This is a genomic window from Pantoea nemavictus, assembly GCF_037479095.1.
Classification (GTDB): Bacteria; Pseudomonadota; Gammaproteobacteria; order Enterobacterales; family Enterobacteriaceae; genus Pantoea; species Pantoea nemavictus.
The window spans coordinates 807,399-865,069 of the sequence record NZ_JBBGZW010000002.1; the positions used below are offsets into that span (position 1 = coordinate 807,399).

Here is a 57,671-nt window from a genome sequence, read left to right on the forward strand (position 1 = left end):
CGGTTTCCGAGACGTGCTGGTGCTGGGGCGTGAGTATCGTTATGACATCTACGACCTGAACGGTGCACCGGCACAGCCGTTACTGCCGCGTTCGCAGTCATATGAAATTAGCGAACGCGTGACGGCGCGCGGCGCGGTAATTACGCCGCTCGACGAAGCCGAAGTAGTGCAGCTGGCCGCAGAGCTGCGCGACAAAGGCTATGAAGCGGTTGCCGTGCTGTGTATGCATGCCTATGCCTGGCCGGATCATGAGAATCAAATCGAGGCTATTTTCAGCCGCGAACTGCCCGGTGTGTCGATCTCGGTTTCGCACAAAGTGTCGCGTGAAATCCGCGAATACGACCGCGGCGTATTAACCGCCATGAATGCGTTTGTTCAGCCCAAAGCGCGACGCTACATGGCGCGTCTGGAGAACAAACTGCGTGAGGGCGGCTTCGTCTGCGACTGGCTGGTGATGGGATCGAACGGGGGGTTAATGGCACCGCAGGTTGCCGCTGATTATCCCACGCGCATCATCGAATCTGGTCCGGCGGGCGGTATTGTCGCCACTGCCGCCTTTGCCCGGAAAAACGCCCAGCCGCAGGTGCTGGCGTTTGATATGGGCGGCACCACGGCCAAAGCCTGTGTGGTGCGAGATGGCCAACCCTCCATCACCATTGATTATGAAGTCGGGCGTGCGGATCGCTTGCTGAAAGGCAGCGGGTTGCCGGTCAAGCTGCCGGTGGTGGACATGATTGAGATTGGTGCCGGCGGCGGCAGTATCGCCCGCGTCGATTCACTCGGGTTGCTGGAAATCGGTCCGGAAAGTGCCAGCGCCTGGCCGGGGCCGGCCTGCTACGCGCGCGGCGGCGAACGGCCAACCGTCACTGACGCCAACCTGGTGCTGGGCTTGCTCGATCCCGATGCGTTCCTCGGCGGGCGCATGCCGCTGGATGTCGCGGCGGCGCGTCAGGCAATACGCCGCGTGGCCGAGCCGCTCGGATTGAGCATTGAAGATGCCGCCTGGGGCATTCACGAAGTCGCCAATAGCAAAATGTCCGAGGCACTGCGCACCCATTGCGTTGAGAAAAACGTGAGTCCAGCACAGATGACCATGCTGGCGTTCGGCGGCGCAGGCCCGAGCCACGCCTGGTCGCTGGCAAAACAGCTGAGCGTCAAGCGCGTCTATTTCCCCAATGGTGCGGGCGTTTACTCCGCCTTCGGTTTACTAACCGCACCGCCAAGCGCCGACTTCGTACGCAGCGATCGCTGCCGCCTGCAGCCGGGCATTGATGTCAAACGCATCGCGGCGTTGTTTGCCGAAGGTTTTGACGAAGCGATCACTACGCTGGCGGCGGCTAACGCCGATCCCAACAGCGCGCTTCAGCAGAAACTCGCGGGGGTGCGCTATGTCGGTCAAGGCTCGGAACTGACCGTGACGCTGCCGGAAACCTTCCTCACCCAAGGCGATGTAACCGCCTTAATTGATACCTTTGAAGCGGCGCACCTGGCGCGCTTTGGTCGCACCTTGCCGGGACAAGGGGTGGAAGTGGTGAACTGGCGTGGCCGCGTGCAGACCACGCCGCCGACGCTGAATACCAGCGATCGATTGCGCCACGCTGAACCCGAAGCGCGTGAGAAAAGCTTGCAGGTGTATCTGGGGCGCGAGCAGGGCTTTAGCGCCTGCCGCGTGATCCCGCGCAGCTTGCTGGTAACCGGTGAAGCGATTCACGGCCCGGCGCTGCTGCAGGAAAAAGAGTGCGCGATTTATGTCGGTCCTGGCGCGTCAGCGCAGCTGGACCCACAAGGCAATATTTTGATGGAGCTGAACTGATGAGTGCGACAAACCCCGATCATCTGCGTTTTCTCGACGATCCCATTAGTCTGCGCATTACATGGGATCGGCTGGTCAGTATCTCGGAAGAAGCGGCGGCCACGCTGGTCAATATGGCGTTTTCCAGCATTATCCGCGAAGTTGGCGATTACTCCTGCCTGCTGATGGACGCCAGCGGCAGTTCGCTGGCCCAACCGAAAACCAGCGTCCCGGTGTTTATTGGCACGCTACCCGCCACGGTGCGCCATCTGTTGGCAAAGTTCCCGGCGGAGACGCTAAAACCCGGTGATGCGCTGATCACCAACGATCCCTGGCTCGGCACCGGCCATCTCAATGACGTGACGGTGGTTACGCCGGTGTTCCGCGCGGGCAAGCTGGTGGCGTTTACCGGCGCAGCGGCGCACATGTCGGACATTGGCGGCTCGCTGAATATGGGATCGTCGCGCGACATGTTCGAAGAGGGCTTCCTCATCCCACCAAGCAAATTGATGATTGCGGGTGAGGTTAATCAGCAACTGCTGGATCTGTTCCTTGCCAACGTGCGCTCGCCGGATCAGGTTGAGGGCGATCTGCACGCCATGCTGGCGGCTAATCAGATAGGTGCCAACGGTCTGCTGGGTTTGATGGATGACCTGCAGCTGGAATCCGTTACGCCGCTGGCGGAAAAAATCCACTCGCTGACTGAAATCGCCATGCGTAAAGCGATTGAGGCGGTGCCGGATGGGCGCTATGAAGCGGCGGTCGATATTGGTGACTATGAAGGGGATATCCATCTCAACGTGGCGGTAATTGTTGAGGGGAGCAACATCACTATCGACTACGCCGGCTCCTCCGCGGAATCGCTGTTTGGCAGCAACTGTCCTATGTCGTTCACCTATGCCTACAGCGTTTATCCGCTGAAGTGCCTGCTGGAGCCGCATCTGCCGAATAACGAAGGCTGCTTCAAATCCATCACCGTCACCGCGCCGGAAGGCTCGATTGCCAATGCGCGTCCACCTTGTGCGGTCGAGATGCGCAACCGTGTTGGGCATATGGCGCACGCGGCGATTTTTACTGCGCTAGCGGAGATCATGCCGGATCGCGTGATGGGCCACTCCGGCAGTGCGCCGGTGACCTGCGATGTGTTCGCCGGGCAGTTTGATGACGGGCGGCGGTTTGTTGAAAGCCTGTGCGTGAACGGCGGTACCGGCGCACGCCCTGCCGCAGACGGCATTGTCACCGGCTTTCCCGGCAACATGTCCTCCACACCGGTGGAACTGATTGAATCTGCCACACCGCTGCTGTTCCTGCAGAAATCCATCGTTCCCGATTCCGGCGGTGCCGGTCGCTATCGTGGCGGCGTGGCGCAACGCATGGTGATTCGTAATACCAGTAAATATCCGCTTTCGCACAGCATGTTCTATTCGCGACAAAAACACGCGGCAGAAGGCGTTTTGGGCGCGGCGGCGGGTGCGCCTAACTTTGTGGCAATTAACGGCGAATCGCTGGCGAAACCGGTCGGCCGCCATGATGTGTTACCTGGCGATGAAGTCACCATTCAAATGCCAGGTGGCGGCGGCAAGATGCCGGTGGCCGAACGCGATCTTAAGGCCATTTTGTGGGACGTACAGGAAGGTTACATCACTGAAGCAGGCGCGTTGCGTGATTATGGCGTGAACCTGAATGAAGCTAAAAGGAGTTAAAGCATGGATTCGTTAACGGGAAAAGTAGTGCTGATTACCGGTGCTGGCAGCGGCATTGGCAAAGCAGCCGCGGCGGGATTTGCCGCACGTGGCGCCCAGGTGGTGTTAGTGGGTCGTCGCCAGTCGGTGCTGGACGAGGTCGCAGCAAGCTTGCAGGCGCAGGGCGGCACGGTATGCGCTTATGCCGCAGACATCGCGCAAAAAACCGAGGTTGAAGCGCTGGTGGCGTGGGCGATTGCCGAATTGGGACGCGTCGATATTCTGGTCAACAATGCCGGTAGCGCCAGCAAAACCCTGAACGCGCGCTGGATTGCCGAAGAGGAGTGGGATCAGGTACAGGACGTCAATATGAAAGCGGTGTTCCTGCTGACGCAGGCGCTGCTGCCGGAGATGTTAGCGCGCAAGGACGGCACCATCATCACCGTCTCCTCGCTCGCTGCGCTGCGGCCTAATCTGCTGGGCGGCGCGGCATACGGCGCGGCGAAGGCGGCGGTGCGTAACTTCATGACCTATCTGCACAACACCTTTCGCAATGACGGCATTCGCTCAACCTGCATTCTGCCTGGAGAGGTGAACACGCCGATTATGGATAACCGCGCCAATCCACCGGATCAGGCAGTTCGCGATGGCATGGTGCAGCCGGAAGATGTGGCTGAAGCCATTCTGCTGTGTGCCAGTTTGCCGGCACGTACGGTGGTGGAAGAGTTGATTGTCGCGCCGACTTTCCTGCGCGATCTCTCCGGCGATCTCGAGATCAGCCGCTGGAAAAATGCCCCGGCAATGTGCCAGGCCGAACGTGAAAAACCTGAATAGGACACCTTATGTCGAGCCAAATGTTTAAAGCCGCCGAGGCGGTGTTACGCGTAGAGCGCACTTCGCTGCGGGTGCAGCAACCCGCGTCCAGCGGCGATATGGTTTCACTGGCGATGGGCGAACCGGATTTCGACACGCCGCCGCGGATTGTGCAGGCGGCGGTGGAAGCACTGCAGGCGGGATATACCCATTACGCGCCGTTGCTCGGTGACAAAGCACTGTGTAGCGCGCTGGCGGATGAGGTGTCAGCACAGAGCGGCAAAGCGGTGAAAGCCGGTGAGATCCTTGTCACCCACGGCGGCACCGCCGGTCTGGCGGCGGCGATTCTCTCCATCGTCAATCCTGGCGACCGCGTGGTGATCCCCGATCCCACCTATTCGCTGTACGCGGATTTAGTAAATATGGCCGGCGGCATCTGCGTGCCAATGCCGTGCCGGGCTGATTTGCACTGGGATTTGGATCGGTTGGACCACGCGCTCGACGGCGCGAAACTGTTCGTGTTCTGCAATCCCGGCAATCCCACCGGCATTGTGCACAGCCGCGCGGAAATTGACGCGCTCGGCCAACTGGTGAATAAGCACGATACGCTGGTAATTGCCGATGAAGCCTATAGCGATCTGGTGTTTACCGATCGTCCGTTTACTTCGGTGCTGCACATTGCCGCTTTTGCCGGACGCACGCTGTTCTGTCAGACTTTCTCTAAAAGCTACGCGATGACCGGCTGGCGCGTGGGATATCTGGCGGGGCCAGCGGAGATGATCGCCGCTGCGGCGCGCGTGCACAATACGGTGAACGGATCGGTGAACAGCGCGGTGCAGCGTGCGGCGCTGGTGGCGCTGACGCAGTGTAAAGATGACGTAAAACGTATGTATGATGTCTACCGCCAGCGTCGCGTGCTGATGATGGAAGGATTATCGGCCATTCCAGAGCTAAAACTGAATGAACCAGAAGGCGCGTTTTACTGCTTCCCGGCTTATTCGTTGTCGATTCCGGCGATTGATATGGTATCGCTGCTACGCGAACAAGGCATCGCGGTGCGGCCTGGCAGTGAGTTTGGCGCGGCGGGCGAAGGGCATTTACGCCTCTCTTACGCTGCCAGCAGTGAAGCCATCATTGAAGGTGTGCGCCGTTTGAAGCGCGGCCTGGCCAGTTTCAAGTAACATCAGCAAGTTTGAGGAAGCACACCCACCATGACGGGAAAACCGATGCGCAGTGATACCGAAAGAAACCGCAAGAACCTGATTCAGGCAGCTGCCCGCTTGTTCGAGCGCTCCGAAACCCCGATAAGCATGACGGAAATCGCCTCAGAAGCTGGCGTCTCCGTGGCTACCGCCTATCGTCAGTTTACGTCGGTAGAAGAGGTGCTGAATGCTTATCGTCAGGACGTGGGACAACTGCTGTTGGATTACAGTCTGGAACAATCCTGCAGCGGTTTACTGAAGCTGGAAAAAGTCAGCCGTTACTGGATCAAGCTGGTACGTGAGCGCGGTGCGGCGATGGTGCCGATGCGTAATCGGCGCGGCTATCTGGAACGCTTATGGGAAGGCGCGGAATACCTGCTAGTACAGGCTGACGCGCTGCGACCCGCGCTACGCGAAGCGATGGAAGAGATGGAACTGCCAGATATCGGCGATAAGGCGGTGTTCCTGTGGAATATCCTTTTCGATCCACGTGAAATTTTTGATTTGCTGGACACGGTAGGACTGACGGAAAAACAGGTGGGAACCCAGCTGATGTCGGTTCTGGTTGGCGGTTTACGCGGCTTCGCTACCGCGAATGAGTTTACCGTCGAAGCCAGCCGCAGCAAATAATCCAGGCCGCCTCGCGCGGCCATTTCTCAGCAACATCTAACTATCACATCGCCCTGTGAGGCCATCGTGCGCCCTGCATCCGGCAATAAGGTGAAATGATGAGTGTACTTTCGTATGTTTCAGCAGATAACAATTCCGCGTGGGCGACCTACCTGGCGCAGGTTGAGCGCGTGCTGCCACATCTTGGAGAGCTGGCGCGCTGGGCCGACACGCTGCGTCACCCGAAGCGGGCATTAATCGTTGATATTCCATTAGAAATGGATGATGGCAGCGTGCGTCATTTCGAAGGTTATCGGGTACAACACAATCTCTCACGCGGCCCCGGCAAAGGCGGCGTGCGCTATCATCCAGATGTCACGCTGGAAGAGGTGATGGCGCTGTCAGCATGGATGACGGTGAAGTGCGCCGCACTCAATCTACCGTTTGGCGGCGCAAAAGGCGGCATTCGTGTCGACCCGCGCGAGCTGTCACATAAAGAACTGGAAAGGCTGACGCGCCGCTATACCAGTGAAATCGGCACTATTATTGGACCGCAGCAGGATATTCCGGCGCCAGACGTCGGTACCAATCCGCAAGTGATGGCGTGGATGATGGATACCTGGTCGATGAATGTCGGCACCACCTGCACCGGCGTGGTCACCGGCAAACCTATCCATCTCGGCGGTTCACTGGGGCGTGTGAAAGCGACCGGGCGCGGCGTATTTATCACCGGCAGAGCCATGGCGCAACGCATCGGGCTGTCACTGGAAAACTGCCGCGTGGCGGTGCAAGGATTGGGGAACGTCGGCAGCGTCGCCGCCGAGTTGTTCAGTGAGGCCGGAGCGAGAGTGGTCAGCGTGCAGGATCACAGCGCCACGCTCTACAACGCGAATGGTATCAATATTTCTGCGCTGGTCGCCTGGCAACAGCAGAAGGGCTGCATTGCCGGTTTTAGCGGCGCCACCGCCATCAGCCACGAAGCCTTCTGGGAGCAAGGCTATGACATTCTGATCCCGGCGGCGCTAGAAGGACAAATTACCGCCGATCGTGCCAGAAAGCTGGTCTGCCGCCTGGTCCTTGAAGGAGCAAATGGTCCAACCTTACCCACCGCGGATGACATTTTGCGCGAGCGAAACATCATCGTGGTTCCCGATGTGATTTGTAACGCCGGTGGCGTAACCGTGAGTTATTTCGAATGGGTACAGGACTTCTCCAGCTTTTTCTGGAGCGAGGATGAGATCAACGCCCGGCTGGACCGCATCATGGAACAAGCGCTGCTGGCGGTGTGGGAAAAATCACAGGAAATTGGCGCAACCTTAAGAACGGCTGCCTATGCGGTGGCGTGTGAACGGATTCTGACAGCACGCAAAGAGCGTGGGTTGTATCCGTAAGGATGTGAAGGGGCATCAGTTTGATGCCCCTTCAATGCGTTTTGCGCATTACACAATTAAATCGACGTGTTCGCCGCCTGACATTATGACTCCCAGCGTCAGATCGCCGCTACAGAGCCAGCAATATCTAATTAATGTGCTGACGGCTGCCAGGTGCCAACCTCCTGGGCATTGATCGGTTTCGGCAGCAGCTTGGCGTTATAAAAGGCAGCAGCAAGAGTGAGTGACACGATTATTCGCGAGGTCAGGGCGCGCATGGAAAATCCTTGAAAGTTTATGATTTCAAAATCATAAAGCGCGGCTCTGGCTAAACCAAAACGCATGTTTGCATAAGCTATGCGCAATTGCGCATTACAACTTTGCATCGACGCTCACAGAGTTGGCGCAAGGTACGAGAATAGTCTCAATGACTTAAGCGTTTCCTTCTATATTGACTGAGTGACCCGCGTAAAATTTTGCCCATCAATCAACTGATTCGGAGTGGAAATGCCTGCCAATGATGCCTTTATCGTCAGCCGCATGAATAAAATGGTTTTCACCATGGCGTTAGCTTTACTGGCAACACTCCCGCTTTGGAGCAGTAAAATTTATTACCGCGATGATCTCTATCGGGTGCTGAATGGCAGTACGGAAACCTGGTTAACCAACGGCAGACCGGCGACCTGGATTATGCAATCCATACTCTCATTCGGGCAGAGCGTCAGTGATATCTCGCCGCTAAACCTTATTATAGGATTGCTGGCGTTAAGTATTGCCAGCGTTGTGTTTACCGAGAGGCTGCAAATTCGGCTCGATGGCTATTGGGCATTAATTCCTCCGCTGTTCATTGTTCTGAATCCTTTTTTAACGCAGGTGATGCTCTACTCTTATGACAGCCTAACGATGCTGGTCTCTATTTCCTGCGCGATGATGGCAAGTCAAATAGAGGGAACCCGCCGCTATAAAGCGATTACCTGCTGTGTGCTGTTATTATTGCTGGTTCAAACGCTCTATCAATCCGGCCTGAATATTTACATCGCCTGCATCGCGTTAATTATCTTTTTTCGCGTCTATCACCATCAACCGGTATGGCAATGGCTGATGAGTAAAGTTGCGGCTTTGCTGATTGCGGTCCTGGCCTATAAATTATTTATCAGCTATTTATTACCGGTCAAAATGGATTGGTATACCTCCAAACATTTCTCGTTATTGCCACTTAATCTCGAATCATTGGCGGTGATTCAGACCAGCATAAAACGTTACAGTGAATTCTTTCTTAACGCCTATCCTGCGGCTGCGCTGGTGTTGGTAGTGCTACCGATTGTGATAGCGTTGATCAGTACACTGATTATCAGCTCTAAAATCCGTTCTGAGCAACGTCATGCAAGGTCGGGTAAATGGCTATTGTTGCCTGCGTTTTTTATCGCTGTGTTGGCGGTGCCAGGTTTATCACTGGCGCTAGCGATGCCTCTGTTTGCGCCGCGCATGTTAATGGCGTGGAGTATTACATTATTATTCTGTTTTTATGTGGGCACGCTGGCATTTCCTCGCGGCATAAAACTGTTAGCAGGTTCGAGCCTTATTCTGCTGTGCTACCATTTGGTGTTAATGCTGGTGTGTTTCAATACGGTGGTCAACGATCAGCGGTATCAAATGAGTGTGATGAACCAAATTAAAATGGATTTCTCCTCTTTTCCTGCGCAGGCCATTGACTCAGTCGCCTTTATTGGACAGTTAAATGATGCACCCGACGTAAGAATTAATATTCGTAATTTCCCGATCATCAACCATATTCGGATGAAAATGCTGGGTGAGTCAGAACCCTGGATTTGGCAGGCAATGATGTGGCAAGTCAACTTATCACTAAAAACCGTGGAGGCCAGCGATGAGATGAGAATGATTAAGCCGCGGGAATACCATTCTCAGGGGCCTGATTATGACGCGTTTAAAGATAATAACGTGCTGGTTATCGATTTCAGAAAATCAGGTGGGGTGGTGACAAAGTATATTCAATAGGCGATCTCATCGGTGATGTACGGATGATGAGAGGACGAGTCAACTCATAGCTTCGCCGTTAAGGCACGGAGAGGCTGGCGCAACACCTCATGCAGCGCGCGAATCGCTGGAGAAAACTGTTTACGGTGTGGGCAGATCAGATGCAGCGGGGTACTTTCACCCGGCATCTCCGGCATGACAATCTCCAACCTTCCTGCCAGCACATCCTCACACACATCAATCCAGGATTTATAGGCGATACCCATGCCCGCCATTGCCCAGCGGCGAGCCACTTCGGCGTCATCACACTGCATGCGGCTTTTCACCGTGAGCTGGCGGCGCATGCCCTCCTGCGGAAAGGTCCATTTGTCATAAACATGGCCGCCCATGATGAACAGCAAACAGTGATGGTATTGCGCGATATCTTCCAATTTTTCTGGGCGTCCATGGCGATCGAGATAATCCGGCGATGCCACCATCACGCGGCGATTGTCCTCGGCCAGCGGCAGCGCGACGTAACTGCTGTCCTCCAGCTTGCCGTAGCGAATAGCAATATCCACCGGATCGCGAAACACATCGCTGATTTGGTCGGAGAAAGAGAGACGCACCGCGAGCGCAGGGTGTTGACGACAAAAGTCGGTGATCAGCGGCAGCAAGATGTTGCGACCAATATCGGATGGCAGGGCGATTTTCAGTTCGCCGCTCAGGGCGTCCTCATCGTTTTGCAGGCTGTCGGCGCCCGCATGCATCAGCGCCAGCATCTCCTGCGCATAGGGCAGGTATTTTTCTCCTTCAGCGGTCAGGCGCAGGCTGCGCGTGGAACGGGCAAACAAGCGACGATCTAACTCCCGCTCCAGGCGCTGAATCGCCGCGCTGACCTGCCCAGGTAACAAATTCACCTCACGCGCCGCGCGCGAGAAGCTGCCTAACGCGGCAGAACGCACAAATAGGGTGACATCTTCCAGTCGGATCATCTTCTTTCTAGCCAGGGTAGTCAGCAGGGATTTTCACTCTAAGAGTGAAAGTGTTCACCTGCAACTGGCATTTTTCAATACGCTGCAGCCCGCTATGCTGAGTTCAATTAACGAAACCTGCTGATGAATAAGGATCTGTCCAATGAAAGCCATCGTTTATAGCCAAAACGGTTTACCGATTTCTGATGAAAATGCGCTGTATGAACTCGATGTAGAGAAGCCGGTACCCGGCGCACGCGATCTGCTGGTAAAAATTCACGCGATTGCGGTGAATCCAGTGGATACCAAAGTGCGCGCCGGTGCGCCCACCGATAAGCCGCGCATTCTGGGCTGGGATGCGGTGGGTGTGGTGGAGGCGATTGGCAGCGACGTTACGCTGTTCCAGCCGGGCGATGCCGTGTTTTACGCTGGTGATATCACGCGCGCGGGCAGCTATGCCGAATATGGGCTGGTGGATGAACGCATCGCCGGGCACAAACCACGTTCGCTGAACGAAGCGGATGCGGCCGCGCTGCCGCTGACCTCGCTTACGGCCTGGGAGTTGCTGTTTGATCGTCTGGAAGTGCAGGCCGAAGACAACGCGGCACTGCTGATTATCGGCGCAGGCGGCGGCGTTGGTTCGATGCTGACTCAGCTCGCCAGCAAACTCACTAAACTGACGGTGATTGGTACCGCCTCGCGCCCGGAAACCGCCGATTGGGTACGTTCACTGGGCGCGCATCATGTGATTGATCATCACCGTCCGCTGGGCGAGCAGCTGGCAGCGATTGGCCACCCGGAGATGCGCTATGTCGCCTCGCTCACCCATACCGACAGCTATTTCCCGCAGCTGATTGATGCTATCGCCCCGCAGGGCAAACTGGCGTTAATTGACGATCCAGAAACGCTGGATGCGGTACCGCTGAAGCGTAAAGCCATTTCGCTGCACTGGGAGTTGATGTTTACCCGCTCGCTGTTCCACACCGCCGATATGCAGCGTCAGCATGAAATTCTGCAGCGCATCAGCCAGTTGATTGATGACAAAACCCTGCAAACCACGGCGGGAGAACATCACGGCACGATTAATGCCGCTAATTTACGTAAAGCCCACGCGCTGATCGAGAGCGGACGCGCGCGCGGCAAGATTGTGCTGAGCGGGTTTTAAGCTTTAACCATGCGCAATAAATTGCGCCGCTACAGATAACTGCACGCTGCTGTAGCGGCGCGATTTATCGCGCAATGTCGACACCAGAATTTTATTGATCCGAAAACAAGGAATCTGACATGACACTCAATGATGCCGTTGCCCGTCGTCACACCGTAAAAGCCTTTGCGGGCGGCAAAAATTTACCGCAGGACGAAATTGATACCTTGCTGAACGTTCTGCGCAACAGCCCGTCTTCGGTAAATTCGCAGCCGTGGCACTTTGTCGTGGCATCAACGGCTGCTGGTCGCGAGCAGATGGCAAAATCCACTGACGGCGCGTTCGTCTATAACAGCCCGAAAGTGCTGAACGCGTCGCACGTTATCGCGCTGTGCATGCGTACCGATCTGGATGAAACGCATCTGCAAAATGTGCTGGCGCAGGAAGAGGCTGACGGTCGATTCGCTAAGCCGGAAGGCAAAGCGGGGCAGGATAAGAGCCGCCGCAGCTACGTGGATATGCATCGTTACGAGCAGCGCGATGTGCCGCAGTGGATGGAAAAACAGGTTTACCTGGCGCTGGGTGGTTTGCTGCTGGGCGCGGCGATGTTGGGCATTGATGCCACGCCAATGGAAGGATTTGATCCGCGCGCGTTAGATCAGGCGCTCGGCCTGCGCGAGAAGGGCTTTACCAGCGTGGTGCTGGTGTCGCTGGGTTACCGCAGCGAAGATGATTTCAACGCCGCGTTACCAAAATCACGCTTGCCGCGTGAAGAGATTTTTACCTTCATTTGACGCCGGATTGCCTGTCGTAGGGTGCGCATTGCTGCGCCCCCTTTCGATGGCCGCTCTTACGCTAAGGAAATCGCAGCGTAAAGCGGGTCACGCCATGCTCGCTGTGCACCTCGCAGCTTCCCTGATGCAGGCGCATAATGCTGCGCACAATCGATAATCCCAATCCGCTGCTGCCCTGATGACGCGATGTATCGGCACGCCAGAAACGATCAAAGATGCGCGCCTGCTGTTCGGCACTGAGCGCTGGACCGTGATTTTCCACCATCAGGCTGCTGCCGTGATTAAAAATCCGGATGGTGCTATCGCCATCGCCATAGCGCAGCGCATTGGCCATCAGGTTCGCCAGCGCGCGCTGCAACAGCTGGGGATCGGCGCGCAGTTCGCCGCACAGCGTCATCTCCAGCCGCATTGCCTGCTCTTCCGCCATGCCGTCAAAGTACGCCTGCAACTTCTCACCCAGCAGCGCCAAATCGATGTTTTGCACATCCATCGCCTGGCTGGCATCTTCCGCCTTCGCCAGAAACAGCATGTTGTCGATCATCTTCGCCAGACGTTCCAGCTCCTCATAATTGGAGCCGAGCAGCGCCTGATAGTCGCTGACGCTGCGCGTCTGGCTGAGCGCCACTTCGGTTTGGCCGATCAAGGTGCCGATGGGCGTGCGCAGGTCGTGCGCCATATCCGCTGAGACCTGGCTTAACTGCTGATAGCCGCTTTCGAGGCGGCTGAGCATTTGGTTAAACGCAGCGACCAGCGGCTGCAGTTCTGCAGGCGCCCGCTCGGGCATGCGCTGCGACAAGTGGCGTGCATCAATCGCATCCGCCTGCGCCGCCAAACGCCGCAGCGGAATTAGGCCGCGCCGCACCAGCCAAATGCTGATCGCTGCCACCAGCAATGCCGCCAGCGCGGTGGTGAGGATGATTTGATCGCGATAGCTGTTCAGCGTTTGCGTACGATCGCTCATCAGGCGGCCGGTGATGATTTCAATCTCTCCGCTGCCATCGCGCGTGGGCGTTAGCGCCGCAGCCGAGATAAACGGCGTACCGTCAGCGGCGGCGAGATGATGCACCGACGCAAGCGATAAGGGTTGATCGGCCGCTACCGGCGTAATCGTGGGGATCGGGCGTTGGCCGGGATTGACCACGATCAGCGGCGGCTGGCCGGGAAAGCGCAGCACCAATAGCGACTCGGTATTGCCGAGCATGTTGGCAAACAAGCGCGGCTTCTGCTGAATCAGCGTCACGGCATCTTCATCGCGCAGCAGGGTGCGAATCTGATCGATACGATTGAGCAGCGCCGCATCGTCGCGCACGCCAATTTGCGTCGCCAGCGAGTGATAGAGCGCGAGGCCGCTGAGGGAAAAAATCACTATCACCGTCGCACTCAGCAGCAGCGACAGGCGTGCGGCGAGTGAACGTTGCTTCATGATTCGGCTTCGCAGCGATAACCCACGCCGTGCACGGTATGAATCAGCGGCTGAGCAAACGGGCCATCAATTTTCTGCCGCAGGCGTTTCACCGCCACATCCACCACGTTGGTGTCGCTATCAAAATTCATGTCCCACACGCGCGAAGCAATTAAAGTACGCGTCAGCACTTCGCCCGGATGCAGCATGAACAGGTGCAGCAGGTTGAACTCTTTATTGGTGAGATCGATGCGCTGGCCACCACGCTCGACGCGCCGCTTTAAGAAATCGAGCTGCAAATCGGCAAGCCGCAGAATATCCGGCAGCTTCTGCTGACCGCCGCGCCGCAGCTGCGTGCGCACGCGCGCCAGCAGCTCGGCAAACGAGAAGGGTTTAACCAGATAATCATCCGCGCCCAGCTCCAGCCCTTTGATCCGATCTTCCAGCGTGCTTTTGGCGGTGAGGAAAATCACCGGCGTATGCGTCTGTTTATCCAGCGCCGCCATCACCTGCCAGCCATCCATACCGGGCATCATTACGTCGAGTAAAATCAAATCGTAATGATGCTCCTGCGCATAGAACAAGCCATCCTGACCGTTATCCGCCACATCGACGATAAATCCCGCTTCCGTCAATCCTTTGCGCATGTAATCGCGCGCTTTGGCTTCATCTTCAATCACCAAAATTTTCATGCGCTGCTCCGCGGGACAAAGTTTCAGGGCTGCGCGTGCAGCGCGGCTTGTTCTATCAATTTCGCGACATCATCAGGATGCGATTGATAGACCGAGTGGCTGGCACCGGCAATTTCCACCGTGTGGCTGTGCGCACGTTTGGCATACATGCGCTCCAGATCGGGACTGATGATTTTGTCAGCTTTCGCCACCATGTACCAGCTAGGCTTGGTCTTCCACGCCGGATGAGGAATGTTGGCGGTGAACACCGCCGCGTTAGTTGGCATCTGTGCGTGGGCTTCAAAATCGGCCTGGGCAGCCGGTAAATCGGCAGCGAAATCGCCGTGGTAATTTTCGGGGGCGATAGTCAGATAATCATCACTCGATTTCGCGAACGGATGCGCACTGTTAGGGAATTTTTTGCCATTACTGGCTTCCGTCTCGCCGTTGTCCAGCGCGTGGGCAGCGATATAAACCAGGCCCGCAACTTTATTGTCGTTACCGGCTTCGCTGATGATGGCGCCGCCGTAGCTGTGGCCGACCAAAATCACTGGCCCGTTTTGCTGATCGATAATGCGTCGCGTCGCCGTCACATCTTGCGGAAAGCCCGTCAGCGGCTCCTGCACCAGCGTCACTTTGTAGCCATCATGCGTTAAACGATCGTACACCGGACGCCAGCCGGCACCGCCGACAAACGCGCCGTGCACCAGCACAATGTTGTTCACCGGCTGCGCCTGAGCCTGAGCCGCGCCGCCTGCGATAGCCAGCAGCATGCTCGCTGCGAGAGTCAGTTTGTTCATTTTCATTTGGTTAATCCTGATTGCGAAGGTTGGCCTACAGGATAGGGAACAGGCGCTGACAGCAGGGTGAGCGAGTTATGACAAAAGAATGACATCGACCAAAACGCATATGTCGATCCCGCGCAATCGATCAAAAATTTCGTGAACATCCTCGCATTTTGAATAGTTCCAAAGCGTCACTGCTTGCCAAAAGACAAACTGAGTGTAATTTATCCCATAACTTCACAAATAATCGTGAAGACGGAAAGTACATTACAACCGTCATCAAGGATCCTTCCTCATGTCCGAATTAAAGTTTGCTACACGTTTGAACTCTTTCGCCTCTGGGGCGCACCTTTACTGGCCAGATCTTCAGGGAAAACCTTCTGTTTTACAGATGATTGCGCGTGCAGGAAAAGTGCAGGGGCTCACGCATTTGGACCTCAACTATCCGCAGCACATCACCACGGATATCCACACCATGCGCCAGGCGATTGACGATGCCGGTTTAGCCGTCAACGGCATGCAGATGCGTTGGGATGCGCCGCAGTTCAAAATCGGTGCCTTTACCAACCCGGATGCGAAGATTCGTCGCGAAGCTATCGAACTGACTAAGCGCGGTATCGACGCCGGTCGCGAATTCGGTTCACGTTTAATGACATTGTGGATGGGGCAGGACGGCTTCGATTACTGCTTCCAGGCTGACTACAAAAAGATGTGGGAAGACGCGGTGAGCGCGGTACGCGAAGTTGCGGAATATGCGCCAGATATCGACGTCAGCATCGAATACAAACCCAACGAGCCACGCGCCTACAGCATCTTCCCGAACGCCACTACGTGTCTGCTGGCGGTGGAAGAGGCCGGTTGCGCCAACCTCGGCATTACGCTGGATTTCGCCCACGTGTTGTTTGCTAACGAAATCCCCGCCTTTGCCGCCGCGATGGTTGCGCGCCGTTCGCGCCTGCTGGGTCTGGATCTTAACGACGGCTGGGGCAAACGCGATGACGGTTTGATGGCCGGTTCGGTGAATCCGCGCGCCACGCTGGAATTCCTCTGGCAGATGCAGCGCGACGGTTATCAGGGCGCGTACTACTTCGATACCTTCCCGGATGCCAGCGGTCTGGATCCGATTCGTGAAGCGGAAATCAATATCGCGACGGTGACTCGCCTGCTGAAACTGTGCGAGAAACTCAATAATAATCCGGCGCTGGATGAAGCCATCAGCCGTCAGGATGCGGTGGCATCGCAACAAATTGTCAATGACATCATGCTTGCCCGTTAAGCAAACCAACAACACCAACGTTCCGCGAAAACTATAAAAAGGCTAACACCATGAAAAAACTCTTACTCTCTGCCCTGACCTCAGCGTTGTTGTGCTCCAGCGTTTACGCCGCCACATTAGCGCCGTTGAAATCCGATTCCGAGCCGGATCGCACCGACTGGACGCAACTGGAAAGCAAGTACGGCCCGATGCCTAAAGTCGATGCCAAACTGAAAATTGGTGGCGTGTCGAAAACGTTGACCAATGAATACTGGCGTTCTCTCGGCGAAGGCTATCAAAACGTCGCGAAGAAATATGGTTTCACCGTGGCGTACCAGGCGGCGGCCAATGAGGACGATCAGCTTGGTCAGCTGTCGATTGCCGAAACGCTGATTGCGCAGGGCTTTAATGGCCTGCTGGTCTCGCCGCAAACGGATATCAACCTCGAACCGGCGCTGGAGAGTGCCAGCAGCAAAGGTATTCCGGTGGTGAACGTCAACGATGCGGTGGTGCCAAGCGCGCGGTATTACGTGGGCAACGTGCAGAAAGATAACGGGGCACGCGTGGCGAAATGGTTTATCCAGCACCATCCGCAAGGCGGCAAAGTGGCGGTAATTGAAGGCCAGCCGGGCGTCTATGCGGCAGGCCAGCGCACCGCCGGTTTCAAAGAAACGCTGCAGGCTAATGGCAAGTTCAACATCGTGGCCAGCGTGCCGGCCAACTGGAGCCGTGAGCAGGCATTCAACGCCGCGTCGACCATTTTGCAGCAGCATCCTGATTTGATCGGTTTCTACGCCAATAACGACACCATGGCGTTGGGCGTAGTTGAAGCGGTGAGCGCGCAGAATAAAGCCAAACAAACTGCGGTATTTGGCACCGACGGCATTTCAGATGCCTATGCCTCAATCAAGCGCGGTGAATTGACCGGCACGGTGGATAGCTTCCCGGTGCTGACTGGGGAAGTGGCGACAGAAGTGATCCTGCGTCTGATCGGTGGTCAGAAACTGTCGCGCGTGGTCACCACGCCGCAGGCGCTGATCACCAAAGATAACGCCGAGGCGTTTTCAACCAAAGACAACAACAAACTGCGTCAGTTGCTGGCACAGCAGTAAAACAGGCGGAGAGCGTATGGAACAGTATCGCTTAATGATGCGCAGCATCACAAAAACCTACGGCAGCGCTGCGGCGCTGCAAGAGGTGGACTTTATGGTGCGGCCAGGTGAAGTACACGCGCTCATCGGTGAGAACGGCGCGGGTAAATCGACGCTGCTGAACATTCTTTCCGGTGTACGTCCGGCTGACAGCGGTGAGATTTATGTCAACGGTCAGCAGGTGCAGATGAAGAATCCGTTGAGCGCACGCCATGCCGGCATCGCGATGATTCACCAGGAATTACAGCATGTTCCCGAGCTCTCCGTAGCGCAGAATATGTTTCTCGGTCGCCCGCTGACCACCATGAACGGTTTGTTTGTCGATAAGCGCGCACAGCTGGCCCGTGCGGTGCACATTCTTAAGCAGCTTGACCCGAGCATTAATCCGGCCGAGCCGATTAAGAATCTCAAGGTGTCGCAGCAGCAGATCGTCGAAATTGCCCGCGCGCTGCTGGATGAGGCCAAAATCATTGCCATGGATGAGCCCACCTCGAGCCTGACGCCACGCGAGTTTGACCGTCTGGCTGAACTGATTGCGGATTTGAAATCCACCGGTGTGTCGTTGATTTACGTGTCGCACAAGATGAACGAGATTTTCCAGGTGTGCGACCGCGCCACCATCATGCGTGATGGTCGCCAGGTTGGCGTGGTGAACATCTGCGATGAAACCGAAGAGAGCATCGTCGCCAAAATGGTCGGGCGTAAAATCGAAAAGCTGGAACACCACTCCTGGGCCAGCGATCGTCAGGTGCTGCAGGTGGAAAATGTTACACGCGGCAACGAGATTAAACCGGCCAGCTTCACTGTTTGCGCGGGAGAAGTGCTGGGCATTGCCGGGTTGGTGGGCGCCGGTCGAACCGAGTTACTGAAGCTGATTGCGGGCATCGACAAACGCAGCGCGGGTGAAGTGCGCGTTAACGGCAAAGCGGTGCGCAATCACAATGTCAGCGCCGCCATTCGTGCCGGTATTGGTTTAGTGCCGGAAGATCGTAAGAAAGAGGGCATCATCAAGGCGCGCGCCGTGAAAATGAACATGGCGCTGCCGTCGATGCGCAACTTCACGCTGGGCGGATTGATCCGTAAAGCCAAACTGAACCAGGTGGCGCAGGAGGTGATGTCAGATCTGAAACTGCGCCCGCTGAATATCGAAAAACCGATCGGCACGCTCAGCGGCGGTAATCAGCAGAAAGTGATTATTGGTCGCTGGGTAGCGGCAGATGCAGACGTATTTTTATTTGATGAACCGACCCGGGGAATTGATATCGGTGCCAAGTCAGAAATTTATAATCTGATTGAGAAACTGGCACAACAAGGCAAAGCTATTGTGGTGGTCTCTTCGGAAATGACGGAAATACTGCGGGTGTCCGATCGCGTATTAGTGATGCGCGAAGGAAAAATTACCCGCGAGCTGCAGGGTGCGGAAATTACCGAAGAGAATATCGCGAGCTTTGCGATTAAAGAAATTAAAGAAGCCGTTTAACGCTTATTCTATCAAGGCTAAATTATGATGACGCAAAGTACCACTCAGTCTACGACTGCGCCGTCGGCGCTGCTCAAATTTAATCTGCGCGACGCGGGCACGTTAATCGGTCTGATCATTATCGTCGTAACCTTTTCATTCTTATCGCCAGTATTTTTTACCGTACCAAACCTGCTGAATATTCTGCAGCAGTCATCAATTAACGCCTTAATTGCGTTAGGTATGACGCTGGTGATTATTTCAGGCGGCATTGACCTTTCCGTGGGGCCTACGGCAGCGCTGTCTGCGGTATTAGGTGCCACCATGATGGTAGCGGGCGTACCGGTACCGGTAGCGATTATGGCCACCCTGGGTATTGGCGCACTGTGCGGCGTATTTAGCGGCACATTAATTGCCTACGCGGGATTGCAGCCGTTTATTGTTACGCTCGGCGGTTTATCATTATTCCGTGCCATTGCGCTAATCTATACTGGCGGTAATCCGGTGTTTGGTATTCCGATGGAATTCCGCAGCATTATTAATAGTGCGGTATTCGGTGTGCCGACGCCGATTGTGATTGTGGCGGTGATTGCGCTGCTGTTATGGGTAGTAATGAATAAAACCCCGCTGGGCGAATACATTCTTGCGGTGGGCGGTAATGAAGAAGCGGCGCGCGTGGCTGGCGTACCGGTTAAGCGCACTAAAGTCACGGTGTATATTATTTCCGGCACGCTGGCATCTCTGGCATCGTTAATTCTGATTGGTCGCTTAGGGGCAGCTGAACCCACCATCGGTAATTTGTGGGAACTCGATGCCATTGCGGCGGCGGCCATTGGTGGCGCCTCGCTGATGGGCGGCAAAGGCAGCATTATCGGCACGTTAATTGGTGCCATTATTCTCGGTGCCTTGCGTAATGGCTTGACTCTGCTAAATATTCAGGCCTTTTATCAATTGCTTGCTACAGGCCTAATCATTATCATAGCGATGTTGATTGACCGGGCGACAAGAGGCAGGTAATGAAGCAAGATCCGCGAGCCATTGGCGCTCAAATTCGCATGCGCTTACCGCAACTGACGCCGCTAGAAAGACGCGTAGCAGAAGCGATTATTGCCAGAGCCGACATTAATGAACAAACATCGCTGCAGGAGATTGCTGAGGAAAATGGTGTCTCGCAGGCGATGATTGTGAAAATTACCAAGAAGCTTAACTTTACCGGCTTTCGTAATTTTCGTACCGGGCTGATCTATTATAATCAGTCGGAAGTGGCCGGTTTGCATGCGGAAATTGAGCCGGATGATTCGTCGGAACAATTGCTGGCGAAAGTATTCAGAACCTCGATTCAGGCGATTGAAGAGACCTTATCAATTCTGGATATTGCGCAGTTTAACCGCGCGGCAGATATATTATTTAAAGCACGTCATATTGATCTCTATGCTGTGGGTGGCTCTGCCACAGTAGCGCGCGATTTATCGCATAAGCTACTTAAAATTGGTATTAAATCGACGGCTTATGATGATGCCCATATTATGCTGATGTCGGCAGCGGTATTGTCTGATGATGATGTGGTTATCGCCATCAGCCACTCCGGTGCCACGCGCGCGGTAAATGATCCTATTAAGCTGGCGGCACGTAACGGCGCAAAAATTATTGCGATTACGAATTATGCCGAGTCGCCTATTGCGCAAATTGCGCATGTGGTTCTTACATCAACTTCTCAGGGATCGCATCTGCTTGGCGAAAATGCCGCTTCACGTATCGCGCAGTTAAATATTCTCGATGCGTTATTCGTCGCGATTGCCAAAAAAGATCTTAAGCTGGCAGAAACTAATCTGATGAAAACCCAGCGTGCGGTTCAGGACCTGCGGGACTTTTAAACCATGAACAAAATCATTGTTGCCGGAAGCTTGCATTACGACATTATGCTGGCGGCTCACCATCGCCCGGAAAAAGGCGAAACGGTTATCGGGAGCGGCTGCAGTTATAAATTTGGTGGTAAAGGCGGTAATCAAGCGGTTGCGGCGGCGCGTGCCGGTGTGCCGGTGAGTTTTGTCGGCGCCGTAGGCGATGATACGCAGGGCGAATTTCTCATCAGCGCGCTGCAGGCAGCGGGCGTGGATACCCAGGCGGTGGCGATTTTGACCGGCACGCCTTCCGGTATGAGCGTGGCAATTAGCGATGCCGAAGGGGATTACGGCGCGGTGGTGGTGTCGAATGCCAATCTGCATATTGATGTCGCGGCGTTGAACGCGGAGTTGTGGCGCGATGCCGGTATGCTGGTGCTGCAAAATGAGGTGCCGGCCAGCGTGAATGTGCAACTGGCGCAGCAGGCGCAGCAGCGGGGTATTCCAGTGTGCATCAACGCGGCTCCGGCACGTGACATCGCGCCGGAACTGGCGGAGTGCGTACAGCTGCTGATCGTCAACGCGGTGGAAGCGCGTGATATGTGTCAGATCGCGGTAACCGACCTGGCGTCGGCCTGTGAAGCGGCGCAAACGCTGGCGCAGCGTTTCCCGCAGGTGATCGTTACGGCGGGGGAACACGGGCTGGCGCTGTGTGAAGCGGGCGGTACGGCGTTTAGCATCGCGGCCATTCCGGTCAAGCTGGTGAGTACGCATGGCGCGGGCGATTGCTTCGTCGGGGTGCTGAGTCAGGCGCTGCTGGCGGGCCTCAGTTTGGCGGATGCAGCAGACAAAGCCAATCAGGCGGCAGCTGAACACGTTTCTCGTCCCGTCGCCGCCTGATGCGCGCTATCTCCGGCATTAAGTTTCTCTTACTGCCGGAGATAAAATCACTTAACTCCTTCTGTTTAATAAGAAATTCATCTGCACACTAACCCTCTTTTTAGTGGTGACATTGTTTCCATCATGTTATTAACTCTGCATGCTGTTGTGAATTTACCTGCCTGCCGGAGATAACAATGAACAAAAAGCTGTCCTTCGCGTTACTGCTTTCCCTGAGCGCTTTCAGCCATGTGGCGTTTGCCGAGCAAACCTTGCGCTTCGGTGTTGATCCCACTTTCCCACCGTTTGAATCCAAAGCCAGTGACGGTTCGCTGCAGGGCTTTGATATCGATCTCGGCAACGCGATTTGCGCCCAGGCCAAGGTTAAATGCCAGTGGGTGCAGATTGGCTTTGATGGCAGCATTCCGGCGCTGCAAGCGAGGAAATTTGATGCCATTCTCTCGGCGATGTCGATGACCGAGAAGCGCCGCGAGCAGGTGGCTTTTAGTGACATGCTCTACATTACGCCGAGTGCGCTGCTGACACCGGCAAAAAGTCCGCTGACTGGTGACATCAAAGCGTTACGCGGTAAAAAGATTGGCGTGGCACAGGGCACCATTCAGGAAACCTATGCTAAAGGGAAGTGGGCGACGCAAGGGGTGAACGTGGTCTCATACCCGAACCAGATGGAGATCTATCCGGACCTGGTCGCCGGTCGTCTTGATGCCAGCCTGGCGAATGCGGTCTCGGCTGAGCAGGGTTTCCTCAGCACGCCGGAAGGCAAAGATTACGTCATCAGCGCCACGCTGGTGGATAAAGAGATCCTCGGCAACGGCGTGGGCATTGGACTACGCAAAGGCGATGAGGCCAACCTTAAACTGATCAATAGCGCATTGGCCGAACTGCACAGCAACGGCACCTACGATCAACTGGCTCAGAAGTATTTTAAATTCAAGGTCTACCCGTAATCAGAAGGCGCGGCCATTGGAACGGTGCGCATTAATGCGCACCCTACAATTCCCGTTGGCTCGCTATTTATGGCGACCTCGCCGCAAACCGCACCATGCTGGTCAGATCAATCCCGGCCGCGATTAATTAGAGCAAGATCAATCATGCCTGACTTACCTCACTACACTACCCAGCGCGCGCGTTTTCTTGCCGCCGTCAGACGCCATAACGGCGCATTAACCTCTTACCCCCATCCGTTACCCGGACCGCAAGGTGAAGAGTTGTTTACCGATGTTGCCGTCATCGGTGCTGCTAACGCTGCAAAGCTGATGCTGGTGATCTCCGGCACCCACGGCGTGGAAGGGTATTACGGCTCCGATTGTCAGATTGCCTGGCTGGATCTGTTCAATCTCACCTCGCTGCCCGCTGATACCGCGATTGTCATGCTGCATCTGCTGAATCCCTGGGGTGCCGCGCACCTGCGGCGCGTCAATGAAGACAACATCGACCTTAACCGTAACTTCATCGATTTCTCACAACCTGCGCCGGCGAATCCTGATTACGCTGCGTGGCACGGCATCTATCACGGCGAGCGCAGTCACGCCGATCAACTGCTCGCGCAAACGCTTAACCATGCCGGTTGGCAGGCCGTCAAACGCGTGGTGGAAGCGGGACAATATGTCGCGGCGGACGGCTTCTTTTACGGCGGTCAGCAAGCCAGTTGGTCATACCGCACCCTGCAAAGCATTATCGCTAACCATTTGTCGCAGGCGAAAACCGTTATTAGTTTCGATTTGCACACCGGCGCGGGCGCGTGGGGACATCCGATGCTGCTGTCGATTGCCGAGCAGCGTTTCGCTGCGCACGACTGGGGCAAAGAAATATACGGCGAATGGCTAACGCTGCTGTTTACCGGCGCAGGTCGCGATAGTGAAACCGGCGTGACCGCCACTGCCACCGGTTATCTGTCGCAATTTTTACTCACCGCGTTACCTGAGGTGCAGATTTTGCCGCTGGTGGTGGAGTGCGGAACCTATCCCGGCGAAGAGATGCATCGCCGCGTGCGCGACGATCACTGGCTGCATCTGCAAGGCGATCCCGCCAGCGAGCCAGGGCGGGTGATCAAGCAGGCGTTAGTGGAGGGATTCTGGCCCGCCGATGCCGACTGGCGGGCGCTGGTGGCGTTTCGCACTCAGCAGATCTTTGTGCGCGGCTGGCGTGCGTTGCTGGCGACGTTATAACCGGCCATAAAACGTCATACGTGCGGTTTCCGATAGCGCAATACCCGGCGCGGTGTTATAGGCCAGCACCGCCAACATGCGGGTGATATCGCCTTCGGTAGGCGTGACGCGATGCAGTGAATTTCGTCCGCGGAACAGCACCAGATCCCCGGCGTCAATCGCCAGCGCCTCAACCGGATGGCGCTGATCCAGCACCGCCGCCACACCGTCAAAGTTCATCTCACCGGCATCGGCGTTGCGCAAATCCTTCACATACTGGAACACCGCCCCCGCGCGCGGTTTTTGCAGCAGCAGGGTGATGGCGAACGAGGAGTTATCGAAGTGCCAGCCCAGTTCCTGGCCGTCGGGCGCGTAGTGCAGATTGATCGACGAGAGCGGATCGGCATACGGATAAAGCGCCTCTTCACCGAGCACGTCGCACAGGAAGCTTTTGAACAAGGCGTCATTGTAGAGCTGACGCAGCGGCGAATCGCTGCCAATCACATCATCGGTGATGCAGCCTTTGGTGCTGATGACATCACGGTTGCGCGGATGCTCGTCACTGAAGCTTTCATCCTTTTTCAGCAAATAGACGTTGTGTTTGCTGGCGGTGTGATAAGCCAGATGGCGCTGCGCATCGCCTTCGGCAATGATAGTTTGCAGCGCTGCGGGCTGTAAGAACTGGCGCAACACGAGCGCGCCGTGCTGGTTAAGTTGCTCGCGGCAGGTGCGGCGCCAGTCGGCGTCGGCCAGCGGATGCAGATCGAAACGAATCAAGGCAGACATAGCAGCAGTTCTCATTGTTTACGGGTGGGTAATCACTGTAACTCGCTGATATGTTAGTGCGTAACGATAAATATTTAACACCCTGCTAAGGAAACCTTAATGCCTGCGCAATCACCGCGTTTGCCAAAAATCAGCGTCATTCATTCGTTTAAAGTGGCGGCGGAGTTAGGCAGCCTGGCGAAAGCGGCGGCGCAGCTGGCGTTAACGCCTGCCGCCGTCAGCCAGCAGATTCGTCAGTTGGAAGAGCAGTTGGGCAGCGTGCTGTTTGTGCGCACCCAAAGCGGCGTGATGCTGACCGATATCGGCAAAGAGTATTTGCGCTACGTCACCGAGGCGTTCGACATTCTGCATCTCGGCCAGCAAAACCTGCGCCATGCGGCAGCGGCGCCAAAGCTGACGCTCTATTCATTGCCGGCTTTAGCATCGAAATGGTTGCTGCCCAACATTGCCCAGTGGCGCCAGCAGTGCCCCGGGATCGATTTATCCCTGCACGGCACGCATACGCAGGTAGATTTCAACGCCACGCCGGCTGATTTTGTCATCTGTTTTGGGGAAGATCGTTATCCACAACTCGATAAGCAGCTGCTGTTCCGCGACGAGGTCGTGCCGGTCGCCAGTCCGGCGCTGCTGCAACGCTTTGCCGGGCAGGACGTTCTGCAGCAGGCGCCGCTGATTCATCTTGATTGGGGCAACGAAGGGCGTTTCTTGCCTGACTGGCGCAGCTGGTTTCAGGCTAAAGGGATTGACGATCCGCCGCCGCAGCCGTCGTTCAGCTTTAATCTGACTTCGCTGGCGATTGATGCCGCCGTGGCAGGCGCGGGCTTGCTGCTCGGTCAGCGCCGATTAATTTCTGCCGAACTGGCGCGCGGTGATTTAGTGATGGTCGATCCACTCAGCCTGCCGCTCAGCAAACCCTATTTCCTTGCCTGGCCACAGCGCTCGCTCAGCCAGCCCGGCAGCGATGCGCTGATCAACTGGCTCACGGCGCTTTCAAGTTAAAAAACTGTTAACAAATTCATCTTTCTCTGCATAGGTTTGCAGTAAGCTGTTGCGCTTTGCAGTAATGGCTCGAGGAAAGGGAGTTCAGTCGTGACCTCAGATCTCAATTTTTGGCTCACCGCGCTGGTGGTTGCTATCACCATTGTGCTGTGGGCCAGCGCGCGTTTACCGGAATACGTTACCGCGCTGCTGTTTTTTGCCGCGGCGATGCTGTTAAAACTGGCGCCTGCCAGCAGCGTGTTCAGCGGTTTTGCATCGTCGGCATTTTGGCTGGTACTGAGCGGTTTTGTGCTGGGTGCGGCGATCCGTAAAGTCGGCCTCGCGCAGCGTTGGGCCAACTATTTAGTGGTGCCGTTGAGCCAAAGCTGGCCGCGCATGGTGGCGGGAACGGTACTGCTCACGTATTTACTGGCGTTTGTCATGCCCTCGAATATGGGCCGTATCGCGCTGCTGATGCCGGTGGTACTGGCGATGGGCGAACGCGCGGGGATCAAAGCGGGCAGCCGCGGCAGCATCGGTCTGGCGCTGGCCGTCGGATTTGGCACCTTTCAGCTCTCCGCCAGTATTCTGCCCGCCAACGTGCCGAATCTGGTGCTGAGCGGGGCGGCAGAAAGCGCGTATCAGCTACATCTGCAGTGGTTGCCGTGGTGGCTGCTGCACATGCCGGTGGTTGGCATCGGCAAAGGGTTGCTGTTGATTGGCTGCCTGCTGTTGCTATTTCGTGCCAAACCTCTGGCGGTGCTGCAGCGCGATCGATTAACCGCGTTAAGCCGCAGCGAATGGCGATTAATCGGCCTGCTCACGATCACCTTGTTGCTATGGATGACCGACAGCGTGCACGGCCTGCCAGCCGCCTGGGTCGGATTGGCGGCGGCCTGTATTTGTCTGCTGCCGCGCGTCGGTTTTATCTCCGGCGAGGATTTCGCCAGCGGCGTGAACTTCCGCACCTGTATTTACATCGCCGGGATACTTGGCGTTGCCACGCTGGTAGTGGATTCCGGTTTGGGGCGCATGATTGCCAACGTGTTGCTCAGCGTGCTGCCGTTGCAGGATCACCCTTCGTTCGGCAATTTTGCCGTGCTGAATGCGCTGGTGTCGCTGATGAATTTTGTACTTACCGCCAATGGCGTACCGGCGATGGTGACGCCGATGGCGCAAGAGCTGGCGCATGCATCCGACTTTCCGCTGCTCACCATCATCATGCTGCAGGTGTTTGCTTACGCCACGCCTTTGCTGCCTTACCAGGCATCGCCGGTGGTGGTGGCGATGGGCTTAGGTAACGTGCCGGCCAAAGCCGGTTTGCAGCTGTGCGCGCTGATCTTCCTGTTCAGCGTGCTGCTGCTGTTACCGCTGGATTACCTGTGGTTTCGGCTGCTAGGCTATGTCTGAATTTTCTCGCTGAGATGCTGTATGCCAGCCAATAACGATTGGGTTGATTTTCGTCGTGACGACGAGACCGGAATTGAGAGCGTGAACGCGCATTTTCGCGGGCACGCTTACGATCCGCACGATCACGATGAACTGCTGGTGGGCGTTACGCAGCAGGGGTTACAACGTTTCAACTGCCACCGCGCGCTGCACACCAGCACGCCTGGCCGGGCGATATTGATTGAGCCGGGCGCGGTGCATGATGGGCACGCGCCGGACGCTGAAGGTTTCACCTATGTAATGCTCTATCTGCCGCAGCGTTGGGTGGCGGAGATGATGCAGCGTCGCGGCTTGGGCGATGTGTCGCAGATTGAAGGCGCTTTCCGCCACACGCTCACCGACGACGCGCTGCTGGCGAGTACGATTCAGCAAGCGTGGTTTGCGGTGCATCAGGGCGAAGGGCGGCTGGCGCGCGATCAAAGCCTCGATCATCTACTTACCCTGCTGTCGCGCCATCTGGACACCAAGCCCAGCGTGCAGCACAGCGAAGCCATGCGCCAGATGCAGCTGCTGCGCGACTATCTGCACGATTTTATGGCGCAGGATATTGGCCTGGATGATCTCTCGCGCCTCTCCGGCATCGATCGTTTTCGTCTCACACGTCAATTCAAACAGGCATTTGGCCAATCCCCGCACGCCTATCTGGTACGCCTGCGGTTGCGCAGCGCGCGCGCGTTACTGGCGCAGGGTATTGAACCGGTGCAGGTGGCGGCGCAGGTGGGATTTGCCGATCAAAGCCATCTTGGCCGCTGGTTTCAGCGTGCCTATCGCATGACGCCCGCCGCCTATCAACGCCAGTGCACAAACGTTCTATACGCTTCCCTGCCAGCTCTTAGATGATAAGGTTTTTGTTGTCATCGGAGAGTTGTTACAGATGTTTGATACTAAAATCGCCCTGATCGTACGTGATGATTTAGCCACCTGGCAGCGCCTGAACGTGGTGGCATTTCTCGCCACCGGCGTGGCCTCCGCCGCACCTGAAATGATGGGCGCACCCTATGTTGATGCCAAAGAGCGTCAGTACGGCAATATGGCCGGTCAGCCGATGCTTGTGTTTGCCGGTGATTTAGCGGGATTACAGCGCGCGCATCGCCAGGGGCTGGAGCGTGAATTAACCCTCATTCCGTATGTGGAAGCGATGTTTTCCACCGGGCACGACGCGGCCAACCGCGCAGTGTTTAAGGCGGAGGACGCCGATAATCTGAATCTGGTGGGTATCGCACTACGCGGCCCGAAGAAGGCGGTGGATAAGGCGATTAAGGGACTGGCGTTGCACGGTTAGTGCGGGGTTTCCCTCACACTAACCCTCTCCCGCAGGCGGGAGAGGGAACCGAAAGTGCGTTTTAAACGTTTATCACTCGCTCCACCTAATTATTCCCTCTCCCACTTGTGGGAGAGGGCTAAGGTGAGGGCGCTTTCTACCCTCTCCGCCGCGCTGAGCAACAAATCTTCCCGCCCCCGTAACGCTAGCAACTCCAGCCCAATCGGCAAACCCTCTTGACTAAATCCGGCTGGAATGCTGATGGCTGGCGCGCCGGTCACCGCTGAAACTAACGCATTGCTGCCTTCCTGCATCTCACCGTGCTTAACCGGCGGATGGCGCACCACCGGATAGGCCAATAGATTGATCTGATGCGCAGCGAAGAACTGCGCGAGTTGCTGATAGAGATCGTGCTGGCGCTGTTGCACCACCCGATAATCCTCGCTGTCGGTTCCCGCATGCTGCGCACGCGAAGTAAATACCGTTTCCAGCTGCGGATGGTAGCGCCTGGAGGCCACCACATCCGTAAGCGTTCGGCACCTGGCCTGTGGTTTATCTGCCAGCCAGGCCGCCAGCGCTGCAGCAAATTCATAGCCGATGATATTGGCCTCAGCGGCCAGCGTTGCCAGTTGCGGATAACTCACCTCTCGCGGTGCAAAATCGGCCAGCGCGGCACGCACTGCCTGATTAATCTCATCTTCATCCTGTGCAAAACCTTGCTGCCAGATGCCGATGCGCAGCGGTTCATCGCTTACTGCTAACGGTTGTTCGCTTAAAATCTCCAACGCTAAACGCAAATCCGCCGCCGAACGCACCAGCGGGCCAGGAATATCCTGGGTTGGCGACAGCGGCACAATGCCTTGGGTGCTGATGCCGCCGCGCGTCATGCGCAATCCGAACAGATGATTAAACGCCGCCGGAATGCGCACCGATCCAGCGGTATCGCTGCCCATCGCCAGCGGTACATAGCCAGCCGCCACCGCCACGGCGGAACCGCTGCTCGATCCGCCCGGTGAACGCCCTGCAACCCACGCGTTGTGGGTAAAGCCGCTCAGTGACGACGCGCCGGTGATACCCGCCGCCAGCTCATGCATGGCGGTTTTGCCGATCAGAATCGCGCCTGCATCGCGCAGCCGGGTGACAAGTGGCGCATCTTCGCCGGCAATCACTTCTCGCAGCAGCACCGAACCGGCGCTGGTTGGCCAGCCTTTGACGTCGATATTGTCTTTAATCAGCACCGGAATACCTTCCAGCCGTCGCACCCGCTCACCGCGCTGGCGACGCGTGTCGCTAGCGTCCGCCGCTGCTAACGCTTCATCGGCAAACAGCCAGGTAATGGCGTTGTAGCGCGGTTGATCCACGTCGGCAATGCGCTGCAGCGCAAAGGCAGTTAACTGGCGAGCGCTCACCGTGCGTTGCGCTAGCGCCTGCTGTAAGTCGTTGATTGAAGCGGTGAGATAATCGGCGTATTGCATCAGGTTAAACCTCCAGCGGAATCCATTGCCCGTCGCGCGTGACGCGTCCACACGAGCTGCCAGTAAAGTGGGTGCTGAACCAGATTGCCTGATGTTGTGCGCACCAGTCCATCACGCGTTGACGCGAAGTAACGGCCAGCGCTTTATCTTCACAAAACAGTGAGTTCCAGTGCGGATACTGGAACTGAATCGGATTGTGCATCACATCGCCAGCAAAAATGGCGCACTCGCCGGCACTCTCCAGCTCAATCGACGCATGATCGCCGCTGTGCCCCGGCGTGGAGAGATAACGCAGCACGCCAGCAAACAGCGGCGAATTCAACACGTCGATGCTCTCCAGTTGCCCGCTCTCGATCAGCGGCAGAAGGCTGTCGCGATAAAGTTCCTGAGTTGCCGGATGGTGCTGGCAATGCGTCAGTTCCCGTGCCGAGCAGATATAGCGCGCATTGGGAAACATCGGAGTCCATTGGCCATCTTTTAGATGCGTATTCCAGCCGACATGATCGGTATGAATATGCGTCATCAGCACCAGCGTCACTTCTGCCGGATCGACACCCGCCTGCGCCAGGTTTTCTGCATACGGCGTATTGAGCTGATGAAACAGCGGCTTGTTATCGCGATGGCGTCCGTTGCCGGTCGCGGTATCGATAATGATGGTCTGTTCAGCGTGGCGCACCACCCAGCTGTGGATCGATATTTCCGCTGGCTGCTGAGCCAGTTCATCACGCATTTCCGCCCGATGCGGCGTAAACAGCACGCCCATTGGCAAGGACGCGGTTTGTTCGCTCACTTTGGTAATCAGGCAATCGCCAACGCGAATCGTCATCAGGTGCTCCTTATGGTTTGGTATCAGCGAAGAAGCCTTACTATACTGACGGTACTAACATTATTTAAATTGATTAAAATCATGCAAAGCATCAATGAAAATGATTTCAGCCGCATCGACCTGAATTTGCTGGTGGTATTGCTGGTGATGTTTGAAGTGCGCAGCGTCACGCAGGCGGCACATCGGCTCTATCTGGGACAGCCAGCGGTCAGCGCGGCACTGAAACGACTGCGTGAAATGTTTGACGATCCGCTGTTTGTGCGCGCTTCAAATGGCATGACGCCGACGCCGCGAGCTGAGCAACTGGTGCAGCAGTTTGCGCCGTTGATGCAGGATCTGCATCGCGTGATCTTCACCCAGCAGCCGTTTAATGCCGCGCAGGATAGCCACAGTTTTCGTATCGGCATGAGCGATTGGCTGGAGCATTGGCTGATGCCGGATCTGCTGGCTGAGCTGGCGCGCGTAGCGCCGAATATTGAGGTGAAAGTGATAGCCGCCGATCCGTGGCAGGCGGTGCCGTTAATGGAGCAGCAGCAGGCCGATGTGGCGATCGCGGTAGGTAATGAAACCAGCCGCGATCTCACGCGAGAGAAGATCCTGCGTGCCGGTTTCAGCACCCTGTGGGATCGCCAGCAAATTTCCTTAAATGCACCGCTGACGCTAGAGCAGTTTGTTCGCTACCAGCATGCGCTGGTGTCGTATCGTGGCGTGAGCGAAAGCGCGCTGGATCGCCAGTTGCAGCAGCAGGGTTTAACGCGACGCGTGCGCTATGTCACACCGAATTTTTCCTCGTTACCGCTGCTGTTAAAACGCCTGCCGCTGTTTGCCACGGTGCCGCAAGGATTGGTGGAATCCTGGCGTGAGCTGTATGACCTGAACGCTGCGCCGGTGCCGGTCAGCATGCCGGATTATGAGGTTTCGCTGCTGTGGCACAACGCGCGCAGCGAAGATGCCGCCAATTGCTGGCTGCGGGACATGCTGCGCAGATTGATACAGCGTAAAACACCGCACCTAACGTAGCGGCGCCATTCATGGCGACCAGCTGATCACCACGGCACCACGCGGCCCAGATAATCCAGATAATGAATCCCGCGCCGCCCGGCGTAGCTTTCCATGGTATTAAGCAGATTTGGGATGCTCTCCTCAATCGTCAAGCGTGCTTCCGGTCCGCCCATGTCGGTGCGTACCCAACCCGGCGCCATCAGCAACAGCGTACGATCGTCGGCGCTCCGCGCGGCGAAGCTGCGCATCAACATATTCAGCGCCGCTTTACTGCCGCGATACACTTCGTAATTGCCGTTAGTGTTGTTGGTCAAACTGCCCTGGCCGGATGACATCACCGCGATGGTGCCAGTGGCGCTGACACGATCTTTAAAGGTCTCAATCACGCGCAGTGGACTCAGCGCGTTAGTCACCATGACGCGGATGAACTCCTCGGTTGACACATCAGCGATGGTTTCGCGGTCGTCATTTTTTACCCCGGCGTTGACGAACAGCATATCGAACTGCCGATCCGCCAGCCGCGTGTGCAACGCTTTCACCTGTTCAGGTTGATTGATGTCCACGCTTTCCACCGTCAACAGCTGCGGGAAGCGCTGTGCCAGGTGTTGCAGGTTTGCAGTTGAGTTTTCACGTCCGGTGGCGACCACCTGATACCCGCGCTGGAGCAGGGTTTCCGCCAGCGCCAAACCCAGTCCGCGTGAAGCGCCAATCAGTAATACGCGTGTTGCTTCGCTCATGGAGCTCTCCTTTGTGTAGATGCGATGCAAAGAGTGTAGCGTCGGGTGAGGGCAGGCGGAATACGCAGCATCTACATTGATAACCTGCAGCAAACGCCTTGTCACCTGGCCATGAATCAGCGAGGATAGCGCGCATGAATAATGCCGATTTAAACCTGTTAATTGCCCTGGATGCGCTGTTGATTGAAGGCAGCGTGATTGGCGCAGCGCGTCGTCTGGGCCTGAGCGAATCGGCGATGAGCCGCACGCTTGGGCGCTTACGCGCCACCACTGGCGATGCGCTATTAGTGCGTGCCGGGCGTCAGATGGTGCTGACGCCTTATGCCGAAGCCATTCGTGAGCGCACCCATCACACGGTAGGTGAAGCGCGGGCAGTGTTAAGCCCGACGGCGCAGTCGCTGGATTTGCGCCAGTTAGATCGTTGTTTCACGCTGCGCACCAATGAAGGATTTGTCGAAGCCTTCGGCGGCGCGCTGATCGCCGCCGTGGCCGAACAAGCGCCGCAGGCGTGGCTAAGTTTTGTGCCGAAGCCGGAAAAAAGCGCGCGCGACTTGCGTGAAGGCAATATCGATCTGGAGATTGGTGTGCTGGGCAATATGGGTCCGGAGATTCGCTTGCAGGCGCTGTTTCGCGATGGCTTTGTTGGCGTGGTGCGTGCCGGACATGCGCTCACGCAACAGCTGGATATCGCGCAGTTTGCGGCCTTTGGTCATATTGTGGCGTCACGCCGGGGTGAGCTGGGCGGGCCGATTCATGATGCGCTGCTGCAGGCCGGCTTAACGCGCAAGGTGGCGACGGTGGTGCCCGCATTTTCAACGGCGGTGGCGCTTGCGCAGGAATCGGATCTTGTCGCGCTGGTGCCGCGTTCACTGTTTCTTCATCATCCATTGATCAAAAACAGTCACAGGTTAGCGATGTTTGAACTGCCGTTCCCGACGCCAGAAATGACGGTGTCACAACTGTGGCATCCCAGGCTGGAAAATGACGCCGCACATCGTTGGCTGCGCGGTGTAGTAAAATGTGTTTGTCAGCCGCCGCGCACCGAACCGCGCCACACCACATCGGCCTGATACAGCAGGCTGTCGTGCTGCTGTTCACCTTGTGGCGTGAAGCCGGTGTCGTCCTGCTCGGTTTGTATCAACCATTTCACCGCGTCCTGGGCGAACTGCTCTACCGGCTGGGCAAAGGTGGTGAGATTATAAGATGACCAGCCAGCCTGGGCGATGTTGTCATAGCCGATCAAACAGAGGTCTTGCGGCACGCGCAGCGCAAAGCGGTGCCGCGCTTCATCCATAAATCCGCAGGCCACCAAATCAGTCACGCAGAACACGCCATCTGGACGTTGATGACGCGTCAGTAAGCGGTGCGCCAGAATTTGCCCGCTCTCGTAGGAGGTGGTGCCAAAGCGCTCCACCGTCACGCTTAAACCAGCGCGTTCCGCCGCCGTGACAAAGGTGGCTTCACGTTTTTTCAGGCTCGGCGTGCCCGCCAGCGAGTTGGCGAACGCCAGATGCTGACAACCGGCGCGCTGAAACGCCATCACCGCGGTTTGTGCGGCACTCTCCGCATCAAGATTGATGCTGAGCGAGCCAGGTAGGGCTTCGTCACGGTTGATAAGAATGATGCGCTGGCCATGTTTGTAGCACTGGCGCGTGATGGTGCGATCCGGCATGCCAGAAAGGATGATCGAAGCATCGGCGCGGAAATTAATCGCCTGCTGCAGCGCCGCTGAAACGCTGTTATCCGAGCGGTCGGTGTTGATCAGCATCGCCACTTTGCCCGCTTCTTGTAAAAATTGCGTCAGCCAGCGCACCAGACTGGCGCGATACGGCGTGGCGATTTCCGAGACGATCAGGCAGACAATACTGCTGCGGTTACGCACCAGCCCGCGCGCCAGATGATTGACGTGATAGCCCAGCTCTTCCGCCGCCTTCATCACGCGTTCACGCGTCGCCGGCGACACGCTGGCACCCGGCGTAAACGCGCGCGATACCGCCGAGCGCGAAACGCCGGCACGATCGGCCACATCCTGCGCGCTCACCACCGCTTTCTCATACTGCATGCTCCACACCTCTTCACATTCTGGCTGAACAGAGTCTGCCTGAGATTGCAAAGCTGTGCAAACAGCTTGAGATCTCATTTGTTGCATTTTTGTGACATTGCCTGACATTTGCGCACTGTGGTGTTTGACAGGACAATTCTTGTTCATTACTACTTTGCACACACGTGCAAGAAAAGGTGCCAATGAAGCACCAACCCTACAATCCAGGAGAACACTATGCGAGTCACCTCAATGGCCATCGCGCTATCCCTCTGCTGCAGTGCACTGCCGTTTGCCGCCTCGGCAGCGGGCAACTTAAATATGGTCTGTTCCGCCGACGTGGTGGTGTGCGAACACATGACCAACATCTTCAGCAAGGCGCATCCGGATATTAAAGTCAGCATGGTGCGACTCTCAGCAGGCGAAGCCTATGCACGTCTACGCAGTGAAGCGCGCAATCCACGCACCGATATCTGGTGGGCCGGTACCGGCGATCCGCATATGCAGGCGGCGGAAGAGGGGCTGACGCAGGTGTACAAATCGCCGTTGCTCGATCAGCAGCAGGATTGGGCGCAGAAGCAGGCGGAAAACTCCGGCTATCGCACGGTAGGCATCTACGCCGGTGCGCTCGGTTGGGGTTACAACACCAAGCTGCTGGCATCGAAAAAGCTGAAAGAACCGAAATGCTGGGCCGATCTGCTGGATCCCAGCTTCAAAGGTGAAATCCAGATCGCTAACCCGAACTCCTCCGGCACGGCCTACAACACGCTGGCCACGCTGGTGCAGATCATGGGCGAAGATAAAGCCTTCGATTATCTGAAGAAGCTCAATGCCAACATTTCGCAGTACACCAAATCCGGTTCCGCCCCGGTGAAATCCGCCGCGCGTGGCGAAACCACCGTCGGCATCGTGTTTATGCATGATGCGGTGGCGATGGAGGTGGATGGTTTCCCGATCAAGACCGTCGCGCCGTGCGAAGGCACCGGCTATGAAATTGGCTCGATGTCGATTGTGAAAGGGGCACGCAACCTGGCGAATGCCAAAGTTTGGTATGACTGGGCGCTGAGCGCCGAAGCGCAATCGCACATGAAAGAGGCTAAATCCTTCCAGCTGCCGTCGAACCGCAACGCGGAGATTTCAGAGTACGCGCCGCGTTTCGAGAACATCAAACTGATCGATTACGACTTCAAAACCTACGGCGATTCGGCAAAACGCAAAGCGCTGCTGGGACGTTGGGATAAAGAGATCGGCGCTAGCGCGCAGTGATGATTTGCAGACATCGTAGCGGCGCAATTCATTGCGCGCCGTTAAAACCGCGCGATAAATCGCGCCGCTACGGATACGTGCACGCAATGACACTTTGGGGGAATGCATGAATGCACATAATCGCCGTCTGACAGGCGCGCTGGCTATCGGCGCAGTGGCATTGCTGCTGCTGCCGTGGTTTAGCCTGGAAGCCGGTTTCTTCAGCAGCGGCTGGCTAACCAGCCTGTGGAGCGACAGCGCCAGCGCGCCTGCACTTTGGCAACTGGGTGAACATCCGTGGCTGATGGTCGCCATCGCGCTGTGGGTGTTATGCGGCGCCTGTGGCGTCTTGCCCAGCGCCGCGCGCAGCCGTTTGCTGCTGCTGTTTAGCGCGCTCGGCGTGCTGTTCCTGATCGTTGAAGGCCACGCCATCGGTTACAGCGGCTGGAGCTGGCTGTGGCTGGAAAACCGCTTCGGCGCGCTGGCGTCCGGTCAACCGGCTATGGGCGCGGGCGCACTGTTGTTGCTGACTACCTTCCTGCTGCTGTTCTCCTTCGCGCTGGCCGAACGCGGCGTGATGAAAGGCGATGCGTTTGTGGTGGCATCGTTGGTGCTGCTCACCGCGCTGGTGAGCATCTTTGTGCTCTATCCGGTGCTGAGCATGTTCGTGGTGTCCGTACAGGATGTGGACGGCAGCTTTAAGCCGGATGGCTTGATCAGCAACCTTCAGGACCCCTCCATCTGGAGCCTCTCCTGTTTGTCGGGCGGCACCTGTGGCACCGCGTGGCGCACGCTGTGGCTGGCGCTGATGACCGCCGCCGGTTCCACGCTGCTCGGCCTGGCCTTTGCGCTGGCGGCAACCCGCACGCCGCTGCCGTGCAAAAAGGCGCTGCGCATGCTGACCATTTTGCCCATCATCACGCCGCCGTTTGTGATTGGTCTGGCATTGATTCTGCTGTTTGGCCGTTCCGGTGTGGTCACTGAACATCTGGCGGCGCTGTTTGGCATCGAACCAGGTCGCTGGCTGTATGGCTTAACCGGTATCTGGATCGCGCAGGTGCTGTCGTTTACGCCCATTGCGTTTCTGGTGCTGATTGGCGTGGTTGAAGGCGTCAGTCCCTCACTGGAAGAGGCTTCACAAACGCTGCGTGCCAATCGCTGGCGCACCTTTACTCGCGTCTCATTGCCGTTGATGGCGCCGGGTTTAGCCAACGCGTTTTTAATTAGCTTTATTGAAAGCATGGCTGACTTCGGTAACCCGATGGTGCTGGGCGGCAGTCACGGCGTGCTCTCCACCGAAATCTTCTTCTCGGTGGTGGGCGCGCAAAACGATCCCAGCCGCGCTGCGGTGCTGGCGATGATTCTGCTGTGCTTCACGCTCACCGCTTTTGTGCTGCAACGCTGGTGGCTGGGCGGCAAAAACTTCGCCACCGTCACCGGTAAAGGCGACGGCGGTAAACACGTGCAGCTGCCGCGCGTGCTGCGTTACGGCGTCTACGGCATGGTGATTCCGTGGGGCCTGTTCACGCTGGTGATCTACGGCATGATTGTGGTGGGTGGCTTTGTGCAGTCGTGGGGCTTAAATGATGCGCTAACTATCGAGCATTACGTGCGTGCCTTTGGCGTCAGCTTCAGCAATGGACATCTGCTGTGGAGCGGCGTGGCGTGGAACTCCTTCTGGACCACGCTGGAGATTGCGTTGATTGCTGCGCCGCTAACGGCAATCGTCGGCCTGCTAACCGCCTGGCTGATCGTGCGGCAGAAGTTTGCCGGTCGTCAGACCTTCGAATTCCTGCTGATGCTCAGCTTCGCCATTCCCGGCACGGTCATCGGCGTGAGCTACGTGATGGCGTATAACCTGCCGCCGCTAGAGATCACCGGCACGGCGATGATTCTCGTGGCCTGCTTTGTGTTCCGCAATATGCCGGTTGGCGTACGCGGTGGCATCGCGGCGATGAGCCAGCTGGATAAAAGCCTCGATGAAGCATCATTAACGCTGGGCGCCAATAGCTTCCGCACGCTGCGCAAAGTGGTGCTGCCACTGTTGAAACCGGCAATCAGCGCCGCGCTGGTGTACGCCTTTGTGCGTGCCATTACCTCAATCAGTGCGGTGATCTTCCTCGTCAGTGCGCAGTACAACATGGCCACGTCTTACATCGTCGGGCTGGTAGAAAACGGCGAATACGGCGTGGCGATTGCTTACTCCACGGTGCTGATTGTGGTGATGCTGCTGATTATCGGCATGTTCCAGTGGCTGGTGGGGGAACGGCGTCTACGCCGCGTAGCCCGTCCGGTCGATCTCGTTGTGCCGCCTGCTTCAACTTCATTAACTCAGGAGAGTGCCGTATGACACGCGTAACCGCCGGTTCTGTGGTGTTTGAACATGTCTCGAAACGCTTTGCCGGTTTTGATGCCATTCCCGATCTCTCATTGACGGTCGAGCCCGGCACGCTGGTCACGCTGCTGGGTCCGTCCGGCTGCGGTAAAACCACCACGCTGCGTTTGCTGGCCGGGTTGGAGCATCCCACCGCCGGGCGCATTTTGATTGGTGGCAAAGATGTCACCAACTTGCCGGCTAACGAGCGCGACGTGGCGATGGTGTTTCAGTCTTACGCGCTGTTCCCGCATATGAGCGCGCTCGACAACATCATGTATGGCTTGCAATCGTCCGGCATGAATAAACGAGAAGCGCAGGACCGTGCGCGCGAAGGGTTGAAGCTGGTGGGGTTGGAACATCAGGGCCAGCGGCTGCCGTCGGAGCTCTCCGGTGGGCAGCAGCAGCGTATTGCGGTGGCGCGCGCGCTGGTGCTGGAGCCGCAGGTGCTGCTGCTGGATGAACCGCTCTCTAATCTTGATGAACGTTTACGGCGGCGCGTGCGCACCGATATCCGCGATCTACAGCAGCGACTCGGTTTCACCGCTGTGTATGTCACGCACGATCAGGAAGAGGCGTTGGCGGTGTCCGATAAGATTATTGTCATGAAAGAGGGGGATATTGCCCAGCAGGGCGCGCCGGAAAGCTTGTATCACGCGCCAAACTCGGTGTTTATCGCCGACTTTATGGGCGAAGCGAATATTCTGCCGTGCGAAGTGGAGCAACTGGAAGGCAGCGAAGCGCTGGTGCGCTTAGGCAGCCAGCGTTATCGCGTGCGCGGTAATGGCCTGAAAACCGGTGCAGCACAGCTGTCGGTGCGGCCACAGTTCATTACGCTGCGCGGTGAGGGCGCGGGAGCACTACGCGGGGAAGTGACGCACAGCACGTGGCTCGGCGACCATATCGAATATGAGGTGGCTACCGAATTGGGTTCGCTGTTCATTGTCGATGCGGAGATGGAGCAGCAGCTGCCGCTGGCATCGAACGTCGCCATCGATTTTAAACCTCAGGGTTTGGCCCTGATTGCCCGTTAATGTAAGGATGGATGATGAGTGAATTAGACAACGACCCGCTGTTATCACGCCTGATTCTGGCGGAAAAAGTCGCGCGCGCCGGCGGTGCCAAAGCGCTCGAGTATTTCCATCAGCGCGAGACCTTAGTGGTGGAAACCAAATACGATTTGCAGGATGTGGTGTCGCGCGCTGACCGTGAAGTGGAACAGATGATCGATCAGCAAATTCGCGCGCAGTTTGCGGATGACGGTTTCCTCGGCGAAGAGTACGGGCTGCAGCAGGGTTCATCAGGTTATACGTGGGTGGTCGATCCCATCGATGGCACCAGTCCGTTCCTCAACGGCATGCCAAACTGGTGCGTGTCAGTGGCGGTGTTACATGACGGCGTGCCGGTGATTGGCGTGATTTTCGCGCCTTATTATCAAGAGTGCTACGTGGCAGCGATCGGTCAGGGCGCGACGCTCAACGGCAAGCGCTTGCAGGTGGACGCGACGCGCACGCTGCAAAACCACGTCACCGGATTTGGTGCCAACAGCCACGTCAGCCCGGATGAAGTGGGCAAAATTCTCGCCTCGCTGCTGGCGGCGGGCGGCAACTTTATCCGCATCGGCTCGGGCGCATTGATGCTGGCGTGGGTCGCCGCCGGCCGCGTGGTCGGTTATTACGAGCCTTACATGCATGCGTGGGATTGTCTGGCGGGTTATTGCCTGGTGAAAGAGGCGGGCGGCTGGTATCACCCGTTCAACACCGAAGGCGAACGTCTGCTGAAAGGCGCGCAGGTACTGGCCGTGGCGCCGGGTGCAGAAGCCGATTTGAAGCGCATTGCCGGTTTGTAATCTTGGTTGTGGTCGCCATCAATGGCGACCTTACGACAATTTTCCACGCTTTTGTAGGGGCGCCATTTATGGCCTAATGCTCGTCAGTTAACCAGCGCACTGGCTCAGTTGGGGTTCCCTGGTCGCCATGAATGGCGACCCTACAGGCGTTTTAGCGATGATGAATCAGTAAGACGCATTGATGCTGAAGCGCGGGTGTTGAGGCGACATCCCAGCCCGCTGAGCGAGTGAGGGATTCCAGGGCGAGCCGCAGGGATGCGGCGAGAGGCGGCGCTGAGCAGGAGCGAATCGCCGCCGGTCCGTCAGGAATCGTGAAGGAGTGAAGGCACCGCGAAGCGGCGGGATGGGCTGGCGCAGGGCCGGGGAGTGAAGAGGGCGTGGCCTAGACGCCCTCTTCTCGGTCGCCGCACGGCGTAGATGAAACTGCCTCAGCCGATGGCGAACGAAAGTCGCTCAGTGCTTAACTGATCGGCATTACGCCATTTATGGCGACCTCCCATCAAACCAGAATAAATTCCCGATAACCCGACCAAATCACATAGATCGCAAAATAGACAAAGATCAACGCCGAGGCGAGGTAGGAATACTTGAGCAGCCGCTGCCCGAGCAACTTACCGCCCATGCTACCCACCAGGCAGAGTACGCAGGTCCACACCACGCCCGCAATAAAGAAGCCGCCGAGGAAGGATGAGGTGGCGGCGGCGCTGCCGTGTCCCATACGCGAAATCAAGGCACCGCCCACGCTGGCGAACCACAGAATTGCAGTAGGTGACGACATCGCCAGCATCACGCCACGGCTAAACTCGCGCAGTAGCGATCGGTACGGCTGCTGTTCCGCTTCCGGCAGTTCCGTCTGTTTACGCAGTGCGGCATACAGCATCTTCCCGGCAAACCACAGCAACAGCATGCCGCCACCAATCCATAGCACCCAACGTACGGCAGTAAATTGCAACACCACGGCCATTCCCGCTAGCGCCAGCAGCGCATAGATCAGGTCGCCAATACAGGTGCCAATCCCCAGCCAGAAACCGTGAAAATAGCCGCGCTGCATCGCCAGCGTAATCATGGCGATATTGGCGAGACCGATATCCAGACACAACGATAAACTCAGCAGAAAACCATTTGAAAACTGCAACATAGCAATGTCAGCATCCCTGGCATGTAAATGGAGTGTTATTAAATCACAACGTGATGTCACAAGTCGCACTATTCGTCGCGGGCAATTTATCGCGCTGCATGCAGGCATTAATGCTGCACTCACACAATTCATTCTTATTATGCTAATTCAGCTGTAAGTAACTCCACGTTCTTATCACAATGTTTAATCTCCTTTTAGCTTGCTCATAAATCTTGATATTGAGCGTGATAATTTATCCGGCAACTTTACGAGGGATGAATATGATCGCTATCAGAATGGAATTGTCATACCCGATTGAAATAAATGTTAATAACGAGGTGCTTGATCAATGAAGAAAATTAAACACCTCTATCTCTCTATTTTTATCGTCGCGCTCCTGACTTATCTGCTCTCGGCAGAATATGCCAATATTAACGCCAATGCGTTATTATGGAGCTTACGGCAGAATACGGTATTTCTGGCAGGTGTATTAGCATGGTTTGGCATGTCGTTTACCATTATTCTGAGTATTCGCCATCCGTTACTTTCTCGCTGGTGCGGCGGTCTGGATAAAGCGTATAAGCTGCATAAGTGGTGTGCTATTTCATCGGTAGTGTTTGCGCTTATTCACTGGCTGGCAGAGAAAGTGCCGCATTGGTTAGTTGATGCCGGGGTGGTTACTCATCCCGGTGAATTGGGCCATATAGTCATGACGTCATGGCAGGAGAGTTTATTAGAGTTTGGACTGATACTGGCAGAGTATGGTTTGTATATTTTAATCGCGCTTTCACTGGTTTCCGTTACTAAAAAGATTCCATATCATATTTTCTATTATCTGCATAAAGCTTTCCCGGTGGTGTATATTGCCTGTGCGTATCATGTAATGACCTCACTTTTTAAAACCGAGTGGTGGCAAACACCGGCGGCTTACCTGCTGGCGCTGGTAACGTTGGTTGCGGTTGGCTGTGCATTGATCTCGCTGTTTCAACGCACCGGACGCCGTTATTCCGCTCAGGGCGAGATTCTACAAGTCGTTGCGGCACCGCAAGATATTGTAGAAGTTAAACTGCGCAACCCTGCCAATATCGCCATGTTACCCGGGCAATTTGCTTTCGTTCAGTTTGAACACTCAACCGAGCGTCATCCCTTTACGCTGTCTGATATTAATCCGCAACAGCAATCGCTGACCTTATCGATAAAAAAACTCGGCGATTATACCCGGCAGCTGGCTCACCATCTGCAGCCCGGCCAGCGCGTAAACATGGAGGGGCCTTATGGTGATTTCACCTTCAAGGCGACAGGTCATCAGCAATTGTGGGTTGCCGGCGGAATAGGTATTACGCCATTTATGGCGAAACTTAAAGACGCCGCCAGAAGAGGCGAAAAACTTTCTGGCGTAGAATTGTGGTATTTCACCCGACCCGAGAGTGGAATTAGCTATCCCGACTCTTTACCAGCGCTGTGTCAGCAAACAGAGGTGGTGCTGCACTATTTTACCGCCAACGCTATACAAACTCTGGAACAACGTGTGAGCGCAATCAAAGATAATCTGCACTCGGCAGCATTGGATATTTGGTTCTGTGGTCCTGAAGGTCTGAAAAAAACGCTCATTCAGGCTGTTAATCAACATGAAATTAACCTTAAGGATTTCCATGCAGATTGCTTCTCCTGGCGCTAATAAACTTATCGCAGAATAACGTGGCGGGTTTAATTAGCGTGTTTACTTCAATAATGTGAAGGCGGTCACCTTCAGTGGCCGTGCTGTCATCTGACGCACGCTATATTCGCTTAACAGTCGGTAAATCTATTATTTAGGCGGAGTGTTAAGTTGAATAAATCAAATAATTTTAACAGGCAGGGTTTAGCATCCAACCTATCCATGGCATTATCTGCGGTTGTTTTCATCTTAGCGGGAAGTGCAATGGCAACTGCAGCGGAACACCACAACCAAACGGCGTTAGTCGGCACATGGACCAGCATTCCGGATGCGCCGTTAGTGCAAAATCCGGGACATCCTAGCGAAGGCTTGTACCGATTGAAGGTCAATAGCGACGGCACCTTAACGCCACTTGATTTCATCAAAATGAAAAGCCCCTCATGGATCGTGAAATCCCACGACGGCCGCTTTGCTTATACCACCAATGAAGAAAATGCTGGCGCCGTTACCGCGCTCGCCATCGATAACAGCGGCAAGGTGCGGGTGATCAATGCGGTGGATAGCCACGGCCAACAACCCACTCATGCCACCATCAGCCCGGATGGCAAATTCCTGTTTGTTGCCAACTACTCGGTGGCAAAAGGTGGCGCCAGCGTTGCGGTATTACCGATTCATCATGATGGTTCACTCGGCGAACAGGTGCAGAACTTCCCATTTGCCGATGGAAGCGGCGCGGTGAAAGATCGTCAGGATGGCGGTCACGCGCATTCAACGACCTTCACCCACGACGGCAAATATCTTTACGCGGCCGATCTCGGCGGCGATAAACTCCACGCTTACGCCTATCACGCGGGGAAAACCCAGCCGCTGCAGGCGGATACCGCGCGTGACGTCACTTTCCCGGCCGGATCGGGCCCGCGTCATATGGTGTTTTCACCCGATGGCAAACACGCTTATGTCACCACCGAAATGGCCGCTGAAGTCGTGGTGTTTGCCGTGCAGGACGATCGTTTGGAGCGACAAGCGGCGGTCAAACTGAATACAGAAAACAGCAGCGCCGAGTACAGAAGCGGTGGCGGCATCATCCTTAGCCCGAACGGCAAGTATCTGATTGCCGCTAACCGAGGTTCCGACAACAGTTTAGTGGTGTTCAGGATTGAGCAGGATGGCTCATTGGGTTCACCGGTGCGCTATAAGGCGGACGGTATCGAGCCACGCGCCTTCGCCTTTGATGCCAGCGGCAAATTTTTGTACGTGGCAAACGTGTTCACCAACAACATCACCCTGTTCCATTTTGATGCGGAAAGCGGTGCGTTAAAAGCCGCGGGCGAAGTGGCGAAGATCGCGACGCCGACGGATATCAAGTTCTTTAATTAAGGGGGGATTGCGGTCGCCATTTATGGCGTTATGCAAGTCAGTTAAGCAGCGCACTGGCATCGCAGTGGTTCCGCCCGCTAAGCATCCGGCAGTTTCAGAATGTGTGAAGCCGGCGGCCGGGCTAAGGTCCGAAGGCGCGGACCTTAGCAATCCGCGCCTGCGCCGTCCTCGCTGTTCCCTCGCTTATCACTCCGGCCTGACGGACCGCGCGGATTCGCCATCCCTGGCTCATGCCGCGCTTTCGCCGACGTCGTGTCGGCTCATCCTGGCCGTCACTCTGCGCTCGGCGCTGCGGATAGCGCCCAACACCATCGCCTGTCATTACCGTATCTGATTTGAAATTTTGCTGACTGAAGATTGCGGGTTACCTGGTCGCCATGAATGGCGACCCTACAGGCGTTACAGCGATGATGATTCAGGAATAGGCATTGATGCTGCAGCGCGGGTGTGGAGGCGACATCCCAGCCCGCTGAGCGAGTGAGGGATTCCAGGGCGAGCCGCAGGGATGCGGCGAGAGGCGGCGCTGAGCAGGAGCGAATCGCCGCCGGTCCGTCAGGAATCGTGAGGGAGTGAAGGCACCGCGTAGCGGCGGGATGGGCTGGCGCAGGGCCGGGGAGTGAAGAGGGCGTGGCCCAGACGCCCTCTTCTCGGTCGCCGCACGGCGTAGATGAAACTGCCTCAGCCGATGGCGAACGAAAGTCGCTCAGCGCTTGACTGATCGGCATTACGCCATTTATAGCGACCGTTAATAACCGCTTGGTTAGTCGTGCCATCCATTATATTTAAACGGACAGTCTGCATTAAATCTATATTTAATCTTTCGCACCTTATTGGTGCCCATTGCCATTTAACAGTGCGCACATTGCCGTAGCGGCGCAATTTATTGCGCATTTAATCACGCTATTACGTCAATGCGCGGGGATTATGTTATTTGGCCCACTTCTTGCTTTATAAAAAATAACGCCCCAACGCTGTGGCAACCCTCTGGTTAATGTAGACAACGCCGTCTGCCGATCTCTCTTATTCTCTCCGGCCTCCCGGAAACCTCCCAATTATTTTTCTTTACTTCCTTAAGGGGATGTTATGGCTATTAGTCGTCGTTCATTTATCCAGGGTTCAGCGGTATCGGCATTGGGATTAGCTGCAGGCGTGGCGCCTAAATTCACTTTCGCCGCCGATAGCAAGGACGCCATTAAAGTCGCCAGTATTCTCGACCTCTCCGGCGGCCTCGATATCTACGGTAAACCGATGTCGAATGCGGTTAATCTGGCCGCGGAAGAGATCAATGCCGCAGGTGGATTATTAGGGCGTCCACTGCAGGTAATTAATTACGATGCGCAGTCCAACATGCAGCTTTATGCGCAATATGCGCAGCAGGCGACGCTAAAAGACAAAGTGGCAGTGGTGCACGGTGGAATAACCTCAGCCTCACGCGAAGTAATTCGTCCGGTATTGGATCGTTTTCGCTCGCTCTATTTTTATCCGGCGCAGTATGAAGGTGGAGTGTGTGACCGCAACTATTTCTCCTCAGGTTCTACTCCGGCACAAACCGTAGAAAAGCTGGTGCCTTATGCGGTGAAAAAGTGGGGTAAAAAAGTTTACGTGCTGGCGGCGGATTATAACTACGGTCAAATCGTCTCTGCCTGGGTGAAAAAATCGGTGCGTGATAACGGTGGCGAAGTAATGACCGTGGAATTCTTCCCGCTGGATGTCACCGATTTTGGTGCCGCAATTTCTAAAATCCAGAGCGCAAAACCCGACATGGTGTGGTCGGCGCTGGTGGGCGGCGCGCACATCTCGTTCTACCGCCAGTGGCATGCCGCCGGTATGAGCGGCAAGATCCCGATTGCCTCGACGGTGTTTGGCGGCGGCAACGAACACATCATTCTATCGCCGGAAGAGAGCAACGGTATTCTGGTGGCGGCCAACTATATGCAGGAAATTCCCTCGCCAGAGAACCAGGCCTTCGTCGAAAAATTCCATGCACGCTACGGTGCCAATACGCCGTATATCAGCGATTTAGCCATGGGCGCCTATCAGGGCATGCTGATTTGGGCAGAAGGGGTGCGCAAAGCGGGCGATATCGATCGCATGAAGGTGATTGAGGCGCTGGAATCCGGCATCACGCTAACGTCGCCCAGCGGCAAGCTCAGTGTCGATCCGGCTACCCATCACTGTTCGCTGGATGTGCACATCGCCGAAGTGGAAAACCATCAGATGAAAATCCTGGAAACCTTCCCCAATCAAGCACCGGTGGATACCGCGATGGTGTGCGATCTGAAGAAAAATCCGCGCGATACCAAACAGTATCAAATTGAGCTGTAACAGGAGCCGCTATGGATCTGTTCATTATCTACGGCATTGAAGTGCTCAATGCCATTGCCGTACTGATCATCATGAGCGTTGGGCTGGCGGTCGTATTCGGCATGATGAAAATCGTCAATATGGCGCACGGCGAATTCATGATGCTGGGCGGCTACAGCGCGATTCTGGCAACCAACCAGTGGGGCGTGCCGATTTGGATCGCCATGCTGGTGATCGCACCGCTCACCGTGGGCGTCTTCGGCGCGGTGGTGGAGCGCGTGATCATTCGTCATCTGTATGGGCGGATGATCGACACCATGTTGGCCACCTGGGGCTTGAGCCTGGCCTTGATTGGTGCCGCCACCATGCTGTTCGGCAACACCACTTTAGGCATCAGCTCACCACTGCCGAGCGTTAACGTGGGCAGCTACAGCACCAGCGGCTATTCGCTGTTCATGATTGTGTTTGCGCTGGGCTTGATCGGGGCGCTGTGGCTGCTGCTGCGCTTTACCACCTTAGGGTTGTGCGCTCGCGCCACCATGCAAAACGCCCGCATGGCCGCGGCGCTTGGCAGCAATCCGGGCAAAATCTACAGCCTGACGTTTGGACTCGGCGCGGCGCTTTCCGGTTTAGGCGGCGCGCTGTTAGCGCCGATTACCGGCGTCATCCCAACCATTGGCGTCAGCTTTATTGCCAAAGCCTTTATCACGGTGATCGGCGGCGGCAGCGCGATTATCGCCGGCACGCTCTCCTCATCCACGCTGTTCGGCACCATTTCCCAGCTGGTGACCTATGCCTCCACGCCGGTGTTCGGGGCGGTGGCGCTGCTGCTGAGTGCGATTGTGTTGCTCCGCCTGATGCCGCAGGGCATCACCGGACGCTTCTTCAGGAGATCGCTGTAATGAAATTTTTCTCTGAGAAAGTCCAGATTGTGCTTACCGCGCTGGTAATGGTGCTAGTGGCGCTGTGGCTCTCCGGCACGATTGAGCTCTACACCTTGCTATCACTGACGGTGTTTCTGGTGATGGGATTGCTGTCACTCAGTCTGGCGTTTATCTGGGGTTACGGCGGTATTTTGTGCTTCGGCCAGGCGGCGTTTTTCGGCCTGGGCGCTTACACCTATGCCATCTGCGCGATCAACTGGGGCGACTCCACTTGGGCGGTGGTGATGGCGGTGCTGCTGCCTACGCTGTTCTCGCTGCTGCTCGGCTATGTGATTTTTTATGGCGGGGTCAGCGATGTTTATCTCGGCGCAATAACGCTGGCGGTGAGTCTGGTGCTGTTTAACTGGGTCAACTCCACTTCCGGTAGCGAGTATCACCTTGGTGAGGCGCTGCTGGGCGGCTTCAATGGGATTCCGTCGGTGCCGACGCTCAACCTGCCGTTCCAGCCCGACGCCATTTTGTCACCGGAAGCGATCTTTATGGTCACGGCGGGCTGTCTGGCGCTCTGTTACGCCTTGCTGAAATTTGTGCTGCTGAGCCGTTTCGGCAAAACCGTGGTGGCGATCCGCGAGAACGAACAGCGCGCCGGTTTGCTCGGCTATAACGTGCCGGCACATAAGCTGGCGACCTTTGCCATCGGCGCAGCGATTGCCGGTTTAGCCGGTTGTCTATACGTCAACTGGGGCGCGTTTGTCAGTCCTGGCGTGTTCAGCATCAGCCAGTCAGCGCAGATCATTATTTGGGTGATTGTCGGCGGGCGCGGCACGCTGCTCGGCCCGGTGATCAGCTGCGTGCTGTTGCAGTGGATGGTGACGCGGCTGGGTGCGCAGCAAACCGTGGACGTCAATTTAGTGCTGGGGGTGATTCTGGCGGTGTTTGTGTTGCTGATTCCGGGCGGCATTTTGCCCACGCTGCAGCGTTTGGTGCGGCGCAAGCGAACGATGAGCGCCACGGCCAGCCGTGCGCAGGTGAGTGAGGTGAAACCATGACGGCCAATGTGTTGCTGGAAACCCACAAGATGGGCGTCAGCTTTGGTGGCGTTCATGCGGTAAAAGAGGTGGATTTTACTCTGCATGAAGGTGAGTTGCGCTGCCTGATCGGCCCGAACGGCGCCGGCAAAAGTACCTTTTTTAAAATGTTAAGCGGGCAGGTGACGCCAACGCGCGGCGAGTGTCGCTATCGCGATCGGGTGATCTCCGGTAAACGGCCGTGGGAGATTGCACGTCTGGGGATCGGCATTAAAACCCAGGTGCCGAGCGTGTTCGAGGGCTTAAGCATCCGGGAAAACCTGTGGCAGGCGGCGGCGAATAAGCTGGCAAAAGCCGCGTTGCCGGCGGCGATTGATCGCGTGCTGGAGGATATCGGGCTCGCCGAACTGCAGCATGCGGTGCTTTCGGAGCTGGCACACGGTCAGCGGCAGTGGGTGGAGTTGGGCATGATTCTAATCTCAAAACCGCAGCTGGTGCTGCTGGACGAACCGGCGGCAGGCATGACGCATCAGGAGGTGCGCAAAACGGCGCAGCTGATCAAAACCATTAACCAGCAGAGCACGGTGGTGGTGGTGGAGCACGACATGGAGTTCATCAGCATGATTGCGCAGCGGGTAACGGTATTTAATCAGGGCGCGGTGCTGGCGGAGGGCAGTTTCCGCGAGGTGACGCAAAATCCGCTGGTGAAAGAGGCGTATCTCGGCAATCTGGAGATTAAACATGCTTGAAATAAAAGAGATGGTCTCGGGCTATAACAAAATACCGGTGCTGAACCTATCCGAGCTGTTTGTCGGTGCTAAATCCTTTACCGGAGTGCTGGGCCGCAACGGCATGGGCAAAACCACGCTACTGCGCACCATTATGGGCGAACTGCCTGCCTGGCAGGGCAGCATTGCGCTGAATGGCATCGATATTACGCGTTACCAGGCGCACCAGCGCGCGGCGGCGGGGATTGGATTTGTGCCGCAGGGGCGCCAGATTTTTCCGCTGCTAACGGTAGAAGAGAATTTGCGCATGGGCTGCGTGAAACACTTCTCACGCGCCGGGCAGATTATCGAGCAGATGCTGGAGATCTTTCCGCGCCTGAAACGCCTGCTGGCACAGCCCGGCGGCGCGCTTTCGGGTGGCGAGCAGCAACTGCTGGCGCTGGCGCGCTGCTTGTGCGGACAACCGCAGCTGGTGCTGCTGGATGAGCCGACGGAGGGGATTCAACCGAATATCTGCGAGGAGATTATTGCGACGTTACAGCGGCTGCGCCATGAGATGGATATTTCAATCATTCTGGTGGAGCAGGATATTGAGTTTCTGTATGCGCTTTCCGACCAGATTCATGTGATCGAGAAGGGGCAGATTGTGCAGAAAATCGATCCGAAAACCCAGTCGAGCGCCAGCGTGGCGGAGCAGTTTTTGGGGTTTCACGTGTGAGGTAGATTGCCCTTACCCCAGCCATCTCTCGCTTGCGGGAGATGGGGGGAAAGCGCGCCGAACGGTTCCCTCTCCTGCTTGCGGGAGAGGGTTAGGGTGAGGGACTGGCGGCACGTTTGTCCTCCCTGACACAGCACCCGGCAGCATCAGCAAAGCGTTAACTCATCCGCTCGCTTACTGTGAAGCTTCCTTTTTCGGGATGCGCATAGGATGAATCATGATTGAACAATCATTACTGGCAACGCTTTCTGGTGTTCGGCTGCATATTTTCCATCCTGACTCACAAAGCGTGCGCGCGTTTTGCGCCTCGCTGGCGCAGCTGGGCTGTCACGCGCAACACAGTTGGCCGCCCGCGGCGTCATTCCCTGCGGAAACACAACTGCTGCTGGTGGCGATTGACGCCCATCAGCAGCAAGCGCTGCCTGGCCTCTTCAGCAGCGCCCAGCAGCGGGACATTCCCCTGGTTGCGCTGGCCGATTGCCACAATGCGCGGCTGTTTCCGCTGCTGCTGCAACTTCAGCCCAGCGCCATCGCCGAGCGAGAAATCAATCCCTTTGCCTTGATTGTGCAGATCATCGGCACGTTAAAAACCGTGCGCCAGCGCGAGCTGCTGCAGGTGCGCAGAGCGCGTGGTGAAAGGTTAGCGCAGGCCAAGGGCGTGTTAATGCAAACCTTTGGCCTTGATGAGTCTGGCGCGTATCGTTTAATGCGCAGTGAAGCGATGAACACGCGCAGCAGCCTGGAATTTACCGCGCAACGCGTGATTAATACTCTGCAAAAGTAGTTACTCCTGCGCCTGAGCGTCCGGCAGTCGCAGCAGGCTGCTGGGCGTATAACCAAAGGCTTTGCGAAACGCCAGGCTGAAGTGCGACATGTCGCTAAAGCCATGATCCAGCGCCACCTGCGTGATATTGCGCGCTTTGCCTTCCGCCAGAATGCGGCGGCAGGCGTGCAGGCGCTCCTGCCAGAGGAAGTTCATCGGGGTGGTGCCGTGGGCGGCGAACACCCGGCTGATGGTGCGCGGAGAAACGTGATGCGCATTGGCTATCTGCGCCACCGACAACTCCGGCTCCTGCAGATTTTGGCGCAAAAAAAGCACTACGCGCGAATAGAGATCGGGTTTCAACGCCTGCTCGCTGTGCTGCAAATTAACGCTGACCGAAATCATATTCAGCAGCGTATTAGCAAACTGCGCGGCCAGAAACGCATTCTCCCGCTCGGCGTTAAACACAAAGGCTTCCTGCAGCAGTTGTTTAAGCGAGGTCATGCCGGGCCGCGTAAGGTCCAGCGTTTTACCCGCCAGTTTTGCCGTGGCAGGTGCCTCTTTCTCCATGATGTGACGCGGCAGATGCACGATATTGATGGCGACATTGTCCATCGCAAAATCAAACGGCGTGGCTGCATCGTAAATCACTACGTCGCCGGCGCTAACGCGTGACTGGTGACCATTCTGACGCAGCGTACCGCTGCCCGCACTGACGTAACCCAGATAGAAATCGTGATTAGGATGGCGGCGAATGCACTCCGGCGTGCGTTGCCACATCAGCGCGGTATGCGATACGTGATTAGCGATATCCAGTTGACCTAACATCGAATAGGCGAAGCTGCCGGAAAACGCACCGGCGTGCATTTGCCGCGCTTCGGCCTTAATCAAACGTGAGCACACCGCATCGCGCCAGGCATCGAAGCGATGACGATTATCGAGATCATCGGTGGTGAACAGCTCTTTCATATCAGCATCCCCTAAACATGGCGAAAAAGGGCGGAAGTAGAGGAGTTAAAGCAAGTTTCAGGCCATCAGCGGGTGAAAGGGCCGCCCCGATGCTGTCGAGGCGGCAAAGGCGAAAGATTTACAGCGCAGGATGCTGTTTATGCCAATCGGTAACCTGCTGGAAGGCCCACGCGCCCTGAATCATGGTGGTTTCAGCGAAATGCGCCGCGACCAGCTGGAAGCCAATAGGCGCGCCGGTTGCTGTCATACCGCACGGCAAGGTAATGGTGGGATGTCCGCTGGCATCGAATGCACTGGTATAGCGCAGCACGCCGTTAAACAGTGCCTGATCGGTACCAAAACGGGTCATGGTGTCCCAGGTTAATCCGGCATAGGCGGTCGCGGGAGCGAGAATCAAATCGACCTGAGTAAAGAGTGCGGAAATATCGCCGCGCAGCGCCGCACGATTGAGCAGCAGCCGCTGATACTCGAGTGCGGTGACGCTGTGACCGAGATCCAGCAGACCCGCCAAAGCCGGACCGTATTGATCTTTCTGCGCTGGATAGGTCTTTTCATGCGCCAGTGCAGTTTCCACGGCGCATAGCGCGCTCCACTCGGCGGCGGCTTGTTCGGTATCCGGCAGCGTAATATCCACCAATGTGGCACCGAGCGAACTCAACGTGGCGATAGCCGCTTGCAGCGCCGCCCGCGTCTCTTCATCCACTTTCTCCAGCGCCCAGCTTTTATCGACACCGATGCGCATTTTGCTAATACCGCGCGTCATCAGCGCCAGATAATCAGGTACCGGTTCGCTGCTGGAAGTGGAATCTTTATCATCGCGACCGGCAATGGCTTGCAGCATGGCGGCGGCGTCAGCGGCGTTGCGCGCCATAGGGCCGATATGGTCGAGGGATGCCGCCAGTTCACAGGCGCCGTGACGTGTCACGCGACCCCAGGTTGGTTTAATCCCGGTCAGGCCGTTGGCGTTAGACGGGAAGCGAATGGAACCGCCGGTATCGGTGCCAATCGAGCCAAAGCACAAGCCCGCTGCGGTAGCGACGCCGGATCCGCTGGAGGAGACGCCGGTCCACAACGCGCTGCCCCACGGATTATTGGGGCGAGTGATTTCGGGATGGTGATCGGCGAAGGCGCTTTCGGTTTGCGTCAGCTTGCCGAGAATCACCGCACCCGCCGCGCGGAAGCGTTCCACCACGGTGGAGTTTTCGTCTGGATAGTGATCCTTGTGGATGATCATGCCGTGGCTGGTGGGGGCATCTTTGGTCCAGATCAGATCTTTCAACGCAATCGGCACACCGTGCAGCGGGCCACGCATTTTGCCCTGGGCAATCTCTGCATCGGCTTCGGCCGCCTGCTTCAGCGCGCTATCACGAATGATGTAGAAGAAGCTGTGTAAGTCACGATCCAACGTATCGATACGCGCCAGCAGCGTTTGCGTGACCTCAAGCGAGGAGATGTCGCCCGACTGAATCAGACGGCCAATTTCCAGCAAGCTTTTGTAATGCAGATTATTCATCCTGACCTTTCCTCGTGAGTGAGAGATGTGCTGATGAATAACCTAAGTCAGGTGCGTGGTGCGGGCTGTGTTTAACCAGACAGATGCTGTGCCAGAAATGCCAACCCGTGGTGGGGTGCGGGTGACAAAACACTAAAGCTGCCGAAATTCTCGCCGATAACGTAGCGGAATAGTACATAACGAGGATTATTTTCATGCTAAATGGGATTGGCAGCAGCGTACTGAGAAATTTAATCGCTTCTAACGCGGTGGTCACACCGACGGTCAACAGCAAAACCGCGAAAAATGCCTTAACGGCAGAAGCCTCCACCAAAGTGACCTTCAGCGAGGCGAGTGACGCCATCGCCGCGATCTACAAAATCGTGCCTGCACAGGTACAAAGCTCCGTGGATGTCACCAGCAGCCTGCAAGCGCAGCTGAACGGTGCCGCGCAGGCGAAAGGCGTTGGCATGAACGGTCTGGGCAGCTCCTTGCTCAGTAATCTGGCCAGCAATCGCGGTGATGTGACCCTGAGCGTTCCCGCAACCGACGCGGTTAACAGCGCACAAAGCAGCAGCCAAAGTGCGCTGGCGTTGACCATCACCACCCAATCTGGCGTGCAGGTTAGCCTGCAAATGACGCGCCAGCAGGGCGGCATGGTGGTGGAGCTGAAAACCAGCGGTGGCCAGTTGAATAACGATGAAGCTGCGGCGATTGGCAGCTTGTCAGCGGGTTTGCAGAAGGCGTTGGATGGCCTTGATGCCAGCACGACTCAACTTGATATCAGCGATCTGATGAAGTTTGATAGCTCGGTGTTGAAAAGCGTCGATCTGAAGACCGATCTGCGCAACGGCAATAATGTCACGCAGTCGCTGAATCTGCATGCCGACGATCAAGAGCGCTGGCTCGGTTTCCACAATGGTGATGTCAGCATCAAACTGGACACCGATATGTCGAAACTGACGCAGGCGGGTAGTGCGGCGCAGCAGGCCGCGGCGCTGGATCAGTGGAGCACCAAATTTGACCAGGCGGCGGCACGCGGTCATGGCAACAGTGCCATGCTGTCGCTGTTTAAAGAGAGCTTCCGTGCGCTCAATACCACCGAGGGCAAAGCGGCCGAAAGTATTAACACGCAGCGAGTGAAAGCGATTGATGCCAATGCGGCGAAGAGTGGCGCGATCAGCGGACTGGCCGATTTTTCCGCCACTTATCAGCAGACGCCGATTTCCGGTAATCCGTATAAGCCGGAAGAGGAAGATAGCTTCTCACTCAATGTGGCGCAAAAAACCACCACGCAGCAGCATGGCGATAGCCAGGATTTGAGCCAGCAGACGCTGTTTAAACTGAAAGCCAGTTTTCATACCGCGCTGGATTCCGCCTCAGCGGTGAAACTTACCGAACAGAAATCGTCGCAGAACTACAAATATCATCTGATTGATGATGAAGAGCGCAGCCAGACGTCGGTGACGCAGAATAAGAAAGGGGATTTGACTGCAAACTATTCGCAGCAGCTGACGCAAAATGAGACGGTCAAGACCTATCAGCTGGCGCAGTTGATCGACAGCGTAGAGATCCCGCACAGCGCGAAAAGCGAATCGAGCCGTTCATTCGCCGCCGCGCAGTTTGATGCGCAATTAAATAATTAATAGTCCAGCGCCGCTATTAACCTTCGCACAATTTGTAGCGGCGCGATTTATCGCGCTCTTTTGACGTTTAAACTGAGACGCGCAATAAATTGCGCCGCTTGTATCTTGAATGTGTTGCTGGTTAGCTACCAGCAACATGAAACGGAGGCAGCTTTTTGCGCCGCTTAAGACCCGATCTTGCTTCGTAGCTTTAAGCCCTCCGTTTCTCCTTTCACGCCAGCAACTACTCTGAACGGTAACCAGAAGCTCTGACTTCGTATGTACAAGGCTAGATGGCGTGATGGTTTAAGTGAAAGGGAGATATCCGATGTTCTGTCTTGGTATTGATGTAAGCAAACACAAACTCGACCTCTGCCTGTTCCCCGGCAACGGCAAAAAGAAAACGAAATCCATCAAAAATCAGGTCGGCGTAGAACGTGACATCTGCGACTGGCTCCAGAAGCAGAAGTGCCCGCCAGAGCAGGTGATGGTGGTGATGGAAGCGACCAGCGTCTATCACGAAAACGTCGCTTACGGGCTGCACGGGAACACGCCCGTGACGGTCTGTATCGGCAATCCGCAACGGGTCAGGGAGTTTGCCCGCGGAATGGGTATCCTGACCAAAAATGACGCGGTCGACGCCTGGGTGCTGGCCCGTTACGGCGAGCTGAAACAGCCCGATGCCTGGGTTCCGCCGCCACCGGAAGTCCGCAAGCTGAAAGACCTGCTGCGTCTGCGTGACGCCATCGTTGAAGATGTGCAGCGCGCGACGAACAGGCTCGAGAAGGCGAACTCAACCCAGACGGCGGGCGAGGTGACCGACTCGCTTGAAAGAACAAAAAAATCGCATGAAAAGGAGCTGAAGCGAATAAACGCGCTGATTGACGACCACATGGATAAGAATGATGGTCTGAAAGATGATCTTAAGCTGCTGGAGTCGATAAAAGGTATCGGCGGCGTAGTGGGAACGACCATGCTGTCGGTGCTGCGTACGTGCCAGTTCCGCAATGCGGGTCAGGTAGCGGCGTGGCTGGGCGTGGTGCCGGTCGAGAAGACGTCAGGCAGTTCGGTGAGAGGGCTGGCCCGGATGTCGAAAACCGGTCCCGCCGACGTGAGAGCGAAGCTGTATATGGCCGCGATAGTAGCGGCAAGGTGGAATCGCCCCGTAAGAGCGCTGTATGAAAGGCTGATGGCGAAGGGCAAGCCAGCCAAAGTGGCGCTGGGAGCGGTGATGCGCAAACTGGTCCATCTCTGCTTCGGTGTGCTTAAAACACGAGAGCCGTGGAACGAAAACTACGTAGCTACCGCTTGACGTTCAAGACGGTAGCTACGAGTATGTGCAAACATCATTATTTGCAGATTAAAACTTTTCTTAGCGTTATTTGATCTTAAGAATTACTCGCCGCTTTTTTATACTCAGCTACTCCTCGCAGCGCCGCCTGTAGCCCTTTGTTGTGCCTAAATAAATCGATAGCTTAATAATGGCAACCCATTGCCAGATATAGCATAACCGCGCTATTTACTTGCTTAAACTCCGCTGATTATCATCGCTTTCAACCCGTTATTAATTCCACCGCCTGCTGGCTTATTCAGTGCAGGCTTACTATTCGCTGTGCAGTAAAAGTGAAATCAGCTATGACGCAAAACAGTGACGAGATTATTAACCGCGCCGCGGTATTAAGCAGCGATGCACAGGCGATTGCCGCCGCACGCCATTTAGCCGAACAGGCGAAAAGCGGTGCAGTTGAGCGCGATCAACAACGTCTATACCCGATTGAGCTACTGAACCAATTCACCTTATTGGGCCTTGGTAGCATCAGCGTGCCGCGTGAATTTGGCGGCGCAGGCTTGTCGTTCCAGACGGTAGCCGAGGTATTTCGACTGATCTCCGCCAGCGATCCGTCGCTCGGGCAAATCCCACAAAACCACTTTGGCCTGATTCAGTTCATCCTCGGTGAAGGTTCTGCAGCGCAACAACAGCAGTTGTTGCGTGCGGTGGTCGACGGCAAGCGCCTTGGCAATGGAGGGCCAGAGAAAAACACCAAACACACGCGCGATGTGCAAGCGCAATTAGTGACAACGTCACAAGGTGTGCAGCTCACTGGGGAGAAGTTCTACTCTACCGGCGCGCTATTCGCCGACATTCTGGTCACCACCGCCATGCATGACCAGCAGCCGACCATGGCGTTTATTCCGTTGCCAGCGCAGGGCGTAGAAATTGTCGATGACTGGTCCGGCATCGGACAGCGCACTACTGCCAGCGGCACGGTGAAACTGCAGCAGGTGGTGGTGGATCCGGCGCTGCTGATGTCGCTGCCTGCGCCGGAAAAGCCGACGCTACGCGGCGCGGTTTCACAGTTGATTCAGGCTGCGATTGATGCCGGGATTGCTCAGGGCGCGCTGGATGAGGCACTGGAGTTTGTGCGCAGCAGCTCGCGACCGTGGGTGGATGCCAATGTCAGCCGCAATGCCGACGATCCCTATATTATCGCCGACGTGGGCCGCATCAGCACCGATCTGAGCGCCGCCAATGCGCTGCTGGCGCGTGCCGCCCGCGTACTGGACAGCATCGATAGGCAAGCGCTGACCGCTGAAAATTGCGCGCGCGCGTCGATTGCGGTGGCGGAAGCCAAAGTGCTCACCACCGAGGTTGCGCTGCGCGCCAGTGAGAAATTGCTGGAATGGGGCGGCAGTCGCGGCACGCTGCTGCGCCACGGGCTCGATCGCCACTGGCGCAATGCGCGCACCCACACTTTGCACGATCCGGTGCGCTGGAAAACCCACGCTATCGGCAACTATTACCTCAATGATGCGCTGCCTGCGCGTCATGCGTGGATTTAAGGAGCAACCATGACGCAGGTATTGCCTAAACAGCGCGCGACGCGCATCGCGACAGCCCAGCAAGCGTTACAGGTGGCGCAGGAATTAGCGGCGCGTTTTCGTGCCGGTTCATCCCAGCGCGACCGCGAACGTGAGCTGCCGCACACCGAGTTGCAGCAGCTGTTTCAATCCGGGCTAGGT

Annotated in this window: 52 protein-coding genes (2 of these 52 cut by a window edge); 39 read left to right on the plus strand and 13 right to left on the minus strand. The window is 56.4% G+C overall.

What is annotated here, in order from left to right:
• From WH298_RS23315 to WH298_RS23340, 6 genes are all read left to right on the plus strand, one after another.
• A protein-coding gene (locus WH298_RS23315; protein ID WP_180824234.1) for a hydantoinase/oxoprolinase family protein crosses the window boundary here: on the plus strand, positions 1-1,813 show its 3' portion. It extends 275 nt beyond the left edge of the window; the window shows 1,813 of its 2,088 coding nt (coding positions 276-2,088); the start codon falls outside the window, past its left edge; it ends in the stop codon at positions 1,811-1,813.
• A complete protein-coding gene (locus WH298_RS23320) occupies positions 1,813-3,495 on the plus strand; it encodes a hydantoinase B/oxoprolinase family protein (protein ID WP_180824235.1) in 1,683 nt (560 codons plus the stop codon). The genes WH298_RS23315 and WH298_RS23320 overlap by 1 nt, the downstream gene beginning before the upstream one ends.
• A 3-nt stretch (positions 3,496-3,498) precedes the next feature.
• Entirely contained in the window at positions 3,499-4,308 is an 810-nt protein-coding gene (locus WH298_RS23325; RefSeq protein WP_180824236.1) for an SDR family oxidoreductase, read from the plus strand.
• 8 nt (positions 4,309-4,316) lie between these two features.
• Entirely contained in the window at positions 4,317-5,468 is a 1,152-nt protein-coding gene (locus WH298_RS23330; RefSeq protein WP_180824237.1) for a pyridoxal phosphate-dependent aminotransferase, read from the plus strand.
• Positions 5,469-5,498: 30 nt separating this feature from the next.
• Complete coding sequence (locus WH298_RS23335) at positions 5,499-6,119, plus strand: TetR/AcrR family transcriptional regulator (protein ID WP_082204297.1); 621 nt, start codon at positions 5,499-5,501, stop codon at positions 6,117-6,119.
• Positions 6,120-6,217: 98 nt separating this feature from the next.
• Positions 6,218-7,489 carry a Glu/Leu/Phe/Val family dehydrogenase gene (locus WH298_RS23340; RefSeq protein ID WP_180824238.1) on the plus strand — a complete coding sequence of 424 codons (1,272 nt, stop codon included), beginning with the start codon at positions 6,218-6,220 and terminating at the stop codon, positions 7,487-7,489.
• Positions 7,490-7,620: 131 nt separating this feature from the next.
• Here WH298_RS23340 and WH298_RS23345 read toward each other — a convergent pair whose 3' ends face one another.
• Positions 7,621-7,854, minus strand: coding sequence for a hypothetical protein (locus WH298_RS23345; protein WP_180824239.1), 234 nt, complete (start codon positions 7,852-7,854; stop codon positions 7,621-7,623).
• Positions 7,855-7,975: 121 nt separating this feature from the next.
• On the opposite strand from WH298_RS23345, the gene WH298_RS23350 reads away from it, so the two are divergent.
• Positions 7,976-9,484: a glucosyltransferase domain-containing protein gene (locus WH298_RS23350; protein WP_180824240.1), complete on the plus strand. Its 1,509-nt coding sequence runs from the start codon at positions 7,976-7,978 to the stop codon at positions 9,482-9,484.
• A gap of 44 nt (positions 9,485-9,528) precedes the next feature.
• On the opposite strand, the gene WH298_RS23355 is transcribed toward WH298_RS23350, so the two are convergent.
• Positions 9,529-10,437, minus strand: coding sequence for a LysR family transcriptional regulator (locus WH298_RS23355; RefSeq protein WP_180824241.1), 909 nt, complete (start codon positions 10,435-10,437; stop codon positions 9,529-9,531).
• A 142-nt stretch (positions 10,438-10,579) separates the two neighbouring features.
• Here WH298_RS23355 and WH298_RS23360 point away from each other — a divergent pair, with 142 nt between their 5' ends.
• Together WH298_RS23360 and nfsB are read left to right on the plus strand one after the other, a co-directional pair.
• Positions 10,580-11,581 (plus strand): zinc-binding alcohol dehydrogenase family protein, encoded by a 1,002-nt coding sequence (locus WH298_RS23360; RefSeq protein ID WP_180824242.1) that lies wholly within the window; start codon positions 10,580-10,582, stop codon positions 11,579-11,581.
• A gap of 119 nt (positions 11,582-11,700) precedes the next feature.
• A complete protein-coding gene (nfsB, locus tag WH298_RS23365) occupies positions 11,701-12,354 on the plus strand; it encodes an oxygen-insensitive NAD(P)H nitroreductase (protein ID WP_180824243.1) in 654 nt (217 codons plus the stop codon).
• A 61-nt stretch (positions 12,355-12,415) separates the two neighbouring features.
• Here nfsB and WH298_RS23370 read toward each other — a convergent pair whose 3' ends face one another.
• From WH298_RS23370 to WH298_RS23380, 3 genes are read right to left on the minus strand one after another with little or no spacing between them, the layout of a single operon-like run.
• Positions 12,416-13,777: a heavy metal sensor histidine kinase gene (locus tag WH298_RS23370; protein WP_180824244.1), complete on the minus strand. Its 1,362-nt coding sequence runs from the start codon at positions 13,775-13,777 to the stop codon at positions 12,416-12,418.
• A complete protein-coding gene (locus WH298_RS23375) occupies positions 13,774-14,448 on the minus strand; it encodes a heavy metal response regulator transcription factor (protein ID WP_009128303.1) in 675 nt (224 codons plus the stop codon). Before WH298_RS23375 ends, WH298_RS23370 begins: the two co-directional genes overlap by 4 nt.
• Positions 14,449-14,471: 23 nt before the next feature.
• Positions 14,472-15,233 carry an alpha/beta hydrolase gene (locus WH298_RS23380; RefSeq protein WP_180824245.1) on the minus strand — a complete coding sequence of 254 codons (762 nt, stop codon included), beginning with the start codon at positions 15,231-15,233 and terminating at the stop codon, positions 14,472-14,474.
• Between the two features lie 274 nt (positions 15,234-15,507).
• Here WH298_RS23380 and WH298_RS23385 point away from each other — a divergent pair, with 274 nt between their 5' ends.
• The 8 genes from WH298_RS23385 (at position 15,508) to WH298_RS23420 (ending at position 23,986) form a co-directional block, all read left to right on the plus strand.
• Positions 15,508-16,488, plus strand: a complete 981-nt coding sequence (locus WH298_RS23385; protein WP_049852831.1) for a TIM barrel protein — start codon at positions 15,508-15,510, stop codon at positions 16,486-16,488.
• Between the two features lie 50 nt (positions 16,489-16,538).
• Positions 16,539-17,579 carry a sugar ABC transporter substrate-binding protein gene (locus WH298_RS23390; protein WP_009128323.1) on the plus strand — a complete coding sequence of 347 codons (1,041 nt, stop codon included), beginning with the start codon at positions 16,539-16,541 and terminating at the stop codon, positions 17,577-17,579.
• 16 nt (positions 17,580-17,595) lie between these two features.
• Complete coding sequence (locus WH298_RS23395; protein WP_180824246.1) at positions 17,596-19,098, plus strand: sugar ABC transporter ATP-binding protein; 1,503 nt, start codon at positions 17,596-17,598, stop codon at positions 19,096-19,098.
• Positions 19,099-19,122: 24 nt separating this feature from the next.
• Positions 19,123-20,094, plus strand: coding sequence for an ABC transporter permease (locus WH298_RS23400; protein ID WP_049852833.1), 972 nt, complete (start codon positions 19,123-19,125; stop codon positions 20,092-20,094).
• The gene (locus WH298_RS23405) at positions 20,094-20,951 is read left to right on the plus strand and encodes a MurR/RpiR family transcriptional regulator (RefSeq protein WP_009128328.1); all 858 of its coding nucleotides are present in this window, start codon (positions 20,094-20,096) and stop codon (positions 20,949-20,951) included. Before WH298_RS23400 ends, WH298_RS23405 begins: the two co-directional genes overlap by 1 nt.
• Positions 20,952-20,954: 3 nt before the next feature.
• On the plus strand, positions 20,955-21,818 hold the full coding sequence (locus tag WH298_RS23410) for a ribokinase (protein ID WP_180824247.1): 864 nt from the start codon (positions 20,955-20,957) through the stop codon (positions 21,816-21,818).
• Positions 21,819-21,994: 176 nt separating this feature from the next.
• Complete coding sequence (locus WH298_RS23415; protein WP_009128330.1) at positions 21,995-22,765, plus strand: transporter substrate-binding domain-containing protein; 771 nt, start codon at positions 21,995-21,997, stop codon at positions 22,763-22,765.
• A gap of 144 nt (positions 22,766-22,909) precedes the next feature.
• Entirely contained in the window at positions 22,910-23,986 is a 1,077-nt protein-coding gene (locus tag WH298_RS23420; protein ID WP_180824248.1) for a DUF2817 domain-containing protein, read from the plus strand.
• On the opposite strand, the gene WH298_RS23425 is transcribed toward WH298_RS23420, so the two are convergent.
• Complete coding sequence (locus WH298_RS23425; RefSeq protein ID WP_009128333.1) at positions 23,981-24,751, minus strand: 2OG-Fe(II) oxygenase; 771 nt, start codon at positions 24,749-24,751, stop codon at positions 23,981-23,983. The two genes, WH298_RS23420 and WH298_RS23425, sit on opposite strands and share 6 nt — an antisense overlap.
• A gap of 99 nt (positions 24,752-24,850) precedes the next feature.
• Here WH298_RS23425 and WH298_RS23430 point away from each other — a divergent pair, with 99 nt between their 5' ends.
• The 4 genes from WH298_RS23430 (at position 24,851) to WH298_RS23445 (ending at position 28,460) form a co-directional block, all read left to right on the plus strand.
• Positions 24,851-25,750 (plus strand): LysR substrate-binding domain-containing protein, encoded by a 900-nt coding sequence (locus tag WH298_RS23430; protein WP_180824249.1) that lies wholly within the window; start codon positions 24,851-24,853, stop codon positions 25,748-25,750.
• Positions 25,751-25,840: 90 nt separating this feature from the next.
• Positions 25,841-27,139 (plus strand): SLC13 family permease, encoded by a 1,299-nt coding sequence (locus tag WH298_RS23435; protein WP_180824250.1) that lies wholly within the window; start codon positions 25,841-25,843, stop codon positions 27,137-27,139.
• Positions 27,140-27,160: 21 nt separating this feature from the next.
• Positions 27,161-28,018: an AraC family transcriptional regulator gene (locus WH298_RS23440; RefSeq protein ID WP_180824251.1), complete on the plus strand. Its 858-nt coding sequence runs from the start codon at positions 27,161-27,163 to the stop codon at positions 28,016-28,018.
• 34 nt (positions 28,019-28,052) lie between these two features.
• Positions 28,053-28,460 carry a DUF2000 family protein gene (locus WH298_RS23445; protein WP_180824252.1) on the plus strand — a complete coding sequence of 136 codons (408 nt, stop codon included), beginning with the start codon at positions 28,053-28,055 and terminating at the stop codon, positions 28,458-28,460.
• An 89-nt stretch (positions 28,461-28,549) separates the two neighbouring features.
• On the opposite strand, the gene WH298_RS23450 is transcribed toward WH298_RS23445, so the two are convergent.
• Both WH298_RS23450 and WH298_RS23455 read right to left on the minus strand, forming a co-directional pair.
• On the minus strand, positions 28,550-29,914 hold the full coding sequence (locus tag WH298_RS23450) for an amidase (RefSeq protein WP_180824253.1): 1,365 nt from the start codon (positions 29,912-29,914) through the stop codon (positions 28,550-28,552).
• 4 nt (positions 29,915-29,918) lie between these two features.
• On the minus strand, positions 29,919-30,740 hold the full coding sequence (locus tag WH298_RS23455; protein WP_180824254.1) for an MBL fold metallo-hydrolase: 822 nt from the start codon (positions 30,738-30,740) through the stop codon (positions 29,919-29,921).
• A gap of 81 nt (positions 30,741-30,821) precedes the next feature.
• On the opposite strand from WH298_RS23455, the gene WH298_RS23460 reads away from it, so the two are divergent.
• A complete protein-coding gene (locus WH298_RS23460; protein ID WP_180824255.1) occupies positions 30,822-31,760 on the plus strand; it encodes a LysR family transcriptional regulator in 939 nt (312 codons plus the stop codon).
• Positions 31,761-31,786: 26 nt separating this feature from the next.
• Here WH298_RS23460 and WH298_RS23465 read toward each other — a convergent pair whose 3' ends face one another.
• A complete protein-coding gene (locus tag WH298_RS23465; protein ID WP_180824256.1) occupies positions 31,787-32,479 on the minus strand; it encodes an SDR family NAD(P)-dependent oxidoreductase in 693 nt (230 codons plus the stop codon).
• Positions 32,480-32,613: 134 nt separating this feature from the next.
• Between WH298_RS23465 and WH298_RS23470 the strand changes: the two genes are divergently transcribed.
• Positions 32,614-33,549 carry a LysR family transcriptional regulator gene (locus WH298_RS23470; protein ID WP_180824257.1) on the plus strand — a complete coding sequence of 312 codons (936 nt, stop codon included), beginning with the start codon at positions 32,614-32,616 and terminating at the stop codon, positions 33,547-33,549.
• Here the strand turns inward: WH298_RS23470 and WH298_RS23475 are convergent.
• Positions 33,507-34,541 (minus strand): LacI family DNA-binding transcriptional regulator, encoded by a 1,035-nt coding sequence (locus tag WH298_RS23475; protein ID WP_009128361.1) that lies wholly within the window; start codon positions 34,539-34,541, stop codon positions 33,507-33,509. The two genes, WH298_RS23470 and WH298_RS23475, sit on opposite strands and share 43 nt — an antisense overlap.
• Positions 34,542-34,757: 216 nt before the next feature.
• On the opposite strand from WH298_RS23475, the gene WH298_RS23480 reads away from it, so the two are divergent.
• The 4 genes from WH298_RS23480 to WH298_RS23495 all read left to right on the plus strand — a co-directional run bounded on the left by WH298_RS23480 (position 34,758) and on the right by WH298_RS23495 (position 39,988).
• Positions 34,758-35,786 carry an ABC transporter substrate-binding protein gene (locus WH298_RS23480; protein WP_049852846.1) on the plus strand — a complete coding sequence of 343 codons (1,029 nt, stop codon included), beginning with the start codon at positions 34,758-34,760 and terminating at the stop codon, positions 35,784-35,786.
• Positions 35,787-35,892: 106 nt separating this feature from the next.
• Complete coding sequence (locus WH298_RS23485) at positions 35,893-38,115, plus strand: ABC transporter permease (protein ID WP_009128364.1); 2,223 nt, start codon at positions 35,893-35,895, stop codon at positions 38,113-38,115.
• Positions 38,112-39,173, plus strand: a complete 1,062-nt coding sequence (locus WH298_RS23490) for an ABC transporter ATP-binding protein (protein WP_009128366.1) — start codon at positions 38,112-38,114, stop codon at positions 39,171-39,173. Before WH298_RS23485 ends, WH298_RS23490 begins: the two co-directional genes overlap by 4 nt.
• Before the next feature lie 14 nt (positions 39,174-39,187).
• On the plus strand, positions 39,188-39,988 hold the full coding sequence (locus tag WH298_RS23495; RefSeq protein WP_049852849.1) for an inositol monophosphatase family protein: 801 nt from the start codon (positions 39,188-39,190) through the stop codon (positions 39,986-39,988).
• A 499-nt stretch (positions 39,989-40,487) separates the two neighbouring features.
• On the opposite strand, the gene WH298_RS23500 is transcribed toward WH298_RS23495, so the two are convergent.
• Positions 40,488-41,126, minus strand: coding sequence for a LysE family translocator (locus tag WH298_RS23500; protein WP_180824258.1), 639 nt, complete (start codon positions 41,124-41,126; stop codon positions 40,488-40,490).
• A 328-nt stretch (positions 41,127-41,454) separates the two neighbouring features.
• Here WH298_RS23500 and WH298_RS23505 point away from each other — a divergent pair, with 328 nt between their 5' ends.
• From WH298_RS23505 to WH298_RS23540, 8 genes are all read left to right on the plus strand, one after another.
• On the plus strand, positions 41,455-42,783 hold the full coding sequence (locus WH298_RS23505) for a ferredoxin reductase family protein (protein WP_180824259.1): 1,329 nt from the start codon (positions 41,455-41,457) through the stop codon (positions 42,781-42,783).
• A 243-nt stretch (positions 42,784-43,026) separates the two neighbouring features.
• Positions 43,027-44,139 (plus strand): lactonase family protein, encoded by a 1,113-nt coding sequence (locus tag WH298_RS23510; RefSeq protein ID WP_180824260.1) that lies wholly within the window; start codon positions 43,027-43,029, stop codon positions 44,137-44,139.
• Positions 44,140-45,222: 1,083 nt separating this feature from the next.
• Positions 45,223-46,464: an urea ABC transporter substrate-binding protein gene (locus tag WH298_RS23515; protein WP_180824261.1), complete on the plus strand. Its 1,242-nt coding sequence runs from the start codon at positions 45,223-45,225 to the stop codon at positions 46,462-46,464.
• Between the two features lie 11 nt (positions 46,465-46,475).
• Positions 46,476-47,345, plus strand: a complete 870-nt coding sequence (locus WH298_RS23520) for a branched-chain amino acid ABC transporter permease (RefSeq protein ID WP_009128382.1) — start codon at positions 46,476-46,478, stop codon at positions 47,343-47,345.
• Positions 47,345-48,376 carry a branched-chain amino acid ABC transporter permease gene (locus WH298_RS23525; RefSeq protein WP_180824262.1) on the plus strand — a complete coding sequence of 344 codons (1,032 nt, stop codon included), beginning with the start codon at positions 47,345-47,347 and terminating at the stop codon, positions 48,374-48,376. The genes WH298_RS23520 and WH298_RS23525 overlap by 1 nt, the downstream gene beginning before the upstream one ends.
• Positions 48,373-49,104, plus strand: coding sequence for an ATP-binding cassette domain-containing protein (locus WH298_RS23530; protein WP_049851722.1), 732 nt, complete (start codon positions 48,373-48,375; stop codon positions 49,102-49,104). The genes WH298_RS23525 and WH298_RS23530 overlap by 4 nt, the downstream gene beginning before the upstream one ends.
• Positions 49,097-49,801 (plus strand): ABC transporter ATP-binding protein, encoded by a 705-nt coding sequence (locus WH298_RS23535; protein WP_009128387.1) that lies wholly within the window; start codon positions 49,097-49,099, stop codon positions 49,799-49,801. Before WH298_RS23530 ends, WH298_RS23535 begins: the two co-directional genes overlap by 8 nt.
• A gap of 217 nt (positions 49,802-50,018) precedes the next feature.
• Complete coding sequence (locus WH298_RS23540; RefSeq protein WP_049851721.1) at positions 50,019-50,585, plus strand: ANTAR domain-containing response regulator; 567 nt, start codon at positions 50,019-50,021, stop codon at positions 50,583-50,585.
• On the opposite strand, the gene WH298_RS23545 is transcribed toward WH298_RS23540, so the two are convergent.
• The gene (locus WH298_RS23545; RefSeq protein WP_180824263.1) at positions 50,586-51,533 is read right to left on the minus strand and encodes a helix-turn-helix domain-containing protein; all 948 of its coding nucleotides are present in this window, start codon (positions 51,531-51,533) and stop codon (positions 50,586-50,588) included.
• A gap of 118 nt (positions 51,534-51,651) precedes the next feature.
• Positions 51,652-53,046 (minus strand): amidase, encoded by a 1,395-nt coding sequence (locus WH298_RS23550; RefSeq protein ID WP_180824264.1) that lies wholly within the window; start codon positions 53,044-53,046, stop codon positions 51,652-51,654.
• A 194-nt stretch (positions 53,047-53,240) separates the two neighbouring features.
• Between WH298_RS23550 and WH298_RS23555 the strand changes: the two genes are divergently transcribed.
• The 4 genes from WH298_RS23555 to WH298_RS23570 all read left to right on the plus strand — a co-directional run.
• The gene (locus tag WH298_RS23555; protein WP_180824265.1) at positions 53,241-54,671 is read left to right on the plus strand and encodes a hypothetical protein; all 1,431 of its coding nucleotides are present in this window, start codon (positions 53,241-53,243) and stop codon (positions 54,669-54,671) included.
• Positions 54,672-54,978: 307 nt separating this feature from the next.
• Positions 54,979-55,962: an IS110 family RNA-guided transposase gene (locus WH298_RS23560; protein WP_180822907.1), complete on the plus strand. Its 984-nt coding sequence runs from the start codon at positions 54,979-54,981 to the stop codon at positions 55,960-55,962.
• Positions 55,963-56,285: 323 nt separating this feature from the next.
• A complete protein-coding gene (locus tag WH298_RS23565; RefSeq protein WP_180824266.1) occupies positions 56,286-57,491 on the plus strand; it encodes an SfnB family sulfur acquisition oxidoreductase in 1,206 nt (401 codons plus the stop codon).
• 9 nt (positions 57,492-57,500) lie between these two features.
• Positions 57,501-57,671 carry the beginning of an SfnB family sulfur acquisition oxidoreductase gene (locus tag WH298_RS23570; protein WP_009128397.1) on the plus strand. Its footprint extends 1,032 nt past the window's final position, so the window shows 171 of its 1,203 coding nt (coding positions 1-171); its start codon is at positions 57,501-57,503; its stop codon lies beyond the right edge, outside the window.

Coding starts and splice junctions, on each gene's coding strand:
- WH298_RS23355 (WP_180824241.1), bottom strand. CDS start 10,437: ATGATCCGACTGGAAGATGTCACCCTATTTGTGCGTTCTGCCGCGTTA.
- WH298_RS23350 (WP_180824240.1), top strand. CDS start 7,976: ATGCCTGCCAATGATGCCTTTATCGTCAGCCGCATGAATAAAATGGTT.
- WH298_RS23510 (WP_180824260.1), top strand. CDS start 43,027: ATGGCAACTGCAGCGGAACACCACAACCAAACGGCGTTAGTCGGCACA.
- WH298_RS23555 (WP_180824265.1), top strand. CDS start 53,241: ATGCTAAATGGGATTGGCAGCAGCGTACTGAGAAATTTAATCGCTTCT.
- WH298_RS23425 (WP_009128333.1), bottom strand. CDS start 24,751: ATGTCTGCCTTGATTCGTTTCGATCTGCATCCGCTGGCCGACGCCGAC.
- WH298_RS23465 (WP_180824256.1), bottom strand. CDS start 32,479: ATGAGCGAAGCAACACGCGTATTACTGATTGGCGCTTCACGCGGACTG.
- WH298_RS23450 (WP_180824253.1), bottom strand. CDS start 29,914: ATGCAATACGCCGATTATCTCACCGCTTCAATCAACGACTTACAGCAG.
- WH298_RS23520 (WP_009128382.1), top strand. CDS start 46,476: ATGGATCTGTTCATTATCTACGGCATTGAAGTGCTCAATGCCATTGCC.
- WH298_RS23560 (WP_180822907.1), top strand. CDS start 54,979: ATGTTCTGTCTTGGTATTGATGTAAGCAAACACAAACTCGACCTCTGC.
- WH298_RS23500 (WP_180824258.1), bottom strand. CDS start 41,126: ATGTTGCAGTTTTCAAATGGTTTTCTGCTGAGTTTATCGTTGTGTCTG.
- WH298_RS23460 (WP_180824255.1), top strand. CDS start 30,822: ATGCAAAGCATCAATGAAAATGATTTCAGCCGCATCGACCTGAATTTG.
- WH298_RS23485 (WP_009128364.1), top strand. CDS start 35,893: ATGAATGCACATAATCGCCGTCTGACAGGCGCGCTGGCTATCGGCGCA.
- WH298_RS23475 (WP_009128361.1), bottom strand. CDS start 34,541: ATGCAGTATGAGAAAGCGGTGGTGAGCGCGCAGGATGTGGCCGATCGT.
- WH298_RS23370 (WP_180824244.1), bottom strand. CDS start 13,777: ATGAAGCAACGTTCACTCGCCGCACGCCTGTCGCTGCTGCTGAGTGCG.
- WH298_RS23405 (WP_009128328.1), top strand. CDS start 20,094: ATGAAGCAAGATCCGCGAGCCATTGGCGCTCAAATTCGCATGCGCTTA.
- WH298_RS23420 (WP_180824248.1), top strand. CDS start 22,910: ATGCCTGACTTACCTCACTACACTACCCAGCGCGCGCGTTTTCTTGCC.
- WH298_RS23325 (WP_180824236.1), top strand. CDS start 3,499: ATGGATTCGTTAACGGGAAAAGTAGTGCTGATTACCGGTGCTGGCAGC.
- WH298_RS23430 (WP_180824249.1), top strand. CDS start 24,851: ATGCCTGCGCAATCACCGCGTTTGCCAAAAATCAGCGTCATTCATTCG.
- WH298_RS23490 (WP_009128366.1), top strand. CDS start 38,112: ATGACACGCGTAACCGCCGGTTCTGTGGTGTTTGAACATGTCTCGAAA.
- WH298_RS23340 (WP_180824238.1), top strand. CDS start 6,218: ATGAGTGTACTTTCGTATGTTTCAGCAGATAACAATTCCGCGTGGGCG.
- WH298_RS23335 (WP_082204297.1), top strand. CDS start 5,499: ATGACGGGAAAACCGATGCGCAGTGATACCGAAAGAAACCGCAAGAAC.
- WH298_RS23470 (WP_180824257.1), top strand. CDS start 32,614: ATGAATAATGCCGATTTAAACCTGTTAATTGCCCTGGATGCGCTGTTG.
- WH298_RS23455 (WP_180824254.1), bottom strand. CDS start 30,740: ATGACGATTCGCGTTGGCGATTGCCTGATTACCAAAGTGAGCGAACAA.
- WH298_RS23480 (WP_049852846.1), top strand. CDS start 34,758: ATGCGAGTCACCTCAATGGCCATCGCGCTATCCCTCTGCTGCAGTGCA.
- WH298_RS23380 (WP_180824245.1), bottom strand. CDS start 15,233: ATGAAAATGAACAAACTGACTCTCGCAGCGAGCATGCTGCTGGCTATC.
- WH298_RS23395 (WP_180824246.1), top strand. CDS start 17,596: ATGGAACAGTATCGCTTAATGATGCGCAGCATCACAAAAACCTACGGC.
- WH298_RS23445 (WP_180824252.1), top strand. CDS start 28,053: ATGTTTGATACTAAAATCGCCCTGATCGTACGTGATGATTTAGCCACC.
- nfsB (WP_180824243.1), top strand. CDS start 11,701: ATGACACTCAATGATGCCGTTGCCCGTCGTCACACCGTAAAAGCCTTT.
- WH298_RS23495 (WP_049852849.1), top strand. CDS start 39,188: ATGAGTGAATTAGACAACGACCCGCTGTTATCACGCCTGATTCTGGCG.
- WH298_RS23525 (WP_180824262.1), top strand. CDS start 47,345: ATGAAATTTTTCTCTGAGAAAGTCCAGATTGTGCTTACCGCGCTGGTA.
- WH298_RS23385 (WP_049852831.1), top strand. CDS start 15,508: ATGTCCGAATTAAAGTTTGCTACACGTTTGAACTCTTTCGCCTCTGGG.
- WH298_RS23515 (WP_180824261.1), top strand. CDS start 45,223: ATGGCTATTAGTCGTCGTTCATTTATCCAGGGTTCAGCGGTATCGGCA.
- WH298_RS23535 (WP_009128387.1), top strand. CDS start 49,097: ATGCTTGAAATAAAAGAGATGGTCTCGGGCTATAACAAAATACCGGTG.
- WH298_RS23400 (WP_049852833.1), top strand. CDS start 19,123: ATGATGACGCAAAGTACCACTCAGTCTACGACTGCGCCGTCGGCGCTG.
- WH298_RS23415 (WP_009128330.1), top strand. CDS start 21,995: ATGAACAAAAAGCTGTCCTTCGCGTTACTGCTTTCCCTGAGCGCTTTC.
- WH298_RS23390 (WP_009128323.1), top strand. CDS start 16,539: ATGAAAAAACTCTTACTCTCTGCCCTGACCTCAGCGTTGTTGTGCTCC.
- WH298_RS23550 (WP_180824264.1), bottom strand. CDS start 53,046: ATGAATAATCTGCATTACAAAAGCTTGCTGGAAATTGGCCGTCTGATT.
- WH298_RS23565 (WP_180824266.1), top strand. CDS start 56,286: ATGACGCAAAACAGTGACGAGATTATTAACCGCGCCGCGGTATTAAGC.
- WH298_RS23360 (WP_180824242.1), top strand. CDS start 10,580: ATGAAAGCCATCGTTTATAGCCAAAACGGTTTACCGATTTCTGATGAA.
- WH298_RS23440 (WP_180824251.1), top strand. CDS start 27,161: ATGCCAGCCAATAACGATTGGGTTGATTTTCGTCGTGACGACGAGACC.
- WH298_RS23505 (WP_180824259.1), top strand. CDS start 41,455: ATGAAGAAAATTAAACACCTCTATCTCTCTATTTTTATCGTCGCGCTC.
- WH298_RS23345 (WP_180824239.1), bottom strand. CDS start 7,854: ATGCAAAGTTGTAATGCGCAATTGCGCATAGCTTATGCAAACATGCGT.
- WH298_RS23320 (WP_180824235.1), top strand. CDS start 1,813: ATGAGTGCGACAAACCCCGATCATCTGCGTTTTCTCGACGATCCCATT.
- WH298_RS23540 (WP_049851721.1), top strand. CDS start 50,019: ATGATTGAACAATCATTACTGGCAACGCTTTCTGGTGTTCGGCTGCAT.
- WH298_RS23545 (WP_180824263.1), bottom strand. CDS start 51,533: ATGAAAGAGCTGTTCACCACCGATGATCTCGATAATCGTCATCGCTTC.
- WH298_RS23375 (WP_009128303.1), bottom strand. CDS start 14,448: ATGAAAATTTTGGTGATTGAAGATGAAGCCAAAGCGCGCGATTACATG.
- WH298_RS23410 (WP_180824247.1), top strand. CDS start 20,955: ATGAACAAAATCATTGTTGCCGGAAGCTTGCATTACGACATTATGCTG.
- WH298_RS23530 (WP_049851722.1), top strand. CDS start 48,373: ATGACGGCCAATGTGTTGCTGGAAACCCACAAGATGGGCGTCAGCTTT.
- WH298_RS23330 (WP_180824237.1), top strand. CDS start 4,317: ATGTCGAGCCAAATGTTTAAAGCCGCCGAGGCGGTGTTACGCGTAGAG.